Below are 54,999 nucleotides of genomic sequence, written 5' to 3' on the forward strand. Positions count from 1 at the left end.
TATCACACATGTAAACGGTGAAAGCCTGCTGGGGCTGTTACTGGATGACGCGGTTGAACTGATGCGTGGGCCGGTTGGCTCTGAGATTGTGATCACGGTTGTGCGCGAAGGTGAACCGGAACCCTTCGATGTGACCATGACCCGCGACACGATCGAACTGACCGTGGTGCGTTCTCGCACAGAAGGGGACAGTGTTGTGCTGCGCCTGAGTACCTTTAATGAACAGACCTATCCAAAGCTGGAAGAGCAGCTGAAAGAAAAGGTCGAGGCCGCAGGCGGGATGGAAAACATCAACGGCTTTGTGATCGATTTGCGCAATAACCCCGGTGGGTTGCTGACACAGGCGATCAAGGTTTCTGATGCATTTCTTGATGAAGGTGAGATCGTGAGCACCCGCGGACGTGAAGCCGCCGATGGCGAGCGTTTCAATGCAAAGCTGGGCGATCTGGCAGAAGGTAAACCGATTGTTGTGTTGATTAACGGCGGCTCTGCTTCGGCTTCCGAAATCGTTGCAGGTGCGTTGCAAGACCACCGTCGCGCGATTGTAATCGGGACCAAAAGCTTTGGTAAAGGCTCGGTTCAGACGGTGATGCCATTGCGCTCTCAGGGCGCGATGCGCCTGACGACTGCGCGGTATTACACGCCGTCAGGCCGATCAATCCAGTCGCTTGGCGTTTCGCCTGACATCATCGTTGCCCAGCCCCCCCGCCGCACTGAGGAAGAGAAGGAAGACGAAACAACAAAGCGTCTGTCCCGCTCGGAAGCGAATTTGCGCGGTAGCCTGAATAATGACAGCTTGACCGAAGACGAGATCAAGCAGATCGAGGCCGATCGTGAAAAGGCAGAGAAAGCAGCCGAGTTGCGGGTTGAAGATTATCAGCTGGCCTATGCCATCGACATTCTTAAAGGCCTGTCAGCACTGACCCCTAAGGACTAAACGACGAAATAGAAGTTCAAAGGCCGCCCCATGTTACGGGCGGCCTTTTGTATTTAAGGATTGTGAATTACTGGCCGCCGTTGGCTATGACGGGAGTGTCTTAGCTGGTTTCAAGGCAATGGCGGCGAAACGCACGTTTGAGGATATCAAGTTCGGCACGCAAGAGCTCTACTTCAACCAGCAAGTCGTCGCCCAAAGCTTCACCTGCCATCAAAGCGATTGACCCAAGTTTGGTCTCACTGTCCGCGTCGATAATCAGCAAGGTTTGCATCCCGTCCGAGATAGCATCGAGGGGAATCGGGATGTTTACGGCATAGTCTGTGCCAGTATCCAATGCAGTGATGCTCACACCCGGTACTAAATTCCCTTGGTGCGTGACCAGAATGTTGGGTTTGGATCCTGCGCTTGCGCCAGTCAGCAAACCTTCCCAAATGCCCTGTCGCATTTTGGTCTTGGTCAATACAAGCTTGGTCATCGCATTCTCCGTAGTCCTGTGTGCGGACATTCATCTGGTGTTTATATTTGTGCCCGTGGGCGGCGCGAGAATGTCAGATCACGTAAAACAATCTGGTTCATTTCAGGGCCTTCAAAAATCAGGTCGACCCATGCGCTTTCGACCCTTACTTCGTTAAAGTCGGCATAGGCCAGATCGAATTCTACAATAGTCCGATCTTGCGACAGGTTTAGCTCGCGCACAATTTGTTCGGTGTTCGGGCCGTTTTTGATGTTCAACCGTGCGAAAATTTCGATTTCTTTTTCCAGCTCCACAATCATATCCATTCGGATCAAATGCGTGCGTTTCAGGCCGTTTACAGCGTCTTCGGGCAGGTCAACAACCAGCGACAGAAACGATCCGTCGAAGCGGAAAACATCCAAGCGCAGGCCGTAGGGGGCCAGATCTGCCTCACGAATGTTCCGCAACTGGCGCAGGGTCAATTCAGTGAGTTGGCAGTCGTGAAACAATGTAATTTCATCCCCTAACATGGCACGGGATGGTGCAGCAGCAATGCCAGGTTTGGGCAAGGGGCCGCGCCACAGATGCGGCCGCCACGCCCAGTCCGAGTTATGGGGTTTGGGAAAGCTGGCGGAATCCGCAACGGGAAGGGCCAGTCGTTCGTCCGCGACGTGGATCAACTGGTCCAGATGCGCCTTAAGTTGGCGCGCGCGCAGACGGTGATACCGTAACGTGGACAGGTCGGTCGAACGGGCCCTGCGTGCGATACGCGCCCATTTCAAGATTGCCCTTTTGAAAAAAGCCGCGTCCAAAAGAGTTTCGCCGATTTTGGCCATTGTCGATGCCCTGCTGCCTACTACTTTTATTTTAATACAAGCGTCGTGCGATTTACACGAGGCCTGTATATTTGCGCCACGATGCCACGCATCGGCAGGATCACGCAAGCACCGAGACGTTTTAGCCCGCGATAGTTTTCTTTGTGGTCCCTTGGATCATTTCTTCTAAAATCTCGGCCCCCTCAGCGGATACTGCGCGGCGGCCTTCAGGGCCATATAGGGCGGACCCCATCGTAAACCCGCCTACCATCGCCACGGCGCGCCAGTGCTGTTTGGCTAAAGTAGAAGAAGGCGGTGTGCCTGTCGTTTTGAAGATAACGCTGGTCGCCTGCCGTTTGGCGTTTTGTGGTGCGCCCAATCCTGTTGTCGCTGCGATTTCCTGAGCCGTTGGAAGTGCTGCTGTTTTGCCTTTGCGGGCCAGACTAACGGTCAGGATGCCAATCGGTGCGCCCGAGCCGCCCGTAGCCGCGCCAAGCGCATCGCAACGGGCCATCATTGCGAAGCTCTGGGTCAGGCTTTCTGGGTCTATGCAATAACCGCTTGGCGGAACTAGCGTGACCTTACCGCGCATCATTTTTGCTTGTCGCAAGGGGACGGTGGGCAGGGCTGCATCGCTGGGGGGCGCAAGGCCAGCCAAAAGCGTGTTTCCCGTGCCGCCCGTTTGGCATGCGCCCAGCATCATAGTAATGCTGAGCGCGGCAAGCTTTTTACAGCTCCATATAGTCATGGCGCTCTTCCTTGCCGCCAGGATGCGTGACCGCGCCCAAATAGGTTGGGCCAACCAACTGTGCGTATTTCCACAGCGCGCCCGAACCATAGAGCGTCTCACGTGGGCCTTCCCATGCGGCCTTGCGTGTCGCCAGCTCCTCGTCTGTCAGATCAACCGAGATAGAGCCGGTGATGGCGTTCAAAGTGATCATGTCGCCATTTTTGAGCAAGCCGATTGGCCCACCCAATGCCGCCTCTGGCCCGACGTGACCCACGCAGAAACCACGTGTTGCGCCTGAGAAACGGCCATCGGTGATCAGAGCAACCTTTTTACCCATGCCTTGGCCGGATAGTGCCGCAGTTGTGGCCAGCATTTCGCGCATGCCGGGGCCGCCGCGTGGGCCCTCATTACGGATCACAAACACGTCGCCTTCGGAATAGGTGCGGTTTTGCACGGCTTCAAATGCGTCTTGTTCACATTCAAACACCAGTGCTGGACCTGTGAATACGATGTCTTCTTCGCTCATCCCAGCGATTTTCACAATCGCGCCTTCCGGAGCAAGGTTGCCTTTCAGGCCGACAACGCCGCCGGTTTTGCTGATCGGGTTTGTGACTTCGTGGATCACCTTGCCATCTGCGTCGCGCTGAATTTTATCCAGCTCTTCGCCCATGGAATAGCCTGTGACGGTCATGCAGTCTTCGTGGATCAGGCCCGCTTTGCGCAATTCACGCATGACAACAGGCACACCGCCTGCTTCATATAGGTCTTTGGCCACATAAGCACCGCCGGGTTTCATGTCGACGAAATGCGGCGTGTCGCGGAAGATTTCACAGACGTCTTCAAGGAAGAAATCAATGCCCGCTTCATGGGCCATGGCTGGCAAGTGCAGGCCAGCGTTGGTGGAGCCGCCTGTACACGCCACAATGCGTGCCGCGTTTTCGAACGCCTGACGTGTGCAGATGTCACGGGCACGGATATTCTTTTCGATCAGATTCATGACAGCTTTGCCCGAGGCAATCGCGTATTCATCGCGGCTCTCGTAGGGGGCTGGTGCACCGGAGGAGTTAGGCAGCGCAAGGCCGATCGCCTCTGATACGCAGGCCATTGTGTTGGCGGTAAATTGGCCGCCACAGGCACCCGCAGAGGGGCAAGCCACGCGCTCAAGTACGTCCAGCGCCGCTTCGCTCATCGTGCCGCCTTGCCAGTTGCCGACAGCTTCGAACATGTCTTGAACTGTCAGGTCACGGTTTGCGAAGGATGCGGGGACATCCGCGCCTTTTGGCGCTTTGCCCGGCAGGATAGACCCGCCGTACATGAATACGGATGGCACGTTGAGACGGATCATCGCCATCATCATACCGGGAAGGGATTTGTCACATCCTGCAAGGCCAACAATCGCGTCATAGCAGTGGCCGCGCATGGTCAATTCGACAGTGTCGGCAATTGCTTCACGTGACGCAAGCGACGAGCGCATGCCTTCATGGCCCATTGCGATCCCGTCTGTCACCGTGATGGTGGTAAACTCGCGTGGCGTGCCTTGTTCGGCTGCAACACCCACTTTGACCGATTGCGCCTGACGGTTCAGGGCGATGTTACAAGGTGCCGCTTCGTTCCAACAGGTTGCGACGCCGACCAAAGGCTGGTGAATTTCTTCTTCGGTCATGCCCATCGCATAGTAATACGAGCGGTGCGGCGCGCGCGCAGGCCCTTCTGTTACATGGCGGCTGGGCAACTTGGATTTGTCAAAACGGGCGTTTGTGGACATCGTGGGGGCTCCTGCGAAGAATTCTTTCCTAGGGCATAATCCCGTGGCGGCAGGGCTGCAAGCATTTGCGCGCTGCGGGGCGTTGTGTTGTAAGGGCAGTGAACCTAGGTTAAACGCAGAAACACCTAGGAAATACAGGCTTATCCGTGACTGCTAAAAGCAGAAATAGAAAATTCCGTACTGTACCACAGAGAGATATTTAATGCGTTTTCTGCCTGACTATTCCGCCCATGCGTTTCATACCCAAGCGGCGAAACAGCATGCCGAAGTGTGGCGGTTGCTGTTGGGGGTTGCCGCGATGGTGGTGATCTACTTTTTGTTGGGCGCTATGTATCAGCAGGTGGTCGTCGGTCTGATTCAGTATCGCCCTTCGTTTGAGAGCGAACTGATTGCAGGGGACACGCCGTTGGCGATGTATGTTTTGCTGTTCAGTTTTGCGGTGGCGACCCTGAGCATCTTTATAGCTGTCACATTTCTCCATAAACGCGATGCACTGACGGTGCTGGGGCCTTTAATGCTGGCTGTGCCGCAATTCTTCCGCGTCTTGACAGTGCTTGCGGTGTTGGCACTGGTGCTGCTGGTCTTGCCACCCTACGGTATGGGCGGTCCTTTGGTTCCTAATCTGGGACTTGGTCTGTGGATTATCCTGTTGCCGCTGTCACTGGTGGCGGTGTTCATTCAGATCAGCGCCGAGGAGATTTTCTTTCGTGGGTATTTGCAGCAGCAGCTGGGGGCGCGGTTTAAATCCCCCTTGATCTGGATGGGTATCCCTACCTTTTTGTTTGCCTTGGGGCATTATCAACCCGCCGAGGCAGGGTCGAATGCGGTGATGATCGTGGTTTGGGCGGGGGTATTCGGCCTGCTGATGGCTGACCTGACTGCACGATCAGGTTCTATCGGGCCAGCGATTGCGGTGCATTTGGTAAATAACGTAACGGCCTTGCTGATCACCTCGCTGCCTGATGCTTTGGGCGGGCTGGCCTTGTGGCACACGTCTTTTGGCATGGAAAACGTGGAAGAACTGCGTGCGTGGTTGCCCGTTGATTTCGCGATGATCATCGTGAGTTGGCTTGCTGCAAGATTGGCTTTGCGCCGCTGATTGCAATTTCCTTTTTACACCCTTATTTGGTGGGTGAACCTAACGTAACGAGGCGTCGATATGAACTGGATTAACAATTACGTCCGGCCCCGGATCAACTCGATCTTTTCGCGCCGCGAAACACCGGAAAACCTTTGGACGAAATGCGATGAATGCGGCACGATGCTGTTTCACCGTGAAGTCAGCGATAACCTGAACGTTTGCACCAACTGCAACCATCACATGCACATCACGCCGCGTGATCGTTTTGTTGCGTTGTTTGATGGGGGTGTCTTCAACGAAGTGAAAGTGCCCGCACCCACGGTTGACCCGTTACAGTTTCGCGACCAAAAGAAATACCCTGACCGCCTGCGTGCTGCACAAAAGCAGACCGAAGAAAACGAAGCGATGTTGGTTGCTGTTGGCGATATCGGGCGCACGCCCATTGTTGCTTGCGCGCAGGACTTCAGCTTTATGGGGGGGTCCATGGGCATGTATGTGGGCAACGCGATCATTGCGGCAGCCCAAGAAGCGGTTAAGCTGAAACGTCCGTTGATCCTGTTTTCAGCGGCTGGCGGCGCGCGCATGCAAGAAGGTATTCTGGGTCTGATGCAAATGCCGCGCACAACAGTTGCTGTGCAAATGCTCAAAGAAGCAAACCTGCCCTACATTGTCGTGCTGACCCACCCCACCACAGGAGGCGTGACGGCAAGTTATGCGATGCTGGGTGACGTTCATATCGCCGAGCCAAATGCACTGATTGGTTTCGCCGGCGCTCGTGTGATTGAACAGACCATCCGTGAAAAGCTGCCCGAAGGGTTCCAGCGTGCGGAATATCTGCTGGAGCATGGGATGCTGGACCGCGTCACTTCCCGCACAGAATTGCGTAGTGAATTGATTACGATTGTGCGCATGATGTTGGGCTTGTCACCTGCCGTACAGGGTGATTTGCCTGCGCCAGAAGATGTTGCGCCTGAGGCTTCCGAGACAGTTGAAGTAGCTGTTGAAAAAGTGGCTGATCCTAAAAAGTGAGCCTAACAAAGGCTGTTGTGGGTGTTTGCTGTGCAAACCCGATGTTTTGCACGAAGGGTGTCCTGTCATGACTGCGCCTACTTCTGATGTCATCCTTGAACGGATGATGGCCTTGCACCCCAAGATCATTGACCTGACCTTGGGGCGGATGTTTCGCCTGCTTGAGGCATTGGGCAATCCGCAAGACAAGCTGCCGCCAGTGATCCATATCGCTGGCACCAATGGCAAAGGGTCCACCCAAGCGATGATCCGTGCGGGGCTGGAGACAGCAGGCAAGACTGTTCATGCTTATACCTCACCGCACCTTGCGCGGTTTCACGAACGTATCCGGCTGGCGGGGGAGCTGATTACCGAAGAGGCGCTGACCGAAGTGCTGGATGAATGCTACGCCGCCAACAACGGCGAGATCATCACCTATTTCGAAATCACAACCTGCGCTGCCATCTTGGCATTTTCGCGCACCCCTGCGGATTACACCTTGCTAGAGGTTGGTCTGGGCGGCGTTCTGGATGCTACCAATGTTGTAGCAAACCCTGTTGTGACGGTGATCACCCCTGTCGATCTGGATCATCAGCAATATCTGGGCGACACTTTGACAGAGATCGCTGGCGAAAAGGCGGGCATCATCAAACGCCGCGTGCCGTGCATCGTTGGCCCACAGCAAGAAGCGGGGCTGGATGTGATCGAAGCCACGGCAGCACGCAATATGGCACCGTTGAGCGTTTATGGCCAACATTGGCATGCCAGCCGTGAGGCGGGACGCATGGTCTATCAGGATGAGCAAGGTCTACTGGATCTGCCCTTGCCCAAGTTGCCCGGTTTGCATCAGGTGCAAAACGCAGGTGGGGCGATTGCGACGCTTCGCATGTTGGGCTTTGATAATGCGGCTTGTGAAGGCGCTGTGACAAACGCGCAATGGCCTGCACGGATGCAGCGCCTCAAGACCGGACCTTTGGTTGAGACAGCTGGGCAAGCCGAGTTGTGGTTGGATGGCGGGCACAACCCCGCTGCGGGGCGTGCTTTGGCAGCGGTGTTGGATGAGATGCCAAAGGTGCCGACCTATTTGATTTGCGGGATGCTGAATACTAAAGACATCACTGGCTATTTGCGTCCGCTTGCTCCGCATGTGGCGGCACTACATGCTGTGTCGATCCCCGGCGAGGCGGCGACGCTGCCTGCTGAAACAACGGCACAAGCAGCGCAAGCTGTTGAGATTACAGCCAAGGTGGCTACGGATGTGGCTACGGCAGTTCAAGAAATTGTCGCACAAGACCCGCATGCGCGCGTTTTGATATGTGGGTCATTGTATCTTGCCGGCAACATCTTGCGGTCCAACGGATAAATCACACTAGATGATGCATCAATCGAATTGACCTGCGCGGGGTTAATCCCATAAACAATCGCGCAACAGCGGACGGCGTTTATTAGAGCGCCCAACCGCATAGACCGAGGGTAGAGCATGGATAAGAATACGGCCACGCCCAAAGCAGAGGGTAAATCTGTTGTGACACGCCAGTTGATCATCTGCGGCATTGCCATCGGGATCATGGGCTTAGGTGTATGGAGCTTGCGCGGCGGTGGCGGCCCCTATCACCCCGCTGATTACACGGATGATGTGACGCGTTCGGAAACCTCAGCTTTGATGGGTTCATCTAGTCAGAACTAGGATTTCATTAGTCAGGATTGGGCTTTGCCCCAGTCCTCGCCTTGCATTTCGCGCAGGCGTGATGCTGTACGCTCAAATTCGAACGTGCCTTCCCCTTCAAGATACAGCATTTCAGGTGACGCCGCCGCCGAGCAGATCAGGCGGACATGGGCCTCGTAGAGCGCATCAATAAGCGTGACGAAACGTTTCGCTTCATTGAAATTACTGCGCCCGAGGCTGGGAATGTCATCCAGCATCAGCACTTTGACAGCTTCAGCCAGCGCCAGATAATCGGCAGCACCAAGGGGCTGTCCACATAACGCGTGAAATTTAGCGCGGCCAATACCATTGCGGAACCTCGGGATCACTACTTGGCGGCCTTTGACATGCAACGTCAGCGGCGCATCGTCGCCCCCTGTCAAATCCTGCCAGACAGCATCCATATCCGCACGGCTTTCGGCGTTGATGGGCGTGAAATAGACGGGGCTGCCAGCCAGCCTGTCTTGGCGGTAGTCTGTGGGACTGACCAATTCATGCACAACCATCTTTTTTTTGATCAACTCGATGAAGGGCACAAACAGGTTACGGTTCAACCCGTGTTTATACAGCTCATCTGGCAGGCGGTTTGAGGTGGTGATCACAACCACTCCATCGGCAAACAAGGCTTCAAACAGGCGGCCCACAATCATCGCATCGGTGATGTCGGTGATCTGCATTTCGTCAAAGGCCAGCAGGCGGACCGAGCTACTGACCGCTTTGGCAACAGGGGCAATAGCATCATCGACACCGGTTTTGCGGGCTTCGTGCATTGCGGTGTGAATTTCTTGCATGAAGGCGTGAAAATGCACCCGCCGCGCAGGAATGTCGCCCAGATTATTCACAAATAAATCCATGATCATGGATTTGCCGCGTCCGACACCACCCCAAAGATACAGGCCTTTTGGTGGCTCTGGTGCTTTGCGGAAAAAGCCCTTTTTCACGGGTTGCATCAGGGCATCACGGATGCGGTCAAATTCGGGCATCACGGCTTGCTGCGCGGGGTCTGCGCGCAAAGTACCGTCTGCAATCATTTGTTCATAAAGGGTGCTAATGCTGGTCATGGCCCCTAACTAGCGCCAAGCGCTGCGGTTGGAAAGTGTGTGCATACAATCGTTTGATTGACGAAGGTTCAATTGCTGCGCAATTTGCCCGAATTGAATTGGAGCCCCGCTTTGGAAAAATCGCCGTTATTCTCGCCCGTGCTGATCGTGGGCTGTGTGATCATCATGGTCAGCTTTGCAATCCGCGCCTCATTCGGCGTGTTCCAGATTCCAATTGCCGAAGAATTCGGCTGGCTGCGCAGCGAATTTTCCCTCGCCATCGCGATCCAGAACCTTGCATGGGGCATTGGGCAGCCGATCTTTGGCGCCATGGCCGAGAAAATCGGCGACCGCAAAGCGATCATTCTGGGGGCTGTGATCTATGCATTGGGGCTGACCCTTTCGGCGGGCACGGAAACACCGCTTGCCTTGCAAAACTATGCTTGGCTGGTTGGCTTCGGCATTGCGGGAACGGGCTTTGGCGTGATCCTTGCTGTGGTGGGGCGTGCGGCCTCTGACGAAAACCGCTCGATGTCGTTGGCGGTGGTGACGGCAGCGGGAAGCGCGGGCCAGATATTCGGCGCGCCAGTGGCGGAATGGCTGCTGAGTGTGATGAGTTGGCAAATGGTGTTTACCGTTTTTGCGGGCGCGATTTTGTCGATGATCCTGACGCTGCCGTTCATGCGCGCCCCTGTGCAGGTCAACCGCGCAGAGCTGGAAGAGTCGATGGGCACGATCCTGATGCGTGCTTTCAAAGACCCTAGTTATACGCTTATCTTCCTTGGTTTCTTTTCGTGTGGATATCAACTGGCCTTTATCACGGCCCATTTCCCTGCGTTTGTGACTGAGTTGTGTGGCCCGATCCTTGCGGGGGGTGTGCTGCATAATATGGGTATTACCACGACCTCCGCATTGGGAGCTGTGGCGATTTCGCTGATTGGTTTGGCAAATGTCGGTGGAACGCTATTGGCGGGGTGGGCGGGCAACAGGTATTCGAAAAAATACCTGCTGGCTGGTATCTATACGGGTCGCACGATTATTGCCGCTGTGTTCATCATGATGCCGATCACACCTACCAGCGTCATCATCTTCTCGGTTGCCATGGGCTCACTTTGGTTGGCGACTGTGCCGCTGACCTCGGGGTTGATCGCGCATATTTATGGGCTGCGGTATATGGGCACGCTGTACGGGATTATCTTCTTCAGCCACCAATTGGGCAGCTTTGTGGGGGTCTGGTTGGGCGGGCGGATGTATGACGCCTATGGTAGCTATACCACGGTGTGGTGGATCGGTGTGGCAGTAGGGGCCTTTAGCGCGATTGTGCATTTGCCTGTACGAGAGAAGCCGGCGGGGCTTGTTGCGGCCAGCTAGGTATCTTTGGCTACACTCGTTGGATCAGGCAGGAATGCGGTGATGTGCTGCAAAACTGCTTCAGCATGCGTATAGGGCAGGCCATGGCCCGCGTCGTCGATCACCTCATGCGTGGCATCACGGTTCCATGCGGCAAGTTGGCCCATGGCACTGGCGGGCACAACCTCATCATCCGCCCCCCAAAGCGCCAGAATAGGAATACCTGCTTGGCGTAACGCCATGTGCTCTCCTTCCAAAGGACGGGCAAGTATGCCGCGCAGTGAGGAAAGCACCGCAGGGATGAAACCTTGAAACACAAGCTCTGCTGTTTGTGCGTCCGAGATGTCTTGTGGCACTTTGTGCTGGGCTTGTTCCGCCTTGATCCCTTGGCGCAATTGCAGCGGGTAGGCGGCCAGCATCAGCCATTTCCCTGCCAGACCTCGCGTGCGGATAAACCGTACCAGCGGCGTATCAGGGCGGCTGAAGCCTGCCGACGCAAGCAGTACCAACCGCCGCACGCGCGTCGGGTTGGTGGCCGCATACCCTGCGGCGACAGCCCCGCCCATGGAATAGCCAAACAGATGGAAAGCTGTATCTATTTCCAAATGCTCCAGCAGGTCGTCCAACTGCTGATTAAAGAAACCTTTGTCTTGCAGGGCGGTTGTGTGGTCCGAAAAACCGCGCCCGTACAGATCGTAAATTAAGACCCTAAACCCCAGCCCAGTTAGCCCTTTTGTCAGATACGACCAAGCAATACTGGGCGTGGTAAGCCCATGTACACAGACGACCAATGGACCGTCAACAGGGCCGCTCAGATGGAAGTGGGTCACGCCTTGGCTTAGTTCTACAAACTGCCCTCGTGCCGATCCCCTGCGCCCGTCGGACATGATTGGGCGATAATGCTCGATCACAAAAGGGGCGGCAGCGGCGATAGCTATAATGAGGAAAAGCCAAATCACTGCGCGGCACGCCAACGGTCAAGGATATAGCGGCTGGTCATCAGGTCCAAATGTGCGCCGCCGCCGTTTTTGCAGATGGTGATTTCATCAGCCGAGCCGCGTTTGAACGCGGCAAGGTCATAGAAATCCGCGATGATGTGATCGCGGGTAATGGCGCCGCTTTCCAGTGGCGTTTTTATCTCACCGATGTGGCCGATGGTGGTGTCAAAGTTGTCCACAAACAGGCGTGCACTCTGCAAGGCTTCGTCATCCACTTCGCGCATGTCAGGACGGTAGGCACCGATCAGATCAAGATGCTGACCTGGCTGCAACCACGCGCCTTTGATGAGCGGTTCAGTCGCCATTGTGGCACTGCCGATGATTTCGGCATTGCGCACGGCTGTTTCCAGATCATCGGCGATTGCGACCCCGGGTAAGTCTGCAACCAACGCTTCAGCACTGGCGCGTGTGCGGCTCCAGACGGTGAAGCGGGCGTTGGGGAACACGGCGGAATAGGCGGCGTGCAACGATTGCGCCACAGCACCTGCACCAACCAACAAGATGCGCGTGGCATCGGGGCGGGCCAGACGGCGCGCCGCCAGCAGGCTGTCGCCTGCGGTTTTCCACTTGGTCACCAGATGGAAATCGACAATGGCTTCCATTGTGCCATCACTGTCGGAATAGAGACTAACACCGCCGTTGACGTTGGGTTTGCCCTGATCCTTGTTGCCGGGGAAAATCGTGGCGGATTTCACGGCCATGCCTAGCCCGTCAATCCACGCGGCGCGGCTGAGCAGTGTATCGGACCCGCGGTAGAGAAACGTATCACCGATTTCGGCCTTGGGCAGGTCGTGCCCCTGTGCCAACGCATCGGTGAAAGAGACCCAGTCCAGCAGGTTTTCGGCGTCAAAGGGGATAAGGGGGATCGTTGTCATTGCGCTTCCTCACTGGTGAGTAGGCCTTCGGAAACCAACCTGTCAGCCCAGCCTTGCGGGCCTTCAAAGTGATGGACCTGCCATCCCCGATCCGCCGCTGCGGCAATGTTTTCGGGGCGGTCATCGGCGAACAGGAGTTCGGCACCAGACAGACCAGAGCCTTCTTCAACCATCTCATAGATACGCGGATTTGGTTTCACGACTTTCATATGGCCCGAGATGAAATTGCGGTCAAAGTCGCGCAAAAACGGGTATTTCTGTTCGGCTATTTCATAGGTCTCGATCCCGAAGTTGGTGAGGGAAAAGACGGGTATGCCCTTGGCTTGCAATTGGGTTTTCAGACGCACGGAATGGTCAATCGCGGGGGTTGCCATATCAATCCAGCGGTCATGCCACATCATGATTTCATCCGACCAATCGGGATATTTGGCAGCGGTTTGTGTGACCATTTCGGTAAAATTATGGCCTTGGTCGACAAGGTCATTCATTGCGTGCAGATCGACAGCCTCAAACATGGCGCGGCGGCGGTCCTCGCCGATTTGGGCATCGAAATACTCTTCTGGTTGCCAATTGATAAGCACATTGCCGATGTCAAAAATCACTGCCTTGGGTGTCATGTCAAACCTCTTAATAGGGATCGAAATTTGGTGAAAATTCCGGACGTTTTTTGTGCAAGGAAACGGCTACACCAATTTGGCGGCCGCTCTGATTTCGCGCTCAAGCGCCTCTAAAAAGCGAGAGCGGTCAGCTTTGGAAAAGGGTTTTCCGCCGCCCTGCCGAAAGGGATCAGCCGCCCGCAAATCTGTCATTAAATCGCGGGTCGCCAGCACGTTGCCTATATTGGCTTGCGTTAGGGCTTCGCCATTATGTTTGATCACCCGCGCGCCTGTCTCCACACATTTCGCGGCCAGCGGGATATCACCCGTCACCACAACATCACCGCGCACAGCACGATCCGCAATCCACATATCGGCGATGTCAGGGCCGTCAGGGACGATAACAGTCTCTACATAGGGGTTTTGTGAGGGGCGCAGGCCCCCGTTAGAGACCACAAACATCTTTATTTTGTGACGGGTTGCCACCCGCTCGGCCTCTTCTTTGACGGGGCAGGCATCTGCATCAATATAGAGTGAGGTCATGCGGACCACAGTGCATCGGCATGGAAAGTCACGTGATCTTCCATGAATGTTGCGATGAAGAAATAGCTATGATCATAGCCCGGTTGCATGCGGAAGGTGCCGTTCTGCCGGCGTTTGGCCATCGCCCCGCTCAGCGCTTCGGGCATCAGTAGATCAAGGAATTGATCCTCGGTTCCTTGATCAATCAAAACAGGCCCGTCAAATCCCTTGTCTTGCATCAACAAGGCGGCGTCATGCGCACTCCAACTCGCCTGATCTGCGCCCAGATATGCGGTGAGCTGTTTGCGACCCCAGTCGCTGGCGGTGGGATGTGCGATGGGCGCAAAAGCCGAAACGGAGCGGAAGCGACCGGGCAGGGACATCGCCAGCGTCAATGCGCCGTGCCCTCCCATGGAGTGACCTGTGATGGATTGCCGCTCCATATCCAGTGGGAAATTTTCAGCCAGAAGGGCGGGCAATTCATCGGCGATATAGCTCCACATTTGGAAATGCGGCTTCCACGGGTCTTGGGTGGCGTTCACATAGAATCCTGCGCCTTGGCCCAGATCATAGGCTTCGTCATTGGCAACACCTTCGCCGCGCGGGGAGGTGTCGGGAAAGACCAGTGCGATCCCCTGTTCGGCGGCCCACGCCTGAGCGCCCGCTTTGACCATGGCGTTTTCATGGGTGCAGGTGAGGCCAGACAAGAACCAAAGCACTGGCACGGGGCCGTCTTGTGCTTCGGCAGGCAGGAACAGCGCAAAGGTCATGTCGCAGGCGCAGGCGTCTGAGCTGTGTTTGATCACATGCTGAGTGCCGCCAAAACAGGCATTGGACGAGAGGGTTTCCATTGGGGTCTCCTTTTCGGGGTTGCCTATGGCTACCCAGAGCAGGCTCGCGGGGCAAGGGTTCTATTGCTAGCCGCTGAGAGAAGTGTCCATCAGCCATGCAATCCACAGGCTGACTGTCACAATGCTAAGCGCCGTTGAGACGAGGATGGCAGCAGACACGCGCTGCGGTGCAACGCCGTAATGTTGGGCAAGGATATAGACATTGCCAGCAACAGGCAGCGCAGCCGCTGAAATGACCACCGTCGCCGTATAGGGATCGACGTTGAACACAACCAGACAGGCGATGGCCACAAACAGCGGATGCAAGACCAGTTTGCAAAAGCCAAGCCAGCTTGCCACTGAAAGCCGCTCGGCTGATTTGGAAGCGAGCGAGGCGCCGATTGCAAAGAGCGCACAAGGGGTGGCCGCCGCACCCAGCAATGTCACAAATTCCCCTAAAGGGGCGGGGATCGGAATTTTAAAACCAGACCACAAAAGCCCAACGGTGATGGCCACGATCATCGGGTTTTTGACCAAACCCAGACCAACAGTGCGCAGGATTGTAACGCTCATCTGTCCGTCACGCGATCCGGTGATCAAGATCACAATAAGCGAGGCAAAGACGATCAGATCAACTGCAAGCGCCAGCATCAGCGGCCCAATGGCCTGCGCGCCCAGCAGCAGGGTCAGCATCGGAACACCCAAGAAGCCGATATTCCCGATCACGGCGCATTGGGCCTCAATCGCTGCGACTTCTAGTTGTAAACCGCGCAGATACCCGACGAAGGTGGCAATCGCGTACACCACCGCTGTGCCGCATAGATAGGCCAACACCAAACGTGTATCCCAGACCTCGGCCAGCGACAGGTTGGCGGAGAAGTTGAACAGCATCGCAGAGAGAGCAAAGTAAAAGACGAATTTGGTCAGATAGGCGGTTGCTTCGGCGGTGAAAAATCGCGTGCGCCCAGCCCCATAGCCCACGCCGATGAGCGCGAAAAAAGGAAGTGTTTTGAGGAAGATCGCTAACATGGGATATTGATAGCTTGGCTTCTGTTGCGGTGCCAGCGGAAATCATCTGGCGCAGATGATACCTGCCGTCATGTGGTGGCGTCTTGTGACGAAATGGTTCAGACTAATCGTGAGATACATCGCATTTTGCTGCGCTGATAATTGAATTGAGAAGGGTATATCCGATGAAATACACGATTTTTGCAGGGCTTTTACTGGCAGGTTGCGGCGCGGCGGTCACGCCAACAGCGGGCCGTGCGCCTGCAAATGCGCCCGATACCTGTAATGCCGCCGCCCATCAGGGGTTGATCGGTATGGAGGCGGCATCGTCTTTGGCGCTGCCCGAACCCAAACGCCTTTATGGCCCAAATGATGCGGTCACTATGGATTTCAACGCCGCACGCCTGAACGTGCAGCTGGATGAAACCGACAACATCGTGGCGATCACCTGCGGCTAGGCTTTGGGCCGCTGATCCAGAATGCGCACGGCCTTTCCCTCGGATCGGGGGACAGCGCCGATGCCGCCTACGACCACTTTTGCACTGATCCCGATGACATCCTTGATCGCCGCAGACAATTGGCTTGCGGCATCCGCACGGCTGGCATCACCGATGCTGTCGTCAGCGACTTCGGTCAGGATGCGCATTTGATCCATGCGGTCAGGGCGGGTCAGTTCAATCTGGAAGTGTGGCGCAAGAGCGCGGACCTGCATCAGCAGTTCCTCGATCTGGGTGGGGAACACATTCACACCGCGCAGGATAATCATGTCATCGCTACGCCCTGTGACCTTTTCCATCCGCCGCATGCTGCGCGCCGTGCCTGCCAGCAGGCGGGTCAGGTCGCGGGTGCGGTAGCGGATGATTGGAAAAGCCTCTTTGGTGAGTGAGGTGAAAACCAGCTCGCCCTGCTCTCCATCCGCCACGACCTCGCCAGTTTCTGGGTTGATGATTTCTGGGTAAAAATGATCTTCCCAGATGTGCAGCCCGTCTTTGCTTTCTACACATTCCATTGAGACACCTGGTCCCATAATTTCGGATAGCCCATATATATCAACGGCATGCATGTCGAAAGCTTGCTCGATCTCTAGCCGCATGGCGTTTGTCCACGGTTCAGCGCCAAAGATGCCGACAGCCAGCGAGCACTCACGCGGATCAAGCCCTTGTGCGTTGAATTCATCCAGAATGGAAAGCGCATATGAGGGTGTGACAGTGATGCCTTTGGGTTTGAAATCTTCGATCAGGCGTACTTGGCGCTGTGTCATGCCGCCTGAAATTGGGATCGTGCTAAGCCCCAGCGCATCGGCACCCAGATGGATGCCCAGACCGCCTGTAAACAGCCCGTATCCATAGGCGTTATGCAGCATATCACCGGCCTGCATCCCCGCCGCCCGCAAGGACCGTGCCACGACATTGCCCCAGTTTTTCAGATCATTTGCGGTATATCCCACAACCGTCGGCTGACCCGTGGTGCCAGAGGAGGCATGGATGCGCTTGACCTGATTTTGTGGCACGGCGAACATGCCAAAAGGGTAATTATCCCGCAGGTCTGCCTTGACGGTAAAGGGGAACTTGCCCAAATCGCTCAGGCTGTGCAAATCATCAGGGTGGACACCTGCCGCGTCAAATTTTTGGCGGTAGAAAGGCACATTATCATAGGCATGGCGCAGCGACCATTTGAGGCGGTCTAGCTGGAGTGTGGTGATCTCGTCGCGACTGGCAATCTCGATGGGGTCAAGGCTGCTACGGGCGGGGGTGAGGTCTTTCATGCATCTTGTCCTTCTTCGGGGAATTGTTGGCCGCGGATGGTGCGGGATAGGCCGCGCATGGTTGCAACGATGCGCCCGTCTTCGCCGGTTACCATCACGTCATAAACGCCTGAACGGCCTGCCATTGCGGTCTCGCGTGCCGTCGCGGTGAGCAGCTCATCCGCTTTGCCCGGTGCGATATAGGTGATCTGGTTTTGCTGGGCGACAGTCACGCGGTTGTAGCTGTTGCAGGCAAACGCAAAAGCGCTGTCAGCGAGCGTAAAGATATAGCCGCCATGGCAGGTTTTGTGCCCGTTCAGCATTTTCCCCGTCACCCGCATGGTGAGAGTAGCCAAACCCGGCCCAATAGCCGTGATCTGCATCCCCAGATCACGTGACGCATTATCCGCCTGCATCATAGCTTGCGCGGCGGTTTCCGCTCTTTGTTGTGGAGTCATCGCCATCCCTCGATGTGTTTCACAATATTTAAACCATATCCAGATTTGTAACACATTCAAGCACTTTGATAAAACGGGGGCTTGAAATGTTTGGCAGTCAAAGCAAATCTAATAGAATGAATATACCAACCCTACCCGCAAAGAGGACACAGGGCGGCGGCGCACAGCGTGCGGCCGAGCAGGTGGCCTTTCACCGGACCGAGTTATCACTGATTCTGTCACTATACGGCCGCATGGTCGCGGCGGGTGAGTGGCGCGATTACGGTATCTCATGCCTGCGTGAAGTCGCCGTTTTCTCGATTTTTCGACGCACGGCTGAAATGCCGCTGTACCGGATCGAAAAACGGCCCAAGCTGCGTGCCAAACAAGGTATGTACGCGATTCTGGGCGCCAATGGTCAGGTGCTGAAACGCGGCCACGACCTGAAATCGGTGCTTGGCACGCTAGAGCGGAAGCTATTCCGCGTGGTGGATTAGTCTACGCTAGGCAACCTGCGGAGCGCAGTTACAGGCCCGTCGGTTTTGGCGATGCGTGCTTTTGCAGCCTCGATCGGTTCAAACACCGTTGCCATGGCGTGAGCATTCGCGTGGATCAGGGTTTCTTCGTCCCAAACCAGCGCCACGTGGCCTTTCCAGAACATCAGGTCGTTGCGCTGTGGTGCGGTGCCTTCGTCCAACAAGGTGCCCAGCTCGGCTTCTTGCATATCGCTATCGCCACCGCAGGGGATGTCGCAAGCAGTGCAAGCCATCTGGATCAAGCCCGAGCAATCAATGCCCCAGCGGCTGTTGCCGCCCCAAAGATAGGGCGTGTCCAAAAACATGGCTGCAATATCGGCAGGGTCTGTTGCGAAACCGTCGACTTCGATGATGTGCTGCTTGGGGACAAAGCCATGTACGGTGCGGATGAAATCATCGGTTTCGTCCAGCATCGCCAGACGGCTGCCGTGGCTCAAGGCACAGCGGTCAATAGATTTCATATTGGCGTTTTGATAGCCGTGGCTGGCGGCGGCACTGACTTTATGCGTTGTTTCTTGTGGTTTGGAGAGCGAGGCAACACCCACATAACCGCAATAACCGTCTGCGGCAGATTGCACATAGGCCCAACCGTCTTCGCGCCACATGACAGTGACATCCGCGCCCAACAGCAGTTGACGGTCGCGTGCGCCGTTGGGTTTGCGCAGTAAATTAACCACGCCTCGCCCGATTTGCGCAGGTTCGTTCAGCCCAAGACGTTCGGGATCGGGGGTGAGGCGGGGGTGTGTCATTTCGTCAAAATCCTGTCTAGTGCGTCAAGCAACGCGCGGGTGCCTTGGCCCACACCGCCCATTGCACGGGCAGGGGCCGCAGCGGGCTGCCAGCCGTATATGTCGAAATGCGCATAGTTGCTATCGGTAACAAAGCGGCGCAGGAAAAGTGCGGCTGTGATGCAACCAGCAAAGCCGCCTTTTGGGGCGTTATCCAGATCGGCAATCCCGGGTTCAATCATAGTTTCATAGGGCGTGTGGAACGGCATCCGCCACACCGGATCAGCCACGGCAAGGGCAGATGCCTCAAGTGCCGCGACAAAACGGGCATCATCGCTGAAATACGGGGCCAGATCAGGGCCAACTGCCACACGTGCCGCGCCGGTAAGCGTGGCCATTGAAATAATTTGGTCGGGTTTTTCTTCGTCGGCCAGCGCCAGCGCATCCGCCAATACCAGACGGCCTTCGGCATCGGTGTTGTTAATCTCAACCGTGAGGCCCTTGCGGGAGGTCAGGATGTCTTGGGGGCGGAAGGCATTGCTGGAAACCGAGTTCTCAACCGCAGGGATCAGCACGCGCAATTGCACCTGTGCGCCTGTCGCCATGATCATATGCGCCAGCCCCAGAACAGCCGCCGCGCCGCCCATGTCTTTTTTCATCAGGCCCATGGAGGCGGCGGGTTTAAGATCTAGCCCACCTGTGTCAAAGCAAACACCTTTGCCGACCAGCGTCAGCGTGGGGCCTGAGTTGCCCCAACGCATGTCAATTAACCGTGGTGCGCGATCAGAGGCGCGGCCGACCGTGTGGATCATTGGCAGATTCGCCGTCAACAGATCATCACCCACCGTCACGTCAATCTTGGCCCCATGCTGCGTAGCCAGATCGCGTGCGGCCTTTTCCAGATCGGGCGGGCCCATGTCGGAGGCAGGTGTGTTGATCAATGTACGCGTAAGAGCCTCGCCATTGGCGATGATTTCAATGCGTTTCGCATCAATGCCTTTGGGCGCGATCAGTTTTGCGCCCATGGGTGCTGCGGATTTATAACGGTCAAAGCGGTAGCTGGCCAAGAGCCAACCCAAGGATTCTACCTCGGCTTGATCTGCAGGCAGGCCGCCAGAAATGCGGTAGTCACCGGCAGGCAGCTTGGCCGCCGCAGCTGCCAGCGCAAAGCGTCCCCGCGTCCGTGTTATGGCCGACCCATATCCAGCAGCTGCCATCGCGGGAAGCTTGTCAGTGGCAGGCAAGGACAGCACCTGACCTATGCCACCTGTAAAGCCGCTTGCCCGCGCCCATTCTGCAACGGTGGGCGGCAGGAAGCCCAGCCATTCCTCTGCACCCTCCTGAGACACAATGTGAAGATCAATCGCGTCAGGCGAGTCGGGCGCAAAGCAAAGAGGCATGGGGTGCGGTCCTTTTGGAAGGGTTTATTTCCCTCCCAGCCTACCGTATCTTGCCGCCGCTGCAAGCAGGGTCAGATGCTTAGATCTTCCATCGCCCAAATGGCCGAAAGTGACCATTCTCCGATGCGAAGCATGCGCGATAAAGTGGCGGCAACCGAAGTTTCATCCTCCGTTTCCAGTGCAGTGCTCACGTTTGTTGCGGATTGAGCCAGCAAACTCATTCCTAATTGATCTGAAATTGCGACCAATGATCGAACGTGTTTACGTAATTTTGTATGATCGGCCTCGCGCCATAACGTGTCGCATTCTGCCATGCGTACGGCCAATTCCTCCATTGCGCGGCAAACGACGGTTTCTGCCCCGACGGCACCCAATTGTGTATAAAGCGAATCAAGCCTGATTTGGTCCAACTGAATTGGCTCATACAACTTGATCTTAACGATCTCACCCATTTCTTACCCCTATAATAGCCCCCACAGCTCAGGCGGTTATGCATCCTAGGAGTTTTCAAATGCTTGCCGCCAATAGGTGTTTTCTCTCGAATTCGGTATGAATTCAGTCTATCTGGAGTGAACCGCAAATTGAAAAGGTGGCACTTCATGGATAAGGCGAAGCCGTTACCAGCGTATCTGGTACAACGCTATCAAGGCTGGAAAGCAACAACTTACGCTGAAAACAGCGCATGGTATCGCAAATTGGCGACGGGCGGGCAGCATCCCCGCGCGATGGTAATATCGTGTTGTGATAGCCGCGTGCATGTCACATCAATCTTTGGCGCGGATCAGGGTGAATTCTTTATCCACCGTAATATCGCAAACCTTGTGCCCGCCTATCAACCCGATGGCGCACATCACGGCACCTCGGCCGCAATTGAATATGCCGTACAAGTGCTAGAGGTCGCGCATTTGATTGTGTTGGGGCACTCTAACTGTGGTGGCGTGCAGGGCTGTCTGAGCATGTGTTCGGGGCAAGCTCCTGAGTTGGACGCGAAAGATAGCTTTGTCGGGCGTTGGATGGATATTTTGCGGCCAAAATACGAGTTGGTCAAAGATATCGACGACGAAGCCGAACAGGTGCGTCAGTTGGAAAAACATGCTGTCATGATGTCGCTTGAAAATCTCATGACGTTTCCTTGGCTGGCCGAGAAGGTCAACTCGGGTAAATTAACCCTGCACGGGATGTGGACGGATATCGCGGAGGGTGGCTTGGAGTACTATAACCCTGCGGCGGTAAAGTTTGACAAAGTTTAAGAACCGCTTTTGACAAGGTGGCATGCAAGATTAACGACTGATTAAGCATACCGGTTGCAGGCTTGGGGTATGGAAGAAGAATCAGTCACCCTTAGATTGCCACGTGATTTGCTGTCAGGCGCGCAACGCGTTGCGACGGCGCGGGATGTCTCTGTTGGGCATTTGGTGCGTCAGCTGCTCAAGCGTGAGGTGGATCGGCAGATGGTAGGCGGAGGGGGCGAGGATGCAGATGTGCGGCTCCTCGCTGCCCTTCAGGCGCTCCTCGCTCAAGATATGGCGCAAGCGCGGGACTGGAGTGATCTGGCGGAACGGTTGCGGGTGCATGGCTATGAACTACGCCCCTCTGGCGGGGGCGTAGTCCTGTTTAAATCAAGCTGTGGCACACGTGTTTGCAAAGGCTCTGAAATCGGATTTAGCTATGGCACGTTGGTCAAAAGGTTTGGCGGGCAGATGCCGCAGCGCCCGAAAATCATGGCCCCTCTGGGCACTATGCCCGCAGGCAGGATTGATCCCAGGCGCTACGCCGTAGTGAGCACGCATATCAGCGAAGCCCGCAATTGGCCGGATTTAATCAACCGTTTGGCGATGTCGGGAATGGAGTTGCGGTTGTTGGGGGCTGAGTTGGGCATTTATGTCAGCACAACAGGCAGGCATCTGTGTAACACTTCAACCGTTGGTGAAAGCTACCTTCAACTGGTCAAACGCTTTGGCGCTGATCTGCCAACCCCACCCGCCGCGCAGTGCAGCGGGAGGGGAAACAATGAAATACTCAGGCGGGGATAAGCCGCGCCTTAGTGCAGGACGTTGCCATCAGGCCAGCGGATGTCTTGGTCGATGATGATCTCTTGCGTGGCATTGGCGGCAAGCGACAGGTCCCATTGCATCAGGCCTCGGCGGTCATCTACATCTTTGAGTGTCGCGGCGGGCTTGGCTTCGGACTTGATCACCAAGTCCTCTTGTTCGCTGTAAGGAACGGATGCCATTACCTCTACATCCCAAGTTTTAGAACCTATGTTTTCAAGGGTCATTCGAACTTGTTGAACCTGAATATTGCTCCGCTTGATCAAGCCACGATCCCCTTCACTTTGATCCAGAATAGCGTGGGTCAGGCGCAGGTCTTCGATGGGTCCGAAGGATTGCACAAACTCGCCACCAGCAGGAACAGAGGCAAAGCTGCTACGTCCGATTAAAGAACCGTCCACAAATATTTGCGCAATGCTTGCGGCCAATAGGGGCTCTTGGCTGGTGTTTGTGGCTTCTGCCATCATGAAGGCAGTTTGATCCCTCACAGGGACGGCACGTGCAAAGACCCGCGCATCAAAAGAGAGCGCATCCATTTCGATCCGCGCAGCTTCTGCATTTTGCGCAATAGTCAGCGTATTCGGCAGGGTGTACGTCACTCCGGGGCCGTCAAAATTGGGTGTCGGAAGCGGCGTTGGCTCCACCATATCCATCATGGCGGCGGGCGCAGCAGCCATTTCTGCGCTGATGCTCCCCCTGCGCGCGTTCCCTAATTTTTGCAGCGACTGCTTGTCGGAAAATTGCAACAGTGTGGGGTAAAGCTCGGAGGGCAGAACCTGTCCCGTCGGGGCTAATGTGGAGAGCGTGAGGGTCACATCGTTCCAATTTTCACCCGAGCGTTGATAAATCAAAGCCGCGCGGCGCAGTGTCACAGACTCTGCATCGCCACGGGTGAGAACCACATCGTAGGTCGGCTCCCAGCTGGCGTTGGCAGGATAACTGATGGAGGCGGTCACACTGCCCGCTTCACTGGCTGCAACGGAGAGTGCGAGCAGGGCTTTCGGCTCGGCGGGTGGGGTGAGGGACGCCAGTGCGGCATGCGCGTCCTTGATGGCTTTTACCAGATCTTCGCGGTCTTCGTTTATGCTACGGGCGGCCCGCTTGGACGCAAGCAGTGCTTGTCTGGCGGCAAGGGTCTGCGCCTCAATCATTTGCGCGATATTGGCAAGGTCTTCGGGGGCGGCGGGAAGGTCCTTTTGAGTGGCGATACCGCGTAGGAATGCCAGACGGGATTCTGCGGCCTGCGCTGTAAGGCTGGCATCTTCGACTCGGTCCTCCAGATCACGCAGCGCCAGTTCGGCCTTTTCAATTTGTTCCTTGGCGGCAATCACTGCTGGGCTGTCGGCATCGGGTTGAGGGGGCAACGAGTCTGTGCGCAAGCGTGTGCTGCCCAATTGTGCGCCTGCCACGTTGACCCGCAGGCTGGCGGCCTCAATCCATTTTGGCAGATCAGGGAACACCAGTTCATGTGTTCCTGCGCTGACATCCACGCTGACTTCGCGAGTGACCATTGCGTAGCCGTTGTAAACGGTCACGGCTGTCGGGGCAGAGGAGACAGAATATGTATCCGCTAGGGCGGGGAGGGGCAAAGCGGCGAGGGCCAGAGAAATAAAACGCATTTTCATCGTATCCTTTTGAAACTAGGCCAAGCATGCCGTGCTGCCACGCAAAGAAAAAGGGGCGCCCTTTCGGACACCCCTTTGCAGTATGGAAATGGGCGGAAATCAGCCCTTTTTGAGAACTTCGCGGCCCAGAAGTTCGGCGATCTGTACTGCGTTCAATGCGGCACCCTTGCGCAGGTTGTCAGATACACACCACAGGTTGATCCCGTTATCGATGGTGCTGTCCTGACGGATGCGGCTGATGAAGGTCGCATAATCGCCGACACATTCAATCGGTGTGACGTAGCCACCGTTTTCGCGCTTGTCGATGACCATGATGCCTGGCGCTTCGCGCAGGATGTCACGTGCTTCGTTTTCGTCCAGATGGTCTTCGAATTCGATGTTGATCGATTCCGAGTGACCAACGAACACCGGCACGCGCACACAGGTCGCGGTGACCTTGATGCTCTTGTCGAGAATCTTTTTGGTCTCGACGACCATCTTCCACTCTTCCTTGGTATCACCAGAATCCATGAAGACGTCGATCTGCGGGATCACGTTAAAGGCGATTTGCTTTTGGAACTTGTTTGGCGGCACATCTGTGACAGGGTTGTAGATGCTTTTGGTCTGATCCCAAAGTTCATCTGCGCCTTCTTTGCCTGCACCAGACACCGATTGATATGTGCTGACGACAACGCGTTTGATTGTCGCGCGGTCATGCAAAGGCTTCAAGGCCACAACCATCTGCGCGGTGGAGCAGTTGGGGTTGGCGATGATATTTTTCTTTGCATAACCGTGGATTGCCTCAGGGTTCACCTCAGGCACGATCAGCGGAATATCCGCATCATAGCGGTAAAGTGACGAGTTATCGATCACGACGCAGCCAGATTTCGCGGCGATGGGCGCGTATTTTGCCGTGGCTTCAGAGCCGACTGCAAACAAGGCCATATCCCAACCCGTGAAGTCAAACGTATCAAGGTCCTTCGTCTTGAGTGTCTTATCGCCAAAGCTGACGTCCGTACCCAGCGAGCGGCGGCTGGCCAGCACGGCAAGCTCGTCTACAGGGAACTGGCGCTCGGCCAGAATGTTCAGCATTTCGCGGCCGACATTGCCGGTCGCGCCTACGATAACAACGCGATAACCCATCTCGTTTACTCCAATATATGTGTTGTTGATGGTGCGGGCCTGTTATACGGCTTTCGCCGCCATGAAAAGGGGCAGGGCACTAGGCCGTGTCTGGTTTGCTATCCTTTGAGAACAAATAGATCACAATACCGACTGCCAACGCAGCGATGAAGAACAGAAAAATCATCGAGAAGGGCTGCGATACGATCTGTGTTCCGCTGTTGGCGACGTAGATTTTGCCCGTGACAAACTGTGCAACGCCGACGCCACCAATGCTGCACAGGTTGAGCAAGGTTACCCCGCGCCCGACCAGATGCCGGGGCAGCAGGCTGCGCCCATGTGACATGACGGCCGCATAGGTCGATCCGAACAAGCTGATGCCGCACATCAGGACAATTACCAAGGCAGCTGATTTATCAATCAACAAATACAGCCCGATTGTCGTGAGAAGCATGCCGCAGCTCCCGAAAAATATAACCCATTTCAGTGTACCAAACGTCTTATCCAGAAAGCTGTAGATCATTGGCCCGACAACCATGGTGACGCCCATGCCAAACGTCGCCTGCCCGATCAGGCGTGGTTCGGCGTTGAAGACTTCAGTGAGGTAGGGCCCAATCCATAGCCCGCGCAATGCGCCGACGTGTGCATAGCTGACCAACATCAGGGGAAAAATGAACCAGAGTGCACGCAGGCGTAGCACCTCGGCAAAGCTGCCTTTTTGTTCGTCGGTCGCTCTGTGGGGGTCACGTACGGTGAACCAAATGGCGATGGCAGTCATGACTGACAGCGCGGAAAGCAACCATAGGGCTGCGCGCCAGCCCATCGTTTCGGCGGCCAATGTGGTAGGATAGGAGGCAACGATGTTTCCGATCATGCCAACCCCAATCATAAGGGCGGCCAGAAACGCAAAGCGTGCAGGCGGGTGATCCAGTGCAAAAATATAGTAAGCTGCCATCAAAACAGGGGCGCAGCCGATTCCGATGAAGACCATTGCGATGCTGACATGCAACGGCGTGGTTGCCATCGCAAATATCGCAGCACCGCCGCCACCGCCGACCAATAGCAAGGTCGCTGCTGTGCGCCTTGGTCCGACAGTATCCAGCGCCCAGCCAATGGGGGGCTGCATCAATGCAAAGCTAATAAACCAAAGCCCCGAAGCAAAGGCGAGCTCTTCAGCACCTGCCCCGATATCGGTTGCCAGAAATGGGCTGAGAACGGCCAAAAAGGCGCGAAAAAACTGGCTTAGGACGTAAGCAAACGCCAGCAGTGCAATTCCAGCGTTCATTCTTTGGTGGCTTTCCACTTGCTGGCAAGTGCGCGTGCGGCATTCCCCAACATCAATACATCAGCGCCTACAGCTACAAACTGCGCACCCGCCGCGATGGCGTTATTTGTCATTTCGTCCTGAGTGGACAGGATGCCCGGTGCTTTGCCTGCTGCCCTGATCCGCGCCAGCGCGTCCATAATAGCGGCCTGCACATCGGGGTGATTGGCATTGCCCATGTGGCCCATGTCAGCGGCCAGATCCGCAGGGCCGATAAACACACCGTCTACGCCCTCAACAGCTAGGATATCGTCCAATTGCGCCAGCCCGCGCAGGTTTTCTACCTGTACCAGTAGACAAATTTGCGCATCCGCCGTTGTACCATAATCTGTGATGGTGCTGAACCGCGAGGCCCGCCCCAAGGCATATCCGACGCCGCGATCCCCATGCGGAGGATAGGTGACATCACGGACTAACTGTCGTGCTTGATCCGCACTTTCTACCATCGGAACTAGGATGGTCTGTGCGCCTGCATCCAGCATTTGTTTCAGCATATAGGTTTCGCCAACGGGCACACGGACAACCGCATGGGCATCGGTGCTGGCGATCACCTGCAACTGCCCAAGGGTTGAGCGCAGATCATTGGGCGCATGTTCGCCATCAATCACCAGCCAGTCAAAGCCCGCCTGTGCAACCATTTCAGCGGAAAAAGTATCAGCCAAGGCCAACCAGCATCCAAACTGGATTTCGCCTGCGGCAAGGGCTTTCTTAAACGGATTTACGGGTGCTGGCATGGTTCGCGTCCTCCTCGACGAATTTCACGCATCCTAGCGCCGGAGTACTGCGAATGACCAGAGTCCTAGAGCACCTTTATCACGTCCTTATCAATCGCCAGCATATAGCCACGGCGGGCGATGTTTTTGACCAACAACTCGCTGACCATCTGGTTGCCCAGTGTATCACGCAGGCGTTTGATTCGCGTGGCCCCTGCGGCTTCGTCGCAATCGGCGGCAGAGCGGCCAGATATCACGCCCTCAATCTCGGACCCTGACAGAATATCATCATCCATCCGCGCCTCTGCCAGCACTGCCAATGTTTCCATCGCGGCGTCGGTCAGTTTAAAGCCGAGGTTGTTAAGATAGACTTTGTTTTCCTCACGGCTGATCAGCAGCGATGAGACCTGTATGCCTGTCCGCTCAATCTGGGCCATGCGGCGATTAAAGGTGATGAGCAGCATCAAGAAGACCACAGCAGCCACTAGCATAGCAGCCGCAAAAATCAGCAAGACGCCGATCAACACGCGGTAATTGGTGAGCGTGTCCGAGAATGCCGTGCCTGATTGGGCGAGAATCTCTAGCAATTTGATCTCGGCGGCGGAGGTGAGGTTGTCATTCTCCATGAATATCCGCTCAACCCGCGCATTAAATGCATTGGCATCCGGCAGGGCCCAGAACAAAACAGCAGCGCCAATGACCAGCAGACTGGCAACCGCGCTAATGCCAATCACCACCAGCCTGCCGCCACTCCGGCGGATGTCAGAAGCGGAGGTAATTTGATCCAGCACTCTTTTTCCTTTTTGCTAACCCATCAGACCCGAAAACGGAGACGATATTCAAAAGCGTCCAGCCTTGGGCGTTTAAGCGTTGGGCCAATTCATTGCTTGCAGCGGATTTGCTGCATTGCCCGTTCACCTTGGCCACACCGTAATGCAGCTTGAGCGGGTTGCCTTGTTTGGCTTTGTAATCGGCAAAGCAATCAGCCGCCATAGCAGGCCCGCTAAGGCCTACCAGCAGTATGACGCAAAATGAGAGAAAGATGTGTTTCATGAGGCGCAGGATGCGTTTTTTCAATGTGATATACAATATCGGGGTCATCAAAGAGGGGCGGTTATCCAATAACATTGCGCCGATATTGCCTGACTTTGCCCAGATAACCCAAGTTGAGAGCACACCGCAGCACAGTTTTGATGTGCCGCCCCTTATCTAAGGAATATTGATATGCGATTCACATTACCTTCTCGACTTGTTGGCACATTCACTGCTGCTGTGATTGCTTTGACTTCTTTCTCGGCTCCTGCCTTTGCAGATGATCGCCGCACCCAGCGTACGGTTGCTGCCCTTTTGGGTTTGGCCGTTGCAGGGGCCATCATCTATGACCAGAAGAAAGACAAACGTGACGAGCGTAAAGTGAAGCGACAGCCTGTGCGCAAACAGGTGATCATAAAGCCAGCGCGCAGACCTGCGGTTGTACAGCGCCAACATCGCGGCGCATCAACACACCAACGTGTTCAGAGACCGCAGCGGATCGTACGGAATGGGCAGCAGGTTCATCGCCGGAATGGTCCCCAAGTGCAACGTTACAGACAGGTCCAGCCCAAGCCGCTGCCGCGTCGCGTGCACCGCAACTAACAGATCAGCGCGATTGGTCACAGAATTCGGCGCATGAGTATCACCAAATACGCGCCGATCCCCTTGCGGCATGTCCCGTCGTTTAGGGGGAGAGGGGAGAGATGTTCGGGCATCTCTCCCTTTTACTTGCGAATCTGCTTGCGAAATGCCCCCGCATCCGTTTTTCCACCCCAATGGAACCTGATTATACATTTGAGATCGCCGCGCAGGCACGCGGCTTTGCCCGCATCGCTGGCGTTGATGAGGTAGGCCGCGGCCCGTTGGCAGGGCCGGTCACTGCCGCCGCCGTTGTTCTGGACCCTGCGCGAATCCCTGCAGGCCTGAATGACAGCAAAAAGCTCAGCGCTAAAAAGCGTGAGGCGCTGTATAAGCAAATTCTGGAAGTTGCGGATGTGTCGGTTGCGCATGCCACTGTTGAGGAAATCGACGAACATAACATTCTACGTGCCAGCCATATCGCAATGGTACGTGCGTTGGAGGGGTTAAAGACACCGCCTGATTATTGCCTGATAGACGGAAATATGCTGCCCCGCGGATTAACCCTGCCTGCGGAAACAATCATCAAAGGGGATGGCCGTTCTGTTTCCATTTCAGCGGCCTCAATTGCGGCTAAAGTGTGTCGAGATTGTGTCATGTTGTCCCTTGCGCAACAGCACCCCGGTTACGGCTGGGAGACAAACATGGGTTATGGTTCAAAAAGCCACATGTCTGCGCTTCAAAATTTGGGCGTAACCCCACACCATAGACGTTCGTTCAAGCCCGTACACAATATCTTGTGGCAAGAATAAATCTTAGAACTTTGTTTTAAAAAACAAATTGACGATGATTCACTCTGCAGGCATCTTTGTCCTCAACCAATGAGTGCAAAATGCACCGGGCACAGAGGCAGAGCTATGACAGTAAAAACGAAGGAAGCGCAGGCGCTTCCCCTGAACACGATCCTTGGTGGGGATTGTATTGAAGTGATGAACTCACTTCCTGAATGTAGCGTCGATTTGATCTTCGCAGACCCTCCTTATAACTTGCAATTGCGTGGTGATCTTCACCGACCAGACAACTCCAAAGTGGATGCCGTTGACGACCACTGGGACCAGTTTGATAGCTTTGCAGTATACGACAAATTCACACGCGAATGGCTAAAAGCCGCCCGCCGCCTGCTCAAGCCGAATGGCGCGATCTGGGTGATTGGCAGTTATCACAATATTTTCCGTGTGGGTGCTGCGCTTCAGGATCAGGGTTACTGGATTTTGAACGATGTGGTTTGGCGCAAGTCCAACCCGATGCCGAACTTCCGTGGCAAACGCTTTACCAATGCCCATGAAACAATGATCTGGGCCGGTAAAACTGAAGCCAGCAAATACACCTTTAACTACGAGGCGCTGAAGGCGCTGAATGAAGGTATCCAGATGCGCAGCGATTGGGTTCTGCCCATTTGCAACGGTCATGAGCGTCTGAAAAATGACGAAGGTGACAAAGCGCATCCGACACAAAAGCCGGAAAGCCTGCTGCACCGCGTGTTGGTTGGCTCTACTAACCCGGGCGATGTGATCCTTGATCCGTTCTTTGGTACAGGCACCACAGGTGCGGTTGCTAAAATGCTGGGCCGTGATTTCATCGGCATCGAGCGCGAAGAAGAGTACCGCAAGGTCGCCACCAAGCGCATCGCAAACGTACGTAAGTTTGACAATGAAGCGCTGCAAACAACCACGTCAAAACGCGCCGAACCACGTGTGCCTTTTGGTCAGTTGGTTGAACGTGGCATGCTGCGTCCGGGCGAAAACCTGTACTCCATGAACAACCGTCACAAAGCCAAAGTGCGCGCCGATGGCACGCTGGTTGGAGACGATATTAAAGGTTCCATTCACCAAGTAGGTGCCGCCCTAGAAGGCGCGCCCAGCTGTAATGGATGGACATACTGGTGCTATAAAAAAGAAGGAAAAAGCGTCTCTATTGACGTGTTGCGCCAGCAGATCAGGGCAGAAATGCAAGCCTGATCCACTCCACAGACATTCGAACACCGCCAGTGTCACTGCGCCCTCGCAATAGAGGGAACGCATTGCTGACACTCACCTTGGCCCCGCCTTTATTGGCGGGGCTTTTTTCGTCTGGGGGTGCCATAATTGGTAGGACGGATGTGATCGAAATTGTTCGCGATTTGGAAACTGTTTTGACCTGATTGCGATTGTTCAATCTAACGCGGCATCGGGTTTTGGGCGCGGTTATAGGGCTGCCAATCTTCGATTTCCGGATAGTGTTTCGCACGCCATGCCCGCACGCGCGGGTTCATCACCCGCCGCCACAAAGGCGGGATCATCGCGAAAAATGTCATCATTGGATAACCATAGGGCAGTTGCGGCGCATCATCGGCGTTGTAGTTCTGCAAGACAGCAAATCGGCGGTCGGGTTTATAGTGGTGGTCTGAATGACGTTGCAGATTGATCAACAGCCAGTTTGACGCCTTATGCGCTGCATTCCAACTGTGGCGCGGCAGCACGTGTTCATATTTACCCTCACCCAAATGTTTGCGGGTCAGGCCGTAATGCTCAATGTAATTGACCAGTTCCAGCTGCCAAATGGCGATGCCCGCTTGGAAAGCAAACAATCTGACGCCAGACCAACCGCCCAGCACAAAGGCCAGTATGAAAAACGCCAGTTGCAGCGCCCAATAGCGCCAGAATGGATTGCTGCGATTTGTCCAAGCTAGGTTTTTGCGCGCCAGCATCGCCTTTTCAGCGGCAAATGCGCTGACCCAGCATTGGCGCAGAACACGCGGATAATACCGATGAAACCCTTCATTATAACGTGCGCTGACCGGATCACGCGGAGTGCCAACATAGCGGTGATGCACCAGCATATGTTCCGAGCGGAAGTGTGAATAGAGCGTCATCGCCAACAAAAGATCAGCCATCCAGCGCTCAAACTTGGGCTTTTGGTGCATCAGTTCATGGCCATAGTTAATGCCAACTGTCCCCGTGATCACACCAACGCCAAAGAAAACGCCAATGCGCTCGGCGCTATTCAGGTGTTCTGCTTGCGGGACGTACCACAGCAGGCTTGCCAGCATAAGAAATTGCAAAGGCGCCCAGATGATTGTGATCATCTTGTACCAAAACATGTCGTCATCGGTGGCTGATACATCCGCGTTTTCGGTGTTCAGCCCCAAGGCGGTATCAAGTGCTGTGAACAAATACCACGTGGCACATGGCACGATCACCAAAGCCCAACCGCCAAACAGCGCAGCGCCCCACGCCAGCGGGAGCAGGATCAGTGACAACCAGAACGGTAATGCGCGGCTGAGCTTGGACAGCTCTGCGGGCGAAATGGGGGCTGCGTTATCTGGCATTGGGTGACCCTGTCTATCGTTTCTAGCACTCTATAGCAGAGGACCGCGCTGTGTCATCTGTGGTGAAACACCCTGATAATGTAGATCAAACGCTTTGCGCATAACCGTCGGCAGATTGCTGGGGGAGAAATCAGACTTTGCTACAAATTCACCCTGCGTAGGCGTGGTCTCAGATGCAAGATCGGCAGTAATGACGCGCAAGATTAGGTGAAAGTGGGTGAAGGTATGGCGCACTTCGCCTTCCAACTCTTCCCAATCGCCTTTTGCAGGGGGCGTGCTGTCGGGATGTGGTAGGCTGCTGTCCACCCAGTCCGATCCGGGCCAGCCGAGCATGCCACCCAATAGCCCCTTTTCGGGCCGTGTTTCCAAAAGCCACGCGCCATCCGTGCGGCGCCCCAGATAAACAGTGCCGTGGCGGATGGGCTTGGGTTTCTTCGGGGTCTTTTTCGGCAGCTCTGCCATCGTTCCAGCGGCGCGGGCCGCGCAGGGATCACGCCATGGGCATATGCCACAGGCAGGGGACTTGGGCGTGCAGATTGTTGCGCCCAAGTCCATCACGGCTTGGGCGTAATCGCCTGATCGCTGTTGCGGGGTCAGTGCTTTGGCGTGTTCCATCAGTTCAGGCTTGGCCGCAGGAAGCGGAGTATGGATGTCGTACAGCCGCGCCATTACCCGTTCGACGTTGCCGTCCAGCACCGCGTGGGGCAGGTCAAATGCAATCGAAGATACTGCTGCAGCCGTATAAGGCCCGATGCCGGGAAGCGTGAGCAAGGCCGCATGATCGGCAGGAAATACGCCATCATATTCCTCCACAATCGCCCGCGCACATTTGAGCAAATTCCGTGCCCGCGCATAATATCCAAGGCCTGCCCATTCTGCCATGACATCGGCATCCTGCGCCGCCGCAAGATCGCGTACAGTGGGCCACCGGTTTATAAATCTGGTAAAGTAGTCCTTTACGGTCACAACAGTGGTCTGTTGCAGCATGATTTCGCTCATCCAAATGGTATAAGGATCTGGCAGCACACCGTCTTTGCGCGCTTGCGGGCTGGTGCGCCATGGCATTTCGCGGGCGTTGGCATCATACCAAGCCAGTAAGATTACAGACATGTTATCATTGTCACGCACTGTTTATGGCCCAATTCCCAATTGTCGTAGTGGCAGCGCGGATTGCTTGCGCTATGATGTTACAGACCGAACTTAGCGCGGTGTCCCCTGATGGGCCACTGCGGACAGATAAGAAAGCAGATTGCGCATGCCGCCCCGCCGCACCACCACCAAAGGATTCGCCCGTACAGCCAGTTTGCTGACGGGAAAAATCCGCAAAGCCTCGGAGAGCCGCGGGTTTGCGCAGTCGCGCCTATTGACCAATTGGGCCGAAGTGGCGGGGGAAGAAGCGGCGGCAATTTCACGCCCTGTTGAGGTATCATATGGGCGTGGCGGTATGGGAGCGACACTGACCCTTCTGACAACGGGTGCTAATGCGCCCGTGTTGGAAATGCAAAAGGAACAACTGCGCGCCCGCGTGAATGCCGTTTACGGCTATAACGCAATTGCACGGGTGCGGGTGACGCAAACCGCTGCGACAGGGTTTGCTGATGGGCGTGTGGCGTTTGAACACGCGCCAAAGAAGGCCCCGCCGCCACCCGATCCCGCCCTGCGGGCCAAGGCCACCGAAACGGCAGCCCAGATTGGTGACAACAGCCTACGGGATGCGCTTGCCCGTCTGGGTGAAAATATCTTGAATAAACAAAATCGCTGAGCATGCTTATATGTATGCCGGCCTCTAATAATCTGAACGAAGGACTAGTTATATGAACCGTAGAAATATCCTGCTCGGCGGCGTTGCCGTTTTCGGCTTTAGCGCTTGGAACATGACAAGCGGAAGTTTCTTTGACGCATCGCGTCTTCCTGGTGCGGCAAATGCCCAGACCGCTGACGCGGAAGTGGATACATCTGGCATCGTCGAGATGGTTATTGGAAATCCTGATTCGACAGTTGAAATCATTGAATACGCGTCTTTCACCTGCCCGCATTGCGCCACCTTCCACGCAGGTCCGTTCAAGCAGCTGAAAAAAGAATACATCGACACAGGTAAAATCAAATTTGTGTACCGTGAAGTATACTTTGACCGCTTTGGTCTGTGGGCATCCTTGGTTGCGCGTTGTGGCGGTCAGGCGAAATTCTTTGGCATCGCAGATATGATCTATGCAGGCCAATCCCAATGGACCCGCGCAGGAGAACCAGCGGCGATTGTAGAAGAGCTGCGCAAAATTGGGCGTCTGGCGGGGATGGATAACGACAAGTTGGAAGCCTGTTTGCAAGATGGTGAAAAGGCGCAGGCTTTGGTCGCGTGGTTCCAGAAAAACTCTGAAGCTGACGATATCGATAGCACACCCAGCTTTGTCATCAACGGCAAGAAATACTCCAACATGAGCTACGACGACATGAAGAAAATCATCGACGAAGCACTGGAAAGCTAATGGCGTCCCCGCTTGCAGGGCTCAAAGTAGTTGAGCTGGCCCGTGTTCTTGCTGGCCCTTGGGCAGGTCAAACCCTGTCCGATCTGGGGGCGGAAGTAATCAAGGTGGAAAGCCCCGATGGAGATGATACGCGCCAATGGGGCCCCCCCTTTGTTGAGCGGGATGAAGACCGCTCAGCATCGTATTTCCATTCAGCCAACCGTGGCAAAGCCTCGGTTGTGGTCGATATGCGCACGGACGAAGGTAAGGCAAAGCTGAATGCCTTGCTGGAAGACGCCGACATTCTGATCGAGAATTTTAAAACGGGTGGCTTGGCCAAATACGGCATGGATTTTGAGAGCGTGCATGCGCGCTTTCCCAAGCTGATTTACTGCTCGATCACCGGTTTTGGGCAAACGGGCCCTTACGCGCAACGTGCGGGGTATGATTTTATCATCCAAGGCATGTCCGGCCTGATGTCGATCACCGGAGAACCAGACAGCCAGCCGCAAAAGCACGGCATGGCGATCACAGATATTTTTACAGGTATCTATGCCAGCACGGCGATTCTGGCCGCTGTGCATCAGCGCGGCAGCACGGGTGTTGGTCAACATATCGATATGGCGTTGCTGGATTGTGCCGTGGCGATCACGGGCAATCAGGCCATGAACTATCTCGTTAGTGGAAAGGCTCCGACACGGTTGGGCAATGCCCACCCAAACTTGACGCCTTATGAAGTGTTCGAGACATCCGATGGTCACCTCATCATTGCCACAGGAAATGACGGGCAGTTCCAACGGCTTTGCAAACTGCTGGGGTTGGACGATATGGCCAGCGATCCCGATTACCTTAAAAACGCTGATCGTGTGGCGCATCGTTCTGCGATGAATGCGCGGATTGAAGGCGCAACACGTCTTCGCACCCGTGATGATTTATTGGCCGCATGTGAAGCGCATACAGTGCCGGCTGGCCCGATTAACACGCTTGAAGATACCTTCAACGACCCGCAAGTAAAAGCACGTGATATGTTGATCGAGATAGACGGGGTGCCGGGGGTTAGATCACCCTTCAAGTTTTCTGGGGCAGAGTTGTCGCTGACGCGCCCTGCACCGAAATTGGGCGAGGACGATTAAAAGGCGAGCCGGAGTTCTCTAAAATTCCGGCTCAGGCTTCAGTCTCGGCGATCTTTTTCAGAGCGTCCCAAAGGCCGTTTTTCTCAGGCATTTGCAGTCTGACAGGCAAAGTAATTACCTTTGTGCGGAAGGCAGGCGGCAGGCGCACTGCGTCTTTCTCTGTGGTGACCAATTGCGCTCCATTTGCACGGGCGTCTGCTTCTAAACGGCCCAGCAGTGCCGATGTCAGCGGTTGGTGATCCTCTAGTGGTTCGGCATGTACCAGCGTCGCGCCGAGACTGCGCAAGGTTGCAAAAAACTTCTCGGGGTGGCCGATCCCTGCAAAAGCAAGAAGCGGTGTATCTGTCCAGTCCATTCCTGTTTGCAGCGGCACCAGTGCGGCGCAGACATGGGCAAGGTCATGAGGCAGTTCAGATAGATCAAAGGCAGCCTGTGCCGCCTCATCCCCTATGGAAAGCAACAGATCGGCGCGGGCCAAACCCGTTTTAACAGGTTCGCGCAGGGGGCCTGCGGGTAGGCACAGTCCGTTGCCAAAACCCTTAGCAGCATCCACCACGACGATGCTTAGGTCATAGAATAGCGCAGGGTTTTGGAAACCGTCGTCCAGTACAATTGTCTTGGCGCCTGCATCTTGGGCCGCTTGCGCCCCTGCGGCGCGGTCACGGGCAACCCAGACCTCTGCAAATGCGGCCAGCAGTAGGGGTTCGTCTCCGACTTGTGCCGCCGTATGCCGCGACGGGTCGACACGAACAGGGCCTTCCAGAGTGCCGCCATAACCACGCGAGATGATATGCGGTTCAAGGTAGAGGTCGCGCAAGCGCTCGACCACGGCGATCACGGTAGGGGTTTTGCCTGTGCCACCTGCGTTGATGTTGCCCACGCAAATCACAGGCACATCCATCTTTTGTGGATTGCCTTGCGCCAGTCTGCGGGCGGTGGCCCGCGCATAAATTGCGCCTAAAGGCTGCAATAACCGTGCGCGCAGGTCAGGGCGGGGTTTATGCCAGAAATCAGGGGCGCGCATCAGTTCATCACTTGCTGTGCATCCAGCGTGTCCTGCACCAGATCGGAAATTCGGTCGGTCAGGGCAGCGCCTTCGCTGATAACATCCCAACCTGCGTGGGCCATGATCGCTGCTTGGTCCGGTGCCACCAACCGCGAAACGGCCATGCCCAGTGCGGCACTGTCATTGATGATACGCGCCGCGCCCGCAGAGGCCAGCCGTGAATAGCTTTGCAAATGCCTGCCCACACGTGGTCCATAGAGGATGGCCGAGCCGAGGGCCGCCGCCTCTAGCGGATCAACACTTGCATGTCCCACCACCAGCGAGCCACCTAAGAAGGACACGGGGGCCATGCGGTAAAAAAGCCCGATGTCATGTGGGTCTTCGGTGATCAGCACTTGGGTTGTTTCATCGGGATAATTGCCATCATCCCATCTTACCACCCGGAACTCTTGCTCGCGGCATTGGTCGTAGGCCTCTTGTGCGTCAAGGTCGCCCGAAGGGCGTAGCACCAGCAACAGGCGGTGCGACAGGCGAAGCGCCTGCCGATGCGCAGCCAGTATGGTTTGCAGTTCTGCGCGGTACAACCCATTGGCAAACCAGATGGCGCGACCAACGCAAGAGGCAGAGAGGTCAGCCAAATCGGTCTCGTTGCAGGGCAGGGCTTGGCTGCCAGCTTGCAAGGATGTGGTGATTTCTACGTCGTCTTTGCCCAAACCCAATTGGACCAAACGTCGCGCAGCGGCAGGGGTGCGTGCCATCACAGCAGTAAATAAAGGCAAAAGCGCGCGGGCAACGTCAGGCATCCAGCGATCACGACGGCCATCAAAACCGCTGGTATCTGCATTGATCAGGAACAAGGGGCAGTGCCGTTCAGCGGCGGTTAGGATTAGGTTGGGCAGCAGTCCACCCCAAGTCCAGACACAGCAATCGGGTTTCCAGTGATCCAGAAATGCCGCGACACTGATCGGGTGATCGTCGCAAATCTGGCACATAAATAGCCCCGCCGTTTGCTGGGTTTGTTCAACCTGTTCCTGATTTGGAAGGGTGGCGACCGAAATCAGGACGTGCAGCCCCTGACGGCTGGAAATCTGGCGCTGGGCAAGATCCTGAACAGCAATATATGATGCAGGTTCTGCACAATGAATCCACAGCAGTTCTCCCGCAGGGCGAGAGGCGTCAAAAACCGGCAGCCGTGCGTCTCCGCGCCGTGTAAGCGCACGGTAGGCAGATAGGCCAAGTGATCCGGCCATAGCCTTCCTAGCCCAGTTCTTCGGTGGAGGATGCCGGTGTTTCTTCGTCGCGCAAACGGTGCAGGTGGGCGATGAAATAGCGCATATGCGCATTGTCTACGGTGCGTTGGGCTTCGTTCTTCCATGCGTCATAGGCAGACGCATAGTTTGGAAAAATACCAACAACATGCAGGTCATCGACATTCTTAAAGACGTTTTCGCTGGGAGTTACCAACTCGCCGCCAAAGACAAGGTGTAAGCGCTGGGTCATGGTATAGTTTCCTTTGAAAGTTCTTGGTTCGTGTTTGCACGGCGCAAGCCTATGCCGTCAAGCAAATGGATGTCAGGCCAGTGCATCAAGCAGGGCCGCGTGGATTAAGCCACCGCCAGCAACCACGCCGTCAAGGCGCGGATCGGCACTGTTGAAACGCAAGGATGCACCGCGTTGGTTGCTGATGGCCCCGCCTGCCTCGGCGACAATCAAAGCGCCTGCTGCGATGTCCCACTCCCAACTGGGGCGCAGGGTTAGCATGCCGTCAAATTGCGCCTGCGCGACCAGCCCCAAGCGGTAGGCGAGTGACGGGCGGTAGGCTGGCTTGAAAACGGGGCAAACGCCACTGCGCCACATCTTGGCTGCCATGGTGGGTTTTGCGGCAAGGATGGTTGCATCTGCAAAATCCGTGACAGCGGAGGTCTGGATTGGGACACCATTCAGATAGGCCCCTTTGCCCCGCGCAGCGGTATAGAGCAGATCACGCATGGGCAGATAGACTACTGCCGAAGTGACTTGGCCAAATTCAGCGACAGCGATTGCATGGGCCCAAGTATCGGCCCCTTCTGTAAAGCTGCGCGTGCCATCGATGGGATCAACGATAAATACGCGATCATGGCCCAACCTGATGCTACTGTCTTCGGTTTCCTCAGACAGCCAGCCATAGTCGGGGCGTGCTTGGCGCAAGACCTTATGCAACAGGTCGTTCACGGCCAGATCAGCCTCGGTCACGGGGCCTGCGCCGTCGGGTTTATCCCAGCGTTTCGCCGATTTTCCGACGAAGCCGGTAGCGACATGGCCTGCCATGCGCACAGCTTCGATCAAGAGGGGGAGGTCAGCTGCCGGCAATCGTCATCCCCGGAACCAGAAGCGACGGTACAACACGGCTTAGATGAGTACGCGCATCATTGGCTGGTATAATCGCCAGCAGCATGTCCCGCAGATTGCCCGCGATGGTACATTCATTGATCGCATGGGTGACTTCGCCGTTCTCGATCCATAGACCAGCGGCCCCGCGTGAATAATCGCCAGTGTTGGGATTGATCGTAGAGCCGATCATCGAGGTCACCAATAGGCCAGTGCCCATGTCGCGGATCAAATCTGCGCGGCTTGCGGTGCCTTGGGTCAACTCCATGTTCCATGAGGCGGGGGAAGGCGCAGACCCTGTGCCGCGTGCGGCATTTGCGGTGGAAGGCATGCCCAATTGGCGGCCAGTTGTTAAATCTAGTGTCCACCCTTGCAAAACACCGTCTTCGACAACGGCACGTTTGGAAGTGGGGAGGAATTCACCGTCAAAGGGGCGGCTGCCACCTATGCGCGGGCGGTGGGGGTCTTCCAGCAGGGACATGCCTTGGGGTAAAACCTGCGTGCCCATCGCATCGCGCAAATAAGAGGCACCTCGTGCAATGGCGCTGCCGTTGATGGCGCCTAAAAGATGCCCGATCAGCGAGGTTGCAATGCGTTCATCAAACAACACAGGAAATGTGCCTGTGGGTGGTTTGCGTGCATCAAGACGCAGCAATGCACGTTCTGCCGCTGTTCGGCCAATCTGGGCGGCGTCGCGCAGATCACTTTGGAAAATGCGACTGTCGCCGTCATAATCACGCTCCATCCCCGCGCCTGTGCCTGCAATGGCAACGCAGCTAAGCCCGCGATTTGTACGGCGATACCCCCCAGAAAAGCCGTTTGAGCCCGCCAGATAGATGTCGTTTGCACCATATCCCGCGCTTGCGGATTGCACTTGGCTGATGCCTTGCACGCCAAGTGCGGCGGCTTCTGCCTGTGCGGCGTCTTCTTGCAGTGCGGCTGGTGTTGGCTCGTCTGTGGGGTCTTGCAACTCAAGCGCTGCGACATCCCAATCCGTTGCGATTTGGGCGGGATCAGCAAGGCCTGCATAGGGGTTTTCGGGGGCTTCGCGCGCCATGGCCACTGCGCGTTCCGCCATTTCGGATAAGGTCCGTGAGGAGGTATCGGAGGATGACACAAGGGCGCTGCGTTGGCCAACAAACACCCGCAGGCCGATATCTGTACTTTCGTCGCGCTGGGCCTCTTCCAATGTGCCGCCACGTACATCTACTGATAGCGATGTGCCGCGCACGGCCATAGCATCTGCTGTATCTGCGCCAGCGGCCTTGGCCGCATCCAGCATTTGCGCCGTGAGCTCATCAAGGGCTTGGGTCATCATACTCTCCTGATCAGGGGTTAGAGGTAACGGCGACGGGCGGTTCCCGCAAGAGCAGGGAGGAAAAGAAAAAGCGGCCCGAGAGGGGCCGCTTTCATAATTTGTTGACCTTTATGTGCCTATTTAAAGCGCTGGCCATTGGCGAGGATCTGACCCTCTTCGTTGAATTCGATCTTGGATTTCAACGTGTCGGGCGCATCACCCGGGACGGCAAACATGCCCATCATCATCCGCGCACCCATGGCCTGTTCGGCTGGCAAAAAGCCCATTGCAACCAGTTTGTCCATCAAGCCGTTTGCACCTGCAAGGTTGATATTGGCCTCGCCGAGCGGCTTGGGAAAGCCGGGCAGTGTGGTCATATCGGTATTGTCAAAGGTCACATCACCTGTCGCATCCAGTTTTGCGCCTACAGCGTCCACTACAAGGCGATCAATGCGCAGCGCGTGCAATTCGCCAGGTTTGGTGCCGTTTTCTGCCATTGCTTCCATCGTTTCAGTGTCCAGCGCATCTACTAGTACTTTGGCTTTGCCGCTGAGGTCCAATGCGATGGTTGCAGGATCGCGTGGCAATTGGCCCGCAGAGTCGAACAGCGCCCAGATGATATCAGACATTTTGAATTCAGTGGCATTGAAGGCCAAGGCGAAATCCTGAGGATCGTCGGATTTCATCAAAGGCATGTTCAGTTGAAATCCAGACTTGACCATTTCCGCAGACAACGGAAAGGGAAGCCCTGCAATCTGCGCGCCAACCTGAATATCTTCGGCAGCGACGTCATAGCTGATACCGTCTTGGCCTAGTGATACGTCAGCCGTGGAACTGGCCGAAGCGGTTTTGAAGTTTGTTTCGCCTTCTTCAGAAATCAACACCATCTCTGTTTCAGTGCTATTTGCTGTGAAAGTACCAGCAAAAGCCAAGCCTGCTGTGAGCAATGGCACGATGTCTTGCGTCTGCATGTCCATATCGGCAGGGATGTTTGCCGTGCCAGCAAAAACGATATTTTTGCTGGTGGTTTTGACGGCAAAAGATTCGACATCATCAGCTTCTTTGAACTGGGTGCTATAGGTCAGCGCGCCGATTTCCGCGCTTTGCTCATAGCTGCGCAGGGGAGCGGTGATCACTTTGGTCAGTGATTTGGCATCCGTGCCTTCCAGCGTAAAGCGTGCTTCCTCAGGTCCCATGGTCGTCCCATCGACCAGTAGGGATTTCAGGGTCGCACCAAAAACATCTGCTGTATAGTCATAAGACATTTCTTCAACATCACCGCTGACCGTCATCTTCTGGCCGCTGTGGGTGTAGTCAAGCGCGATTTGTGTGGGCTTGTCAGTGCTTTTGGGCTGAATGTCGATTGTGATAGGCATTGTGTTGGCCATCACGACATCCACGGTGCCATCGCGGTTTTCGACAAATTGCAATGTGCCCATGCTGACGGTCATCTTTTCGATGTCTGGTCCATCTTTCATTTCAACCGATATGTCATTCACAGACAGCGTATTGCCCGAGGCAGTCTCGCTTGCTGTAACGACATAGCCCATGCCCTCCATGTAGGAACGCCAATCCCCCCAAACTTCGGCAGCAGTGACATCTGCGTAGGCGGCATTAGCCAGCATTGAGAGGCCAATGGCCGTGGTGGATAGCAAGGTACGTGTTGACGTCATTTCAGAAATCCTAAGAAGTTCGCATTTTCGCGCAAACGTCTGGTAAAGCGCGGGGCGGGTCAAGAGCGTAGATCGCGTGGCGGGAGCGGGCTGGTCATGGCGCCCCAAGCGCGTTACCTATTCCAGCAAGATACACGTGATAGCCTGAAATTACAGGGAGAATACGAATGGATATGACCTCAAAGACAGTAATGATCACGGGTGCAAGCCGTGGTATCGGAGCCGAGGCTGCGCGGGTTTTCGCCAACGCAGGGGCGAATGTCGTGCTGTTGGCACGGTCGCAAGACGACATTGCGGCGCTGGCGGGCGAGATTGGCGAACGCGCCATTGCGATCCCGTGCAACGTTGCGCGCTATAGCGAGATGGCAGCAGCCGTTGCGATTACAGTAAAAGAATTCGGCGGTCTGGATGTGTTGATCAACAATGCTGGTGTCGTGGACCCTATTAGCAATCTTGAAGGCGCAGATCCTGACGCATGGGGGCAGTTGATTGATATCAATGTGAAGGGTGTCTTTAATGGTATCCACGCGGCGCTGCCTGCTTTGAAAGAGGGCGGTGGATCGGTGCTGACGATCAGTTCGGGTGCTGCGCATAATGCGATTGAAGGCTGGAGCGCCTATTGCACTTCGAAGGCAGCGGTCAATATGCTCAATCGGTCTTTGCACCTAGAAGAGTCAGCCAACGGCATCCGTGCCATTGGCCTGTCTCCCGGCACTGTAGCGACAGAGATGCAGCGCAAGATCAAAGCTTCTGGCATCAATGCTGTCAGCCAGTTGGATTGGGACGTGCATATTCCTGCGGATTGGCCTGCAAAATGCCTGCTGTGGATGTGCAGTGCCGAAGCAGACCAGTATTGCGGCGAAGAAATTTCCCTGCGCGATGATGACATTCGTCGGGCGGTGGGCCTGATATGATCGAACTGGCGCAAAGCGGTGGCATCTGGACGGTGACGATCAACCGTCCAGAAAAGGCGAATTCCCTGACTGAAGACATGTTGCGCGAACTATGTGAGATCATGGAGCGTGCAGGCGATGCGCAGGCAGTGATCCTGACTGGGCGTGGTAAGGTCTTTAGCGCAGGGGCCGATCTGGATGCCGCGCGTGCAGGTCTGGCCGTGTCTGATCTGTGGGAGCGTTTGTCGGCTGCGATTGCCGCGCTGCCGGGTTTGACCATTGCGGCTTTAAACGGCACGCTTGCAGGCGGGGCAACAGGCATGGCGCTGGCGTGCGACATGCGCATTTCAGTGCCCGCAGCCAAATTTTTCTATCCGGTGATGAAGCTGGGTTATTTGCCACAACCAAGTGACCCGATACGCATGTCAGCCCTGATTGGGCCTGCACGCACCAAGCTGATTTTGATGGGTGGTCAGAAAATTACTGCAACAGAGGCGTTAATGTTTGGCTTGGTTGATCGTCTGGTCGAAGCCGAAGACCTGATGGAGGCGGCGCACTCAATCTGCGCTGATACCATAGCCGCACCTCAAGACATCGCCCGGACAATCAAGGCGATGTGCAGTTAAATCTGCGTAATACTGTGCCGTTGGTGTTAGATCAGCGGCACAAAAGGCACGTCACATGCCGTTAGAAGTAAAAGGGATGTGAGGATAAAGATGATACGCATGGGATAGGTCCTGTATGGATGCCCATTCGGGCGGTTTTTCTGGCACATATCATGCTCTGACCCTTTGCGTATAGGCTTTTTACCGCCTGAGCCTGATATAGGGGCCACTTGATCCTTTTGGGTTGCTGGTCCAAGAGAATGCAGGACGCAGACCAGACACAAAAGGGCGCTGAAATGAATTTCGACCTCACGGAATATCCACCTATCGTTCAGCAAATTGCCGGATACGGGGTGCAGGGCTATGATCTGGCGATGGGGTGGCTGCTCAGCCCTGCCGCGTGGTCGCAATTTGCCATTCTCGTGGGGGCCTATCTATTTGCGGTTCTTATTGCGCGGCGTCTACGGCCTGCGTTGAAAACGCTGATCGATCCACAAGACAAACAAAACATGTTCACAGCACCACGCTTGTTCATGATGCAGTTTTTGCCACTGATCCTGCCGCTGCTGGCCTATGCGCTGACGGGGATCGGTGAGCAGGTTGTCCGCACGATCTTTGATACGGGGGCAGTGATTGCCTTTGGTAAACGCGTCTTCTTGTTCCTTGCGGTGCGGGCGTTTGTGCGTGACATCCTCAAGGATCCGTTTTTGCAACTGTTGGGCCGCTTTATGATGCTGCCCATCGCGGCGCTGTATACCTTTGGTTTACTAGATGTTGTGACCCTGCAATTGAGCGAAACTGTTGTCGGCGTCGGGAATATTCGTTTCTCGCTGATCTCGGTGGCACGCGGGTTGATCGCGGGATCACTGCTGTTCTGGTTGGGGCAATGGTCTAACAGTCAAACATCCGCATTGATCGAAAAACAGGAAATGCGCCCCTCTATCCGGCAGCTTCTGATCAAAACGGTTGAGTTCATGATCTTCGGTTTCGCTTTCTTGGTGCTGATGAACATTATGGGCATCAATCTGGGCGCGTTGGCTGTTTTGGGCGGTGCCATTGGTGTCGGTCTTGGTTTTGGTCTGCAAAAGATTGCGTCGAATTTCATCTCGGGTGTGATCCTGCTGGTCGAAGGGCAGGCGACGGTTGGTGACTATGTTGAGTTGGACGGCGGTGAATCTGGCAAGATTGTCAAAATGACCGCACGTGCCGCCATTCTGGAAACCTTTGATGGCCGCTGGATTGTTGTTCCCAACGAGGATTTCATCACCACACGGGTGGTGAATTTTTCTGATCAAGGCTCGGCCAACCGGTACGAAGCGCCGTTTTCGGTCAGCTATGACACCGATATTAACTTGGTCCCTGCGATCATCGAGGCCGCGGTGAGCACACACCCCGAAGTCCTAGACCTGCCCTATCCGCCAGATTGCGAGCTGCGCGGCTTTGGCGACAGTGGCATTGATTTCGCTGTAGAATTCTGGGTCAACGGGTTGGACGATGGGCCGAATAAATACACTTCGGATGTGTTATTCTTGATTTGGAATGCGCTGAAGGATAACGGCATCGAAATTCCCTATCCGCACCGCACGATTGAGATTAAGGGCAATAAACAGATGGGATTACCTGAATGAAGCATGCTGTCGTAATTGGGAGTGGCCCAGCGGGGCTGATGGCGGCGCAGGTCTTGGCGCAGTCGGGCATCTCGGTAACTGTCTGTGAGGCAAAGCCCTCGGTTGGGCGTAAGTTTTTGATGGCGGGCAAGTCGGGTTTGAACATCACCAAGGCCGAGGCGATTGAGCCGTTTCAAGCGAGCTATACCGAGGCTGAGCCGTGGCTTGCGCCTATGTTGTCGGCGTTTGATCCCGATGCTGTGCAGGCTTGGGCGGGTGATCTGGGCCAAGAGTTGTTCACCGGAACAACGGACCGCGTATTTCCCAAAGCGATGAAGGCATCGCCGCTGCTGCGTGCGTGGTTAGCGCGGTTGGACACGCTGGGCGTCACGCTGAACACGCGCTGGCGCTGGACGGGTATTGAGGGAAACATGCTGTGCTTTGACACAGCGGAAGGGCCACAAACCCTGCAAGCGGATGCAACGATTTTGGCGCTGGGGGGCGCCAGCTGGCAGCGGCTAGGCTCGGATGGGGCATGGTCGGAAATCCTGTCACCGCTTGGCGTGTCGCTTGCCCCGTTTGCGCCTGCAAATGCGGGTGTCACGGTGGAATGGTCCGCCTATATGGATAAACACCTTGGTGCTGCGCTTAAGGGAATTGCTTTGCGTTCTGGCCCTTATGCGTCGCGCGGAGAAGCTGTGCTGTCGCGGCGCGGGCTTGAGGGCGGCGGCATTTATTCGGTGTCACGCGGCGTACGTGAGGGACATCGACTGGTTGTGGATCTGGCCCCTGATCAAACTGTCGCGGCTTTGATCGCCAAACTGTCGAAACCACGTGGCAAGAACACATTGACCAACCACATCCGCAAAGCGTTAAAACTGGACGCGGCCAAGATTGCCCTGATGCAAGAGGTGGTTGTGCCCTTGCCGCAAGAGCCTAAGGCGCTGGCTTTGCTGATCAAGTCACTACCCGTGAAACACGCAGGGCTGCGCCCGATGGATGAAGCCATTTCAACCGCTGGCGGTGTGGCGCAGGCGGCTGTGAATGAAGCCCTGATGTTGAACGCCTTGCCGAATGTCTATGCGGTTGGGGAAATGTTGGATTGGGAAGCACCGACAGGTGGCTATCTGATCACGGCCTGTTTGGCGACAGGGGCGTGGGCGGGCCACCATGCGGCAGCCCGACTGAACGCCGTTTAAGCAGTATCGTGGGCGCGGGCTGCTTTGAAGCTGTCGCGTTTGCGCAGGCTAGCAGCCCATTCGCCTAGACGCGCGTCAACAGGGTCAAACCCCGCGCCGATGGACCAGTTGATGCAATGCACAGCCAATAAATCAGGCACGGTGATCGCATCGCCCATTAGGAACGGCCCGTCGAGGCGGTTGGCCAGTTGCGTGGCCGAACGGCCAAATTCTGCTTTCAAACTGTCTTTGATTACAGGCACACGCTGATCCTCTGGAAAGACAAAACTGTGTTTGGCAGCGGCCCATAGGATCGCATCGAATTCATCAATCAACCAGAACAACATCGCATCCTGACGCGCACGGGCGGCGGTGCCTGCGGCGGCGGTCAATGCTCCGTGTTTGTCTGCTAGATACTGCATGATCGCAACAGAATCGGTCAGGATCTCTTTCCCGTCCAACAATGCGGGGATCTTGCCTGAAGGGTTGAATTTGCGTGCTTCTTCGGACCTTGGTGCCGCTGGGTTCACTTCATAGGACTGGCCCAATTCTTCCAGCATCCACATCACTCGAAAAGCACGGGATTTCACGCTGCCGATAACTGTATACATCTGTCTTTCTCCCTAGCCCCGACTTGCTCCATACATAGCCAGTCGGATAAATGTCCGCTCGATGATCGCCATCGCGGGGGCGGTTTGTCCTGCCGAGCGGAGTTGCAGGTCTGTGTCTGTCAAAATACCCAAAGCTGTTTCCAATTTGGCCGTACCCCAATCTCGCGACTGACGGCTGACGCGATCACGGTCGCGCACACCCCAAATAGGCGCACCGGGGTTACAGGCCACGCGGTGCAGCGTGCGAAAATGGCGCATCGCCATGATGCTAAGGGTCACCGCATTCACACCCTGACTTTGCAGGCGGGTCATCAAGGGGCCGATCTGGGTGGCGTGTTTTTCCGCGACGATGTTCAGGATGTCATCGACGGCGGCTTCTACAGATGCAGGTGCGCAAGCGGCGATATCCTCCAGTGAAACAGGTGTGCCAGTGTCGCTGAGTTTATACAGCGACAGCTTTTCCAGCGTTTGGCGAAAGTCACCGGGATCAAGGTTACGGGCCAAATCCTCTAATGCTGCCAATACGGGGCCTTCGGCTTGCAGCTTGGCCTCCTTCAGCAACCGCTCGATCTCGGCGCGGTCAGGCGGGTCATCGAAAATCCCCCAAGCATAGGCCTCGCGGTGGCCCTCAAATGCTTTCAGCAATTTGGAAGTCTTTTTCAAATCACCCGCTGTGATGACCAACTGTGCATCGCCTTCACGCCAATCTTGCATGGTTTCAATGATGGTCTGCGCAACCAGCTCGTTTGCGCCCTCCACAAAGGCCGCGCGAGGGCCGGGGAAAAATCCGACGGCTTTGATGGCATCCATCAGCAAAGCAGGTTCGCGGCGTAAATCACCTGCGGGGATACGCGTCAGGCGCATTTCCTCTTCAGCGGCAGGGCCGAGAAACGCTTTTAGGTATTCTTGACGCTTGAGCGCCACACGCATGGAATCACTGCCATAGAGGAGCAAGCCAAGCTTGTCCTTGGGCGGTTTCGCTACAATGCCTGCACCGTCACGCCGCCCTAGTTTCATTCAGGCAAGTCCACGACATATAGGCGGGTGGTGATCTGGTCACCCAGAATCACCATCAAACGCTCCAATGCGTCACGTTCAGCAGCAAGAGTTGCAACTGTTGTGCCGATTGCAGAGTAGGCGGTGAAGTTCTCAATTTTGCCCGAAGTTACAATCGTCCCCGTGGTGGTGTCGCGTAAAGCATATGCAACGCGGCCAACGAGGTTAAAGCGGACCGTATCACCAGCCGAGTTGATGGCCAGACCGTTTTCGTAGGTCGCAATGTCGATGTCCAATCCATAACGCGGATTGCTACCACTACGCCCTAGCTGTGTTTCCAGATGGCGGGTCAGCAGATAGCCGGACTGAGTCGACGGCTCTTGTACCAACACCTGATTCCGCAATCGCGTGCCTGCCCCCTCCGGCCCATAGACCGGAGTGAACCCGCAGGCGGCCAGCGCCAAGGGAAGGGCAAGTAGTGTTCGGCGGTTAAACAACGACATTCACAATCCGTCCCGGTACAACGATCACCTTCTTGGGTGTTCCACCGTCAAGGATACGGATCACAGCCTCATGAGCAAGAGCCAGCTTTTCAACTTCGTCTTTTGGCATATCCGCAGGCACATCAATTTCGCCGCGGCGTTTGCCGTTGACCTGAATGGGCAGGGTGACGGTATCGTCTTTTAACATGGCTTCATCAGCGACAGGCCAAGGCGCAGTGGCAATCAGCCCTTCGCCGCCTTGATTGGCCCAGATGTCTTCGGCCAAATGCGGCGTCATCGGGGACATCAACTGCGCAAGCGTCATGACTGCTTCGCGCTGCGCGGCCTTACTTGCTTTGGATTTTTGCAATGTGGCGGTAAAGCCGTACAGCTTGGCGATGGCCGCGTTAAAGCCAAAGCTTTCAATCGCCATGGTCACGTCATGGGTCGCTTTGTGCATTTGCTTGAGCAATTCTTTATCGTCGTCGCCTGCATCGCTGTCTTCCATCTGGCTGATCTTGTCGCAGATGTTCCAAACACGGCCCAAATGTTTATATGCCGCTTCCGCACCCGAGGCAGTCCACTCGACATCGCGTTCGGGGGGCGAATCGCTCAGAACAAACCAACGGGCTGTATCAGCGCCAAATGCAGAAATGATGTTCAGCGGGTCGACCACGTTGTTTTTGGACTTGGACATTTTGGCGGAAGGGATGATTTCAACCTCTGCACCACCTTCTTTCAGGAAGGCCTGATCACCTTTTACTTCCACTTCCTCGGGGTAATGGAAGACGGGGCGGTCATCGGCACCGATGGTTTTATAAATCGCATGTGTCACCATGCCTTGGGTGAACAGCGCGTTAAACGGCTCAATCGCTTTTTGCGGCAAATGGCCTGTGATCTGCATCGCCCGCGCAAAGAAGCGGGCATAAAGCAGGTGGAGAATCGCGTGTTCAACACCGCCGATGTACTGATCGACGTTCATCCAGTATTCGGCGTCATCCATATTTGTGGGCGTATCGGCGTGTGGCGCGGTGAAACGTGCGTAATACCAAGACGAATCCACAAAAGTATCCATGGTGTCGGTTTCACGCTGTGCAGCTTTGCCACAAGACGGGCAAGGTGTGGTGCGCCATTCTGTGTGGCGGTCCAGCGGGTTGCCTGGAATGTCAAAGGTGACATCTTCGGGCAGCTTAACCGGAAGGTTTTCTTTCTTTTCAGGCACCACGCCGCAGTCGTCGCAATGCACAACTGGGATCGGGCACCCCCAATAACGTTGGCGCGACAGGCCCCAATCCCGCAGGCGGAACTTGGTCACACCTTGGCCAACACCTTGAGATTCGCAAAATGCGATGGCAGCGTCGATGGCTTCTAGGCCTGTCTGCCACGGTTCACCTGAGAAACCACGGTTATAGAATACCTTTTCGGTTTTCTGCGGCACATAGGCTTCGGTCAATTCTTCTGAGGCATCCTCGGACGGCAGGTATGTCGAAATGATCGGCAGGTCGTATTTTGTGGCAAACTCGAAATCACGCTGATCATGGGCAGGACAGCCAAAGATCGCGCCTGTGCCGTATTCCATCAAGATAAAGTTGGCGATGTAGACGGGTAGTTCCTTGGAGGTGTCAAAGGGATGGCGGACGCGAATCCCTGTGTCCATACCCAGCTTCTCACCTGTTTCAATGGCTTCTTCCGTTGTGCCGCCTTTGCGGCACTCGGCGACAAACGCGGCGACATCGGCACTGTCACGCTCTAGCAGCTTGGCAATCGGGTGATCAGGAGAAATTCCAACAAAGGACGCGCCTAACAGGGTGTCGGGGCGGGTTGTGTAAACCTCAATCTGGTCATGTCCGCCGGGCGCATTCACGGTCGAGAACGAGAATTGCAAACCGCGCGATTTGCCGATCCAGTTTTCCTGCATCAAACGTACTTTGGCGGGCCAGTTTTCCAGCGTGTCCAGCGCACCCAACAATTCATCCGAGTAATCGGAGATTTTGAAGAACCATTGCGTCAGTTCGCGGCGTTCAACTAATGCGCCAGAACGCCAGCCGCGGCCCTGTTCAACCTGTTCGTTGGCCAGAACGGTCATATCGACGGGGTCCCAGTTCACCACTGCGTTCTTGCGATAGATCAGGCCCGCTTCGATCATATCAATGAACATGGCCTGCTGGTGTTGGTAGTAATCAGGGTGGCAGGTTGCAATCTCACGCGACCAATCCAGCGAGAAACCCAGCGGCTTCATCTGATTCTTCATGTCTTCGATGTTCTGGAAGGTCCATTCGCCGGGGTGGATACCCTTTTGCATCGCGGCGTTTTCAGCGGCCAGACCGAAGGAATCCCATCCCATCGGGTGCAAGACGTTAAAACCCTTGGCCAGCTTGTACCGCGCAATCACGTCGCCCAGTGTATAGTTGCGCACGTGGCCCATATGGATGCGGCCCGACGGATAGGGGAACATTTCCAACACATAATACTTTGGCTTGTCGGCCGAGCGGACAGCCTTGAAGATTTCGTTCTGCTCCCAAGCGGCTTGCCAGCGTGCTTCGATCTCGGAGGGGGTATAGCGGGTCATGTTCGGGCCTTTTTACGCAGCAACGCCGGACGTGTGGTGATCACAAGGCCCGGCGTTGCACTATAACATTAATTGGTGGAAGGGCGGTTAGAGCTTGTTGTCTGCAATACGAAGTTCACGCGCACGCGACAGGATAGCGTCCTCAACTGCGCGGCTGGTGGCCGCGCTGACGGGGCCGCTGCGCGATTGCAGCGATAGATTGAGCGAGCGCGCATCAAGGGAAGGATCGTCGATCAACACGGTGGCGCGGTACGCACGGCCGCCACCCGGAGGTGTGCCGTATCCGGTGACGATCACGCCTGTGAAGGGATCAACGGACTGTACAGGTAAGAAGCCAAGCACTTCGAGCGAGGCGCTCCACAAGTACTTGTTAACCAGAACAACGCTTTCGGTGCTGCCTTTGTTGAAAAGCGACCAGATTGTTTTGTTAGGGTCCGTTTCGATGGCGCCACGGCCTTGGGGGTTACTGGCGGGGGTATCTCTCCCAGAAGAAGACCCACTGCCGCATGCTGCTAGGCTGCCGCATATTATCGCAATTACCGCGATGTTCCGAGCTTTGATGCGCCCCATATCTACTACCCTCTATGCCGTTTTGTAATGCAATACCCAAGCAGGGGGATTTGAGCAAGGTATATGTATACTACTGTTACTATGCGCAGTGCATTGGCCTGTGCTGTCCCCGGACAATGCGAAGTGTGGCAAAGCTGCACCATCATTGATTGCAATTTTCGGAGGGCGGCAGGTTTGCTTGCTAAACGGGTGGGGGAGGCTCAAAAGAGGCTCATACCTAGATCGGAATTCCCCGGTCGGGTCCTTTAGAATTCAAACCGAGGGAAAACTCATGAAAAAAGTTCTCTTCGCGACAACCGCTCTGGTCGCAACAGCTGGCGTTGCCGCCGCAGACATCACATTCTCCGGCTACGGTCGTTTTGGTGTTCAGTACACAGACGATGGTACAAACGATTCTCTGGACGTGACAAGCCGTCTGCGTCTGCAAATCGACGTATCTGCTGAGTCCGATGCTGGCGTTACATTCGGTGCACGCACACGTTTTCAGACTGCTGAAGGCGAAGGCGACACAGGCATGAACGGCGTTCGTTTCTTCGCACGTACAAACGGTTTCGAAGTTGGTGTTGGTAACATCTACGGCGCGCTGGAAAACATGCCAGGCATGTACGACATCGATCTGGGCCTGACCGGTCTGGGTTATGACTACACAGCATTTAACTCACGTGGCGATGCATACTCCTCCAGCGGTGCAGGCAACTCCGGCGATAACGGCATCGAAGTTATCTACTCTGTAGGCGATTTCAAAGCACACGTCTCTGCTTCTGAAACCAGCGACCGCATCGCGGCTGTTGCGTCTTACAACTACAACGGCTGGACAATGGCCGCTGCTGTACAAGACTCCGACAACGATGTTGACACCGAGTGGGCATTGTCCGTTTCTGGCAACTTTGGCCCAGCCATGGTTTCCTTGGCATACGCAGCCAACGGCGACGAAGACGATGTAGTTAATGGTGTTCAAGGCGGTGATCACATCGTTCTGGCCGCACGTTTCGACATCGGCGCAGCCACAAACATCGAAGCATACGTTGCTGACGCGGATTACTTCGCTGAAACATCCTATGGTATCGACTTCAACCACGACATGGGTGGCGGTACATCCTTGCGCGGTGGTGTTGCTTCCTTGGGCGACGACACAACACGTGCCGATCTGGGTGTTCGCTTCAACTTCTAAGTTGAACAACATTATCTAAATGATTTGGGGCAGACTTCGGTCTGCCCCTTTTCTTTTGCGCATTGCTGTTATTTGTAGGCCCTAGAATAGGAGATGCCTTATGACACTGCGCGACATCACAGATAAAATTGCCAAAGCCGAAATATCTGCCGGGCGGCCAGCCGGATCTGTCTCACTCATCGCGGTGAGCAAGGTACAACCCGATGAGCGGGTTGAGGCCGTGCTGCAAGAAGGCCAACGTGTGTTTGGCGAAAACAAGGTGCAGGAAGCCGCAGGCAAATGGCCTGCGTTCCGTTCGCAGTTCGAAGGTGTCCAGCTTCACCTGATCGGGCCATTGCAAACCAACAAAGCGCGGCAGGCGATGGAGCTGGCGGATTACATTCACACGCTTGATCGCCCTAAACTGGCACAAACACTGGCGCGGCTGGCGCAAGAGTTGGGGCGCTGCCCTGATTTGTTCATTCAGGTGAACACAGGCGAAGAAGATCAAAAAGCCGGTATTCTTCCAGCGGATGCGGACGGCTTTATTGCGGAATGTCAGGCGCTTGATCTGCCGGTTCGCGGATTGATGTGCATCCCTCCAGTAGATGAGGAAGCCTCTTTGCATTTCGCGCTGCTGGCAAAAATCGCCGCGCGAAACGGACTGTCTGGTCTGTCGATGGGGATGAGCAGTGATTTTGAAAAGGCGATTGCGCTGGGGGCCACACATATACGTGTTGGATCAGCGATTTTCGGGGATCGCGTCGCGGGTTAAGCCACGATGAGACGGGTGCCAATGCGAATCTGTGCCGCAATCGCGTGAAGATTGCGGCGCGAAAATGCGATGCAGCCTTCTGTCGGAAAACCGGGTCTGCGATATTGGTGGATAAAAATTGCCGATCCTCGCCCCGCCACCGCATTGGGCCAATTCCAGTCCGTCAGAATCACCAGATCATACAGCGGGTCAGAACGGCGTAGCTTTTCATGGCTGGGCAAGTACGGGGCGCGGACCTGAGTGTTATAGTGTTGGTCATTTGGATCATCAGACCACAAATCAAGCGGGCCAATAGGCCGCGCCCAAGGTCTGGGTTGTGCCAGTCTGTCGGGGCGGTAAAGCATGCCGACAATTTGGTGCATCCCGCGTGGGGTGGCACCATCACCTTCGCGTTTGGACTGTGAAGTCCCACCTTTACCGATGGTACAGGGCCATAGCCTGCCCTGAAATCTCACACCCTTCGGGGTGAGGACCAGATCATCAGAGGTCACAGAAAATGCCCTGATTTCGAAGCTTTGGTGGCTAGATATTTGGCGTTGTGGGGGTTTTCACCCACGGCCAGAGGTACACGTTTTGCAACAGTTATGCCGCTATGCGCCATCATATCGACCTTGCGAGGGTTATTGGTGAGGAGTTGCACAGAAGAAAACCCCATCTTCTTAAGGATATCCGCCCCGAGCCGGAAATCTCTCTCGTCATCCTCAAATCCCAGCCGATGATTGGCCTCAACAGTGTCAAACCCTTGATCCTGCAGGGAATAGGCGCGCATCTTATTCGCCAAGCCAATGCCGCGACCTTCTTGGTTAAGATACAGTAAAACGCCACTGCCTGCCTTGCCCATCTGAATCATCGCCGCGTGAAGTTGCGGGCCACAGTCACATTTCAGGCTGCCCAGCACGTCGCCCGTAAAGCAGGCCGAGTGTAATCTGCAAAGAACCGGTGCGCTGCGGTCAGGGCGGCCGATCTCAATGGCATAATGCTCTTCGCCACCGTTTTCCGGGCGAAAGACATGAAGCTGCCCTGCGTCCGATGCCTCCATTGGCAAACGGGCATGCACAACCGAATGAAGCGGGCTATTGGCCTGCAATAAAAGCGCAGCGGCCGCGCTGTCTACGGCGGTCAGCGAATGGAACGCTGCAAATGCCGCTGGGTGGTCAAGCGCCAAAATCACTGCAGCAGGGAGCAACCGCGCAGATTTGACGAGATTCAGAGCTGTCTCATGGAGGTCGGCGCTGCCCTCACGTCCTGTAATGAAGGGACCCTTCATTGGGGCG

General features: G+C 55.6%; 59 protein-coding genes (2 of these 59 running past the window's edge). 22 read left to right on the forward strand and 37 right to left on the reverse strand.

Annotated elements, in window-relative coordinates:
* Positions 1-937: the 3' portion of a S41 family peptidase gene (locus GGR95_RS09435; RefSeq protein WP_184565169.1), read on the forward strand. 401 nt of this gene lie to the left of the window's left edge; 937 of the gene's 1,338 nt are visible here — the last part of the coding sequence; the start codon falls outside the window, past its left edge; its stop codon occupies positions 935-937.
* Between the two features lie 100 nt (positions 938-1,037).
* On the opposite strand, the gene GGR95_RS09440 is transcribed toward GGR95_RS09435, so the two are convergent.
* From GGR95_RS09440 to ilvD, 4 genes are all read right to left on the reverse strand, one after another.
* Complete coding sequence (locus tag GGR95_RS09440; protein ID WP_184565171.1) at positions 1,038-1,412, reverse strand: hypothetical protein; 375 nt, start codon at positions 1,410-1,412, stop codon at positions 1,038-1,040.
* Between the two features lie 41 nt (positions 1,413-1,453).
* Positions 1,454-2,227 carry a DUF6478 family protein gene (locus GGR95_RS09445; RefSeq protein WP_184565173.1) on the reverse strand — a complete coding sequence of 258 codons (774 nt, stop codon included), beginning with the start codon at positions 2,225-2,227 and terminating at the stop codon, positions 1,454-1,456.
* A gap of 121 nt (positions 2,228-2,348) precedes the next feature.
* A complete protein-coding gene (locus tag GGR95_RS09450; protein WP_184565175.1) occupies positions 2,349-2,954 on the reverse strand; it encodes a hypothetical protein in 606 nt (201 codons plus the stop codon).
* Entirely contained in the window at positions 2,935-4,701 is a 1,767-nt protein-coding gene (gene ilvD, locus GGR95_RS09455) for a dihydroxy-acid dehydratase (protein WP_184565177.1), read from the reverse strand. The genes GGR95_RS09450 and ilvD overlap by 20 nt, the downstream gene beginning before the upstream one ends.
* 202 nt (positions 4,702-4,903) lie before the next feature.
* On the opposite strand from ilvD, the gene GGR95_RS09460 reads away from it, so the two are divergent.
* From GGR95_RS09460 to GGR95_RS09475, 4 genes are all read left to right on the forward strand, one after another.
* Positions 4,904-5,800: a CPBP family intramembrane glutamic endopeptidase gene (locus GGR95_RS09460; RefSeq protein ID WP_184565179.1), complete on the forward strand. Its 897-nt coding sequence runs from the start codon at positions 4,904-4,906 to the stop codon at positions 5,798-5,800.
* 60 nt (positions 5,801-5,860) lie between these two features.
* Complete coding sequence (accD, locus tag GGR95_RS09465) at positions 5,861-6,811, forward strand: acetyl-CoA carboxylase, carboxyltransferase subunit beta (RefSeq protein ID WP_184565181.1); 951 nt, start codon at positions 5,861-5,863, stop codon at positions 6,809-6,811.
* 67 nt (positions 6,812-6,878) lie between these two features.
* Entirely contained in the window at positions 6,879-8,153 is a 1,275-nt protein-coding gene (locus GGR95_RS09470) for a bifunctional folylpolyglutamate synthase/dihydrofolate synthase (RefSeq protein WP_184565183.1), read from the forward strand.
* Between the two features lie 117 nt (positions 8,154-8,270).
* Complete coding sequence (locus tag GGR95_RS09475; RefSeq protein WP_184565185.1) at positions 8,271-8,477, forward strand: hypothetical protein; 207 nt, start codon at positions 8,271-8,273, stop codon at positions 8,475-8,477.
* An 11-nt stretch (positions 8,478-8,488) separates the two neighbouring features.
* Here GGR95_RS09475 and zapE read toward each other — a convergent pair whose 3' ends face one another.
* A complete protein-coding gene (zapE, locus tag GGR95_RS09480; protein WP_184565187.1) occupies positions 8,489-9,556 on the reverse strand; it encodes a cell division protein ZapE in 1,068 nt (355 codons plus the stop codon).
* A gap of 165 nt (positions 9,557-9,721) precedes the next feature.
* Here zapE and GGR95_RS09485 point away from each other — a divergent pair, with 165 nt between their 5' ends.
* Complete coding sequence (locus tag GGR95_RS09485; protein ID WP_425506390.1) at positions 9,722-10,906, forward strand: MFS transporter; 1,185 nt, start codon at positions 9,722-9,724, stop codon at positions 10,904-10,906.
* On the opposite strand, the gene GGR95_RS09490 is transcribed toward GGR95_RS09485, so the two are convergent.
* From GGR95_RS09490 to GGR95_RS09515, 6 genes are all read right to left on the reverse strand, one after another.
* Positions 10,903-11,844: an alpha/beta fold hydrolase gene (locus tag GGR95_RS09490; protein WP_343042182.1), complete on the reverse strand. Its 942-nt coding sequence runs from the start codon at positions 11,842-11,844 to the stop codon at positions 10,903-10,905. The two genes, GGR95_RS09485 and GGR95_RS09490, sit on opposite strands and share 4 nt — an antisense overlap.
* The gene (locus GGR95_RS09495; RefSeq protein WP_184565191.1) at positions 11,841-12,758 is read right to left on the reverse strand and encodes an ornithine cyclodeaminase family protein; all 918 of its coding nucleotides are present in this window, start codon (positions 12,756-12,758) and stop codon (positions 11,841-11,843) included. The genes GGR95_RS09490 and GGR95_RS09495 overlap by 4 nt, the downstream gene beginning before the upstream one ends.
* Positions 12,755-13,375, reverse strand: coding sequence for an HAD family hydrolase (locus tag GGR95_RS09500; RefSeq protein WP_184565194.1), 621 nt, complete (start codon positions 13,373-13,375; stop codon positions 12,755-12,757). The genes GGR95_RS09495 and GGR95_RS09500 overlap by 4 nt, the downstream gene beginning before the upstream one ends.
* A 66-nt stretch (positions 13,376-13,441) precedes the next feature.
* Entirely contained in the window at positions 13,442-13,897 is a 456-nt protein-coding gene (locus GGR95_RS09505; RefSeq protein ID WP_184565196.1) for a YaiI/YqxD family protein, read from the reverse strand.
* Positions 13,894-14,727 (reverse strand): S-formylglutathione hydrolase, encoded by an 834-nt coding sequence (fghA, locus tag GGR95_RS09510; protein ID WP_184565198.1) that lies wholly within the window; start codon positions 14,725-14,727, stop codon positions 13,894-13,896. The genes GGR95_RS09505 and fghA overlap by 4 nt, the downstream gene beginning before the upstream one ends.
* Positions 14,728-14,793: 66 nt before the next feature.
* Positions 14,794-15,735 carry an AEC family transporter gene (locus GGR95_RS09515; RefSeq protein ID WP_184565200.1) on the reverse strand — a complete coding sequence of 314 codons (942 nt, stop codon included), beginning with the start codon at positions 15,733-15,735 and terminating at the stop codon, positions 14,794-14,796.
* A 164-nt stretch (positions 15,736-15,899) separates the two neighbouring features.
* Here GGR95_RS09515 and GGR95_RS09520 point away from each other — a divergent pair, with 164 nt between their 5' ends.
* Positions 15,900-16,172, forward strand: coding sequence for an I78 family peptidase inhibitor (locus tag GGR95_RS09520; RefSeq protein ID WP_184565202.1), 273 nt, complete (start codon positions 15,900-15,902; stop codon positions 16,170-16,172).
* On the opposite strand, the gene paaK is transcribed toward GGR95_RS09520, so the two are convergent.
* Positions 16,169-17,479 carry a phenylacetate--CoA ligase PaaK gene (gene paaK / locus GGR95_RS09525; protein WP_184565204.1) on the reverse strand — a complete coding sequence of 437 codons (1,311 nt, stop codon included), beginning with the start codon at positions 17,477-17,479 and terminating at the stop codon, positions 16,169-16,171. The two genes, GGR95_RS09520 and paaK, sit on opposite strands and share 4 nt — an antisense overlap.
* Entirely contained in the window at positions 17,476-17,916 is a 441-nt protein-coding gene (paaI, locus tag GGR95_RS09530; protein ID WP_184565206.1) for a hydroxyphenylacetyl-CoA thioesterase PaaI, read from the reverse strand. Before paaI ends, paaK begins: the two co-directional genes overlap by 4 nt.
* A gap of 116 nt (positions 17,917-18,032) precedes the next feature.
* Between paaI and GGR95_RS09535 the strand changes: the two genes are divergently transcribed.
* On the forward strand, positions 18,033-18,392 hold the full coding sequence (locus GGR95_RS09535; RefSeq protein WP_184565208.1) for a DUF2794 domain-containing protein: 360 nt from the start codon (positions 18,033-18,035) through the stop codon (positions 18,390-18,392).
* Here GGR95_RS09535 and GGR95_RS09540 read toward each other — a convergent pair.
* The 3 genes from GGR95_RS09540 to GGR95_RS09550 all read right to left on the reverse strand — a co-directional run bounded on the left by GGR95_RS09540 (position 18,389) and on the right by GGR95_RS09550 (position 21,011).
* A complete protein-coding gene (locus GGR95_RS09540; RefSeq protein WP_184565210.1) occupies positions 18,389-19,180 on the reverse strand; it encodes a C40 family peptidase in 792 nt (263 codons plus the stop codon). The genes GGR95_RS09535 and GGR95_RS09540 overlap by 4 nt on opposite strands.
* Complete coding sequence (locus GGR95_RS09545) at positions 19,177-20,559, reverse strand: leucyl aminopeptidase family protein (protein WP_184565212.1); 1,383 nt, start codon at positions 20,557-20,559, stop codon at positions 19,177-19,179. The genes GGR95_RS09540 and GGR95_RS09545 overlap by 4 nt, the downstream gene beginning before the upstream one ends.
* 71 nt (positions 20,560-20,630) lie before the next feature.
* Positions 20,631-21,011 (reverse strand): hypothetical protein, encoded by a 381-nt coding sequence (locus tag GGR95_RS09550; RefSeq protein ID WP_184565214.1) that lies wholly within the window; start codon positions 21,009-21,011, stop codon positions 20,631-20,633.
* Between the two features lie 147 nt (positions 21,012-21,158).
* Between GGR95_RS09550 and GGR95_RS09555 the strand changes: the two genes are divergently transcribed.
* Together GGR95_RS09555 and GGR95_RS09560 are read left to right on the forward strand one after the other, a co-directional pair.
* On the forward strand, positions 21,159-21,809 hold the full coding sequence (locus GGR95_RS09555) for a carbonic anhydrase (RefSeq protein ID WP_184565215.1): 651 nt from the start codon (positions 21,159-21,161) through the stop codon (positions 21,807-21,809).
* 69 nt (positions 21,810-21,878) lie between these two features.
* Positions 21,879-22,592: a hypothetical protein gene (locus tag GGR95_RS09560; protein WP_184565217.1), complete on the forward strand. Its 714-nt coding sequence runs from the start codon at positions 21,879-21,881 to the stop codon at positions 22,590-22,592.
* Between the two features lie 8 nt (positions 22,593-22,600).
* Here the strand turns inward: GGR95_RS09560 and GGR95_RS09565 are convergent, their stop codons facing one another.
* The 6 genes from GGR95_RS09565 to GGR95_RS09590 form a co-directional block, all read right to left on the reverse strand.
* The gene (locus GGR95_RS09565) at positions 22,601-24,229 is read right to left on the reverse strand and encodes a DUF4139 domain-containing protein (protein WP_184565219.1); all 1,629 of its coding nucleotides are present in this window, start codon (positions 24,227-24,229) and stop codon (positions 22,601-22,603) included.
* 105 nt (positions 24,230-24,334) lie between these two features.
* Positions 24,335-25,357: an aspartate-semialdehyde dehydrogenase gene (locus GGR95_RS09570; protein ID WP_184565221.1), complete on the reverse strand. Its 1,023-nt coding sequence runs from the start codon at positions 25,355-25,357 to the stop codon at positions 24,335-24,337.
* A 79-nt stretch (positions 25,358-25,436) separates the two neighbouring features.
* Complete coding sequence (locus GGR95_RS09575) at positions 25,437-26,621, reverse strand: MFS transporter (protein ID WP_184565223.1); 1,185 nt, start codon at positions 26,619-26,621, stop codon at positions 25,437-25,439.
* Entirely contained in the window at positions 26,618-27,394 is a 777-nt protein-coding gene (locus tag GGR95_RS09580; protein WP_184565225.1) for an aldolase/citrate lyase family protein, read from the reverse strand. Before GGR95_RS09580 ends, GGR95_RS09575 begins: the two co-directional genes overlap by 4 nt.
* A 65-nt stretch (positions 27,395-27,459) precedes the next feature.
* Positions 27,460-28,134 (reverse strand): hypothetical protein, encoded by a 675-nt coding sequence (locus GGR95_RS09585; RefSeq protein ID WP_184565456.1) that lies wholly within the window; start codon positions 28,132-28,134, stop codon positions 27,460-27,462.
* A gap of 1 nt (position 28,135) precedes the next feature.
* A complete protein-coding gene (locus GGR95_RS09590) occupies positions 28,136-28,426 on the reverse strand; it encodes a hypothetical protein (RefSeq protein WP_184565227.1) in 291 nt (96 codons plus the stop codon).
* Between the two features lie 171 nt (positions 28,427-28,597).
* Between GGR95_RS09590 and GGR95_RS09595 the strand changes: the two genes are divergently transcribed.
* The 3 genes from GGR95_RS09595 to GGR95_RS09605 all read left to right on the forward strand — a co-directional run bounded on the left by GGR95_RS09595 (position 28,598) and on the right by GGR95_RS09605 (position 31,002).
* Positions 28,598-29,008, forward strand: coding sequence for a hypothetical protein (locus GGR95_RS09595; RefSeq protein ID WP_184565229.1), 411 nt, complete (start codon positions 28,598-28,600; stop codon positions 29,006-29,008).
* A gap of 173 nt (positions 29,009-29,181) precedes the next feature.
* Complete coding sequence (locus GGR95_RS09600; RefSeq protein ID WP_184565231.1) at positions 29,182-29,796, forward strand: ribonuclease HII; 615 nt, start codon at positions 29,182-29,184, stop codon at positions 29,794-29,796.
* Between the two features lie 105 nt (positions 29,797-29,901).
* Positions 29,902-31,002 carry a site-specific DNA-methyltransferase gene (locus GGR95_RS09605; protein ID WP_184565233.1) on the forward strand — a complete coding sequence of 367 codons (1,101 nt, stop codon included), beginning with the start codon at positions 29,902-29,904 and terminating at the stop codon, positions 31,000-31,002.
* 197 nt (positions 31,003-31,199) lie between these two features.
* On the opposite strand, the gene GGR95_RS09610 is transcribed toward GGR95_RS09605, so the two are convergent.
* Both GGR95_RS09610 and mutY read right to left on the reverse strand, forming a co-directional pair.
* Positions 31,200-32,351 (reverse strand): alkane 1-monooxygenase, encoded by a 1,152-nt coding sequence (locus GGR95_RS09610; RefSeq protein WP_184565235.1) that lies wholly within the window; start codon positions 32,349-32,351, stop codon positions 31,200-31,202.
* 30 nt (positions 32,352-32,381) lie between these two features.
* Complete coding sequence (gene mutY, locus GGR95_RS09615) at positions 32,382-33,461, reverse strand: A/G-specific adenine glycosylase (protein ID WP_221384814.1); 1,080 nt, start codon at positions 33,459-33,461, stop codon at positions 32,382-32,384.
* 145 nt (positions 33,462-33,606) lie between these two features.
* Between mutY and GGR95_RS09620 the strand changes: the two genes are divergently transcribed.
* Genes GGR95_RS09620 through GGR95_RS09630 form a run of 3 tightly spaced genes read left to right on the forward strand, consistent with a single transcriptional unit; the run spans position 33,607 to position 35,946 of the window.
* Complete coding sequence (locus GGR95_RS09620; protein WP_184565239.1) at positions 33,607-34,113, forward strand: DUF721 domain-containing protein; 507 nt, start codon at positions 33,607-33,609, stop codon at positions 34,111-34,113.
* 52 nt (positions 34,114-34,165) lie between these two features.
* The gene (locus GGR95_RS09625) at positions 34,166-34,834 is read left to right on the forward strand and encodes a DsbA family protein (RefSeq protein WP_184565241.1); all 669 of its coding nucleotides are present in this window, start codon (positions 34,166-34,168) and stop codon (positions 34,832-34,834) included.
* Positions 34,834-35,946 (forward strand): CaiB/BaiF CoA transferase family protein, encoded by a 1,113-nt coding sequence (locus tag GGR95_RS09630; protein WP_184565243.1) that lies wholly within the window; start codon positions 34,834-34,836, stop codon positions 35,944-35,946. Before GGR95_RS09625 ends, GGR95_RS09630 begins: the two co-directional genes overlap by 1 nt.
* Positions 35,947-35,977: 31 nt before the next feature.
* Here GGR95_RS09630 and lpxK read toward each other — a convergent pair whose 3' ends face one another.
* The 6 genes from lpxK to GGR95_RS09660 all read right to left on the reverse strand — a co-directional run bounded on the left by lpxK (position 35,978) and on the right by GGR95_RS09660 (position 42,289).
* Complete coding sequence (lpxK, locus tag GGR95_RS09635) at positions 35,978-36,970, reverse strand: tetraacyldisaccharide 4'-kinase (RefSeq protein WP_184565245.1); 993 nt, start codon at positions 36,968-36,970, stop codon at positions 35,978-35,980.
* Positions 36,970-38,202 carry a 3-deoxy-D-manno-octulosonic acid transferase gene (locus GGR95_RS09640; RefSeq protein ID WP_184565246.1) on the reverse strand — a complete coding sequence of 411 codons (1,233 nt, stop codon included), beginning with the start codon at positions 38,200-38,202 and terminating at the stop codon, positions 36,970-36,972. The genes lpxK and GGR95_RS09640 overlap by 1 nt, the downstream gene beginning before the upstream one ends.
* Positions 38,203-38,209: 7 nt before the next feature.
* Positions 38,210-38,452 carry a DUF4170 domain-containing protein gene (locus GGR95_RS09645; protein ID WP_184565248.1) on the reverse strand — a complete coding sequence of 81 codons (243 nt, stop codon included), beginning with the start codon at positions 38,450-38,452 and terminating at the stop codon, positions 38,210-38,212.
* A gap of 72 nt (positions 38,453-38,524) precedes the next feature.
* Positions 38,525-39,301 (reverse strand): 3'(2'),5'-bisphosphate nucleotidase CysQ, encoded by a 777-nt coding sequence (locus GGR95_RS09650; protein ID WP_184565250.1) that lies wholly within the window; start codon positions 39,299-39,301, stop codon positions 38,525-38,527.
* The gene (locus tag GGR95_RS09655) at positions 39,288-40,634 is read right to left on the reverse strand and encodes a TldD/PmbA family protein (protein WP_184565252.1); all 1,347 of its coding nucleotides are present in this window, start codon (positions 40,632-40,634) and stop codon (positions 39,288-39,290) included. The genes GGR95_RS09650 and GGR95_RS09655 overlap by 14 nt, the downstream gene beginning before the upstream one ends.
* A 119-nt stretch (positions 40,635-40,753) precedes the next feature.
* Positions 40,754-42,289, reverse strand: a complete 1,536-nt coding sequence (locus tag GGR95_RS09660; RefSeq protein WP_184565254.1) for a DUF2125 domain-containing protein — start codon at positions 42,287-42,289, stop codon at positions 40,754-40,756.
* 167 nt (positions 42,290-42,456) lie between these two features.
* Between GGR95_RS09660 and GGR95_RS09665 the strand changes: the two genes are divergently transcribed.
* From GGR95_RS09665 to GGR95_RS09680, 4 genes are all read left to right on the forward strand, one after another.
* Positions 42,457-43,203: an SDR family oxidoreductase gene (locus GGR95_RS09665; protein ID WP_184565256.1), complete on the forward strand. Its 747-nt coding sequence runs from the start codon at positions 42,457-42,459 to the stop codon at positions 43,201-43,203.
* Entirely contained in the window at positions 43,200-43,808 is a 609-nt protein-coding gene (locus GGR95_RS09670; protein ID WP_184565258.1) for an enoyl-CoA hydratase/isomerase family protein, read from the forward strand. Before GGR95_RS09665 ends, GGR95_RS09670 begins: the two co-directional genes overlap by 4 nt.
* Positions 43,809-44,083: 275 nt before the next feature.
* The gene (locus GGR95_RS09675) at positions 44,084-45,415 is read left to right on the forward strand and encodes a mechanosensitive ion channel family protein (RefSeq protein WP_184565260.1); all 1,332 of its coding nucleotides are present in this window, start codon (positions 44,084-44,086) and stop codon (positions 45,413-45,415) included.
* Positions 45,412-46,593, forward strand: coding sequence for a TIGR03862 family flavoprotein (locus tag GGR95_RS09680; protein ID WP_184565262.1), 1,182 nt, complete (start codon positions 45,412-45,414; stop codon positions 46,591-46,593). Before GGR95_RS09675 ends, GGR95_RS09680 begins: the two co-directional genes overlap by 4 nt.
* On the opposite strand, the gene GGR95_RS09685 is transcribed toward GGR95_RS09680, so the two are convergent.
* The 5 genes from GGR95_RS09685 to GGR95_RS09705 form a co-directional block, all read right to left on the reverse strand.
* The gene (locus tag GGR95_RS09685; protein WP_184565264.1) at positions 46,590-47,183 is read right to left on the reverse strand and encodes a glutathione S-transferase family protein; all 594 of its coding nucleotides are present in this window, start codon (positions 47,181-47,183) and stop codon (positions 46,590-46,592) included. The two genes, GGR95_RS09680 and GGR95_RS09685, sit on opposite strands and share 4 nt — an antisense overlap.
* A gap of 12 nt (positions 47,184-47,195) precedes the next feature.
* Positions 47,196-48,200, reverse strand: a complete 1,005-nt coding sequence (gene holA / locus GGR95_RS09690; RefSeq protein WP_184565266.1) for a DNA polymerase III subunit delta — start codon at positions 48,198-48,200, stop codon at positions 47,196-47,198.
* On the reverse strand, positions 48,197-48,682 hold the full coding sequence (gene lptE / locus GGR95_RS09695; protein WP_184565268.1) for an LPS assembly lipoprotein LptE: 486 nt from the start codon (positions 48,680-48,682) through the stop codon (positions 48,197-48,199). The genes holA and lptE overlap by 4 nt, the downstream gene beginning before the upstream one ends.
* Positions 48,669-51,230: a leucine--tRNA ligase gene (gene leuS / locus GGR95_RS09700; protein ID WP_184565270.1), complete on the reverse strand. Its 2,562-nt coding sequence runs from the start codon at positions 51,228-51,230 to the stop codon at positions 48,669-48,671. Before leuS ends, lptE begins: the two co-directional genes overlap by 14 nt.
* An 87-nt stretch (positions 51,231-51,317) precedes the next feature.
* On the reverse strand, positions 51,318-51,800 hold the full coding sequence (locus GGR95_RS09705) for a DUF3576 domain-containing protein (protein ID WP_184565272.1): 483 nt from the start codon (positions 51,798-51,800) through the stop codon (positions 51,318-51,320).
* A gap of 271 nt (positions 51,801-52,071) precedes the next feature.
* Here GGR95_RS09705 and GGR95_RS09710 point away from each other — a divergent pair, with 271 nt between their 5' ends.
* Together GGR95_RS09710 and GGR95_RS09715 are read left to right on the forward strand one after the other, a co-directional pair.
* Positions 52,072-52,971 carry a porin gene (locus GGR95_RS09710; RefSeq protein WP_184565274.1) on the forward strand — a complete coding sequence of 300 codons (900 nt, stop codon included), beginning with the start codon at positions 52,072-52,074 and terminating at the stop codon, positions 52,969-52,971.
* A 100-nt stretch (positions 52,972-53,071) separates the two neighbouring features.
* Positions 53,072-53,725: a YggS family pyridoxal phosphate-dependent enzyme gene (locus GGR95_RS09715; RefSeq protein ID WP_184565276.1), complete on the forward strand. Its 654-nt coding sequence runs from the start codon at positions 53,072-53,074 to the stop codon at positions 53,723-53,725.
* On the opposite strand, the gene GGR95_RS09720 is transcribed toward GGR95_RS09715, so the two are convergent.
* The gene (locus tag GGR95_RS09720; RefSeq protein ID WP_184565278.1) at positions 53,722-54,216 is read right to left on the reverse strand and encodes a L,D-transpeptidase family protein; all 495 of its coding nucleotides are present in this window, start codon (positions 54,214-54,216) and stop codon (positions 53,722-53,724) included. The genes GGR95_RS09715 and GGR95_RS09720 overlap by 4 nt on opposite strands.
* A protein-coding gene (gene ribA / locus GGR95_RS09725; RefSeq protein ID WP_184565280.1) for a GTP cyclohydrolase II crosses the window boundary here: on the reverse strand, positions 54,213-54,999 show its 3' portion. 293 nt of this gene lie beyond the right edge of the window; only the last 787 of its 1,080 coding nucleotides appear in the window; its start codon lies beyond the right edge, outside the window — the gene reads right to left on this strand; it ends in the stop codon at positions 54,213-54,215. Before ribA ends, GGR95_RS09720 begins: the two co-directional genes overlap by 4 nt.

Origin of the sequence: Sulfitobacter undariae, from assembly GCF_014196805.1 — a bacterium.
Taxonomy (GTDB): Bacteria; Pseudomonadota; Alphaproteobacteria; order Rhodobacterales; family Rhodobacteraceae; genus Sulfitobacter; species Sulfitobacter undariae.

What these genes read in the sequence shown, in the direction of transcription:
- GGR95_RS09440 (WP_184565171.1), bottom strand. Translation starts at nt 1,412, where the DNA reads ATGACCAAGCTTGTATTGACCAAGACCAAAATGCGACAGGGCATTTGG.
- GGR95_RS09445 (WP_184565173.1), bottom strand. Translation starts at nt 2,227, where the DNA reads ATGGCCAAAATCGGCGAAACTCTTTTGGACGCGGCTTTTTTCAAAAGG.
- GGR95_RS09450 (WP_184565175.1), bottom strand. Translation starts at nt 2,954, where the DNA reads ATGACTATATGGAGCTGTAAAAAGCTTGCCGCGCTCAGCATTACTATG.
- ilvD (WP_184565177.1), bottom strand. Translation starts at nt 4,701, where the DNA reads ATGTCCACAAACGCCCGTTTTGACAAATCCAAGTTGCCCAGCCGCCAT.
- GGR95_RS09460 (WP_184565179.1), top strand. Translation starts at nt 4,904, where the DNA reads ATGCGTTTTCTGCCTGACTATTCCGCCCATGCGTTTCATACCCAAGCG.
- accD (WP_184565181.1), top strand. Translation starts at nt 5,861, where the DNA reads ATGAACTGGATTAACAATTACGTCCGGCCCCGGATCAACTCGATCTTT.
- GGR95_RS09470 (WP_184565183.1), top strand. Translation starts at nt 6,879, where the DNA reads ATGACTGCGCCTACTTCTGATGTCATCCTTGAACGGATGATGGCCTTG.
- GGR95_RS09475 (WP_184565185.1), top strand. Translation starts at nt 8,271, where the DNA reads ATGGATAAGAATACGGCCACGCCCAAAGCAGAGGGTAAATCTGTTGTG.
- zapE (WP_184565187.1), bottom strand. Translation starts at nt 9,556, where the DNA reads ATGACCAGCATTAGCACCCTTTATGAACAAATGATTGCAGACGGTACT.
- GGR95_RS09485 (WP_425506390.1), top strand. Translation starts at nt 9,722, where the DNA reads ATGGTCAGCTTTGCAATCCGCGCCTCATTCGGCGTGTTCCAGATTCCA.
- GGR95_RS09495 (WP_184565191.1), bottom strand. Translation starts at nt 12,758, where the DNA reads ATGACAACGATCCCCCTTATCCCCTTTGACGCCGAAAACCTGCTGGAC.
- GGR95_RS09500 (WP_184565194.1), bottom strand. Translation starts at nt 13,375, where the DNA reads ATGACACCCAAGGCAGTGATTTTTGACATCGGCAATGTGCTTATCAAT.
- GGR95_RS09505 (WP_184565196.1), bottom strand. Translation starts at nt 13,897, where the DNA reads ATGACCTCACTCTATATTGATGCAGATGCCTGCCCCGTCAAAGAAGAG.
- fghA (WP_184565198.1), bottom strand. Translation starts at nt 14,727, where the DNA reads ATGGAAACCCTCTCGTCCAATGCCTGTTTTGGCGGCACTCAGCATGTG.
- GGR95_RS09515 (WP_184565200.1), bottom strand. Translation starts at nt 15,735, where the DNA reads ATGTTAGCGATCTTCCTCAAAACACTTCCTTTTTTCGCGCTCATCGGC.
- GGR95_RS09520 (WP_184565202.1), top strand. Translation starts at nt 15,900, where the DNA reads ATGAAATACACGATTTTTGCAGGGCTTTTACTGGCAGGTTGCGGCGCG.
- paaK (WP_184565204.1), bottom strand. Translation starts at nt 17,479, where the DNA reads ATGAAAGACCTCACCCCCGCCCGTAGCAGCCTTGACCCCATCGAGATT.
- paaI (WP_184565206.1), bottom strand. Translation starts at nt 17,916, where the DNA reads ATGACTCCACAACAAAGAGCGGAAACCGCCGCGCAAGCTATGATGCAG.
- GGR95_RS09535 (WP_184565208.1), top strand. Translation starts at nt 18,033, where the DNA reads ATGAATATACCAACCCTACCCGCAAAGAGGACACAGGGCGGCGGCGCA.
- GGR95_RS09540 (WP_184565210.1), bottom strand. Translation starts at nt 19,180, where the DNA reads ATGACACACCCCCGCCTCACCCCCGATCCCGAACGTCTTGGGCTGAAC.
- GGR95_RS09545 (WP_184565212.1), bottom strand. Translation starts at nt 20,559, where the DNA reads ATGCCTCTTTGCTTTGCGCCCGACTCGCCTGACGCGATTGATCTTCAC.
- GGR95_RS09550 (WP_184565214.1), bottom strand. Translation starts at nt 21,011, where the DNA reads ATGGGTGAGATCGTTAAGATCAAGTTGTATGAGCCAATTCAGTTGGAC.
- GGR95_RS09555 (WP_184565215.1), top strand. Translation starts at nt 21,159, where the DNA reads ATGGATAAGGCGAAGCCGTTACCAGCGTATCTGGTACAACGCTATCAA.
- GGR95_RS09560 (WP_184565217.1), top strand. Translation starts at nt 21,879, where the DNA reads ATGGAAGAAGAATCAGTCACCCTTAGATTGCCACGTGATTTGCTGTCA.
- GGR95_RS09565 (WP_184565219.1), bottom strand. Translation starts at nt 24,229, where the DNA reads ATGCGTTTTATTTCTCTGGCCCTCGCCGCTTTGCCCCTCCCCGCCCTA.
- GGR95_RS09570 (WP_184565221.1), bottom strand. Translation starts at nt 25,357, where the DNA reads ATGGGTTATCGCGTTGTTATCGTAGGCGCGACCGGCAATGTCGGCCGC.
- GGR95_RS09575 (WP_184565223.1), bottom strand. Translation starts at nt 26,621, where the DNA reads ATGAACGCTGGAATTGCACTGCTGGCGTTTGCTTACGTCCTAAGCCAG.
- GGR95_RS09580 (WP_184565225.1), bottom strand. Translation starts at nt 27,394, where the DNA reads ATGCCAGCACCCGTAAATCCGTTTAAGAAAGCCCTTGCCGCAGGCGAA.
- GGR95_RS09590 (WP_184565227.1), bottom strand. Translation starts at nt 28,426, where the DNA reads ATGAAACACATCTTTCTCTCATTTTGCGTCATACTGCTGGTAGGCCTT.
- GGR95_RS09595 (WP_184565229.1), top strand. Translation starts at nt 28,598, where the DNA reads ATGCGATTCACATTACCTTCTCGACTTGTTGGCACATTCACTGCTGCT.
- GGR95_RS09600 (WP_184565231.1), top strand. Translation starts at nt 29,182, where the DNA reads ATGGAACCTGATTATACATTTGAGATCGCCGCGCAGGCACGCGGCTTT.
- GGR95_RS09605 (WP_184565233.1), top strand. Translation starts at nt 29,902, where the DNA reads ATGACAGTAAAAACGAAGGAAGCGCAGGCGCTTCCCCTGAACACGATC.
- GGR95_RS09610 (WP_184565235.1), bottom strand. Translation starts at nt 32,351, where the DNA reads ATGCCAGATAACGCAGCCCCCATTTCGCCCGCAGAGCTGTCCAAGCTC.
- mutY (WP_221384814.1), bottom strand. Translation starts at nt 33,461, where the DNA reads ATGTCTGTAATCTTACTGGCTTGGTATGATGCCAACGCCCGCGAAATG.
- GGR95_RS09620 (WP_184565239.1), top strand. Translation starts at nt 33,607, where the DNA reads ATGCCGCCCCGCCGCACCACCACCAAAGGATTCGCCCGTACAGCCAGT.
- GGR95_RS09625 (WP_184565241.1), top strand. Translation starts at nt 34,166, where the DNA reads ATGAACCGTAGAAATATCCTGCTCGGCGGCGTTGCCGTTTTCGGCTTT.
- GGR95_RS09630 (WP_184565243.1), top strand. Translation starts at nt 34,834, where the DNA reads ATGGCGTCCCCGCTTGCAGGGCTCAAAGTAGTTGAGCTGGCCCGTGTT.
- lpxK (WP_184565245.1), bottom strand. Translation starts at nt 36,970, where the DNA reads ATGCGCGCCCCTGATTTCTGGCATAAACCCCGCCCTGACCTGCGCGCA.
- GGR95_RS09640 (WP_184565246.1), bottom strand. Translation starts at nt 38,202, where the DNA reads ATGGCCGGATCACTTGGCCTATCTGCCTACCGTGCGCTTACACGGCGC.
- GGR95_RS09645 (WP_184565248.1), bottom strand. Translation starts at nt 38,452, where the DNA reads ATGACCCAGCGCTTACACCTTGTCTTTGGCGGCGAGTTGGTAACTCCC.
- GGR95_RS09655 (WP_184565252.1), bottom strand. Translation starts at nt 40,634, where the DNA reads ATGACCCAAGCCCTTGATGAGCTCACGGCGCAAATGCTGGATGCGGCC.
- GGR95_RS09660 (WP_184565254.1), bottom strand. Translation starts at nt 42,289, where the DNA reads ATGACGTCAACACGTACCTTGCTATCCACCACGGCCATTGGCCTCTCA.
- GGR95_RS09665 (WP_184565256.1), top strand. Translation starts at nt 42,457, where the DNA reads ATGGATATGACCTCAAAGACAGTAATGATCACGGGTGCAAGCCGTGGT.
- GGR95_RS09670 (WP_184565258.1), top strand. Translation starts at nt 43,200, where the DNA reads ATGATCGAACTGGCGCAAAGCGGTGGCATCTGGACGGTGACGATCAAC.
- GGR95_RS09675 (WP_184565260.1), top strand. Translation starts at nt 44,084, where the DNA reads ATGAATTTCGACCTCACGGAATATCCACCTATCGTTCAGCAAATTGCC.
- GGR95_RS09680 (WP_184565262.1), top strand. Translation starts at nt 45,412, where the DNA reads ATGAAGCATGCTGTCGTAATTGGGAGTGGCCCAGCGGGGCTGATGGCG.
- GGR95_RS09685 (WP_184565264.1), bottom strand. Translation starts at nt 47,183, where the DNA reads ATGTATACAGTTATCGGCAGCGTGAAATCCCGTGCTTTTCGAGTGATG.
- holA (WP_184565266.1), bottom strand. Translation starts at nt 48,200, where the DNA reads ATGAAACTAGGGCGGCGTGACGGTGCAGGCATTGTAGCGAAACCGCCC.
- lptE (WP_184565268.1), bottom strand. Translation starts at nt 48,682, where the DNA reads ATGTCGTTGTTTAACCGCCGAACACTACTTGCCCTTCCCTTGGCGCTG.
- leuS (WP_184565270.1), bottom strand. Translation starts at nt 51,230, where the DNA reads ATGACCCGCTATACCCCCTCCGAGATCGAAGCACGCTGGCAAGCCGCT.
- GGR95_RS09705 (WP_184565272.1), bottom strand. Translation starts at nt 51,800, where the DNA reads ATGGGGCGCATCAAAGCTCGGAACATCGCGGTAATTGCGATAATATGC.
- GGR95_RS09710 (WP_184565274.1), top strand. Translation starts at nt 52,072, where the DNA reads ATGAAAAAAGTTCTCTTCGCGACAACCGCTCTGGTCGCAACAGCTGGC.
- GGR95_RS09715 (WP_184565276.1), top strand. Translation starts at nt 53,072, where the DNA reads ATGACACTGCGCGACATCACAGATAAAATTGCCAAAGCCGAAATATCT.